The 57396-nt window shown below is 52.8% G+C and carries 56 protein-coding genes and 2 tRNA genes (2 of these 58 only partly in view); 26 read left to right on the forward strand and 32 right to left on the reverse strand.

Annotated features, from left to right (window positions below; genetic code table 11):
• A protein-coding gene (clpX, locus tag ABJV08_RS11825; RefSeq protein ID WP_348038106.1) for an ATP-dependent Clp protease ATP-binding subunit ClpX crosses the window boundary here: on the reverse strand, positions 1–127 show its 5' end (the start). 1145 nt of this gene lie to the left of the window's left edge; only the first 127 of its 1272 coding nucleotides appear in the window; its start codon is at positions 125–127; its stop codon lies beyond the left edge, outside the window.
• A 138-nt stretch (positions 128–265) separates the two neighbouring features.
• The gene (locus ABJV08_RS11830) at positions 266–910 is read right to left on the reverse strand and encodes an ATP-dependent Clp protease proteolytic subunit (RefSeq protein ID WP_348038104.1); all 645 of its coding nucleotides are present in this window, start codon (positions 908–910) and stop codon (positions 266–268) included.
• Positions 911–1056: 146 nt separating this feature from the next.
• Between ABJV08_RS11830 and ABJV08_RS11835 the strand changes: the two genes are divergently transcribed.
• A complete protein-coding gene (locus ABJV08_RS11835; protein WP_348038102.1) occupies positions 1057–1668 on the forward strand; it encodes an ATP-dependent Clp protease proteolytic subunit in 612 nt (203 codons plus the stop codon).
• 45 nt (positions 1669–1713) lie between these two features.
• Here the strand turns inward: ABJV08_RS11835 and tig are convergent, their stop codons facing one another.
• The 5 genes from tig to gatC form a co-directional block, all read right to left on the reverse strand.
• Positions 1714–3255, reverse strand: a complete 1542-nt coding sequence (gene tig / locus ABJV08_RS11840) for a trigger factor (RefSeq protein ID WP_348038100.1) — start codon at positions 3253–3255, stop codon at positions 1714–1716.
• A gap of 56 nt (positions 3256–3311) precedes the next feature.
• Positions 3312–3396, reverse strand: a tRNA-Leu gene (locus ABJV08_RS11845).
• A 90-nt stretch (positions 3397–3486) separates the two neighbouring features.
• Positions 3487–4974 carry an Asp-tRNA(Asn)/Glu-tRNA(Gln) amidotransferase subunit GatB gene (gatB, locus tag ABJV08_RS11850; protein WP_348038098.1) on the reverse strand — a complete coding sequence of 496 codons (1488 nt, stop codon included), beginning with the start codon at positions 4972–4974 and terminating at the stop codon, positions 3487–3489.
• A 2-nt stretch (positions 4975–4976) separates the two neighbouring features.
• Positions 4977–6461, reverse strand: a complete 1485-nt coding sequence (gene gatA, locus ABJV08_RS11855) for an Asp-tRNA(Asn)/Glu-tRNA(Gln) amidotransferase subunit GatA (protein WP_348038096.1) — start codon at positions 6459–6461, stop codon at positions 4977–4979.
• A complete protein-coding gene (gene gatC / locus ABJV08_RS11860) occupies positions 6461–6748 on the reverse strand; it encodes an Asp-tRNA(Asn)/Glu-tRNA(Gln) amidotransferase subunit GatC (protein WP_348038094.1) in 288 nt (95 codons plus the stop codon). Before gatC ends, gatA begins: the two co-directional genes overlap by 1 nt.
• 128 nt (positions 6749–6876) lie before the next feature.
• Between gatC and ABJV08_RS11865 the strand changes: the two genes are divergently transcribed.
• From ABJV08_RS11865 to ABJV08_RS11880, 4 genes are read left to right on the forward strand one after another with little or no spacing between them, the layout of a single operon-like run.
• On the forward strand, positions 6877–8001 hold the full coding sequence (locus ABJV08_RS11865) for a DUF3089 domain-containing protein (protein ID WP_348038092.1): 1125 nt from the start codon (positions 6877–6879) through the stop codon (positions 7999–8001).
• Positions 8001–8462, forward strand: coding sequence for a Holliday junction resolvase RuvX (gene ruvX, locus ABJV08_RS11870; protein WP_348038222.1), 462 nt, complete (start codon positions 8001–8003; stop codon positions 8460–8462). Before ABJV08_RS11865 ends, ruvX begins: the two co-directional genes overlap by 1 nt.
• A 22-nt stretch (positions 8463–8484) precedes the next feature.
• Positions 8485–9477: an aspartate carbamoyltransferase catalytic subunit gene (locus tag ABJV08_RS11875; protein WP_348038091.1), complete on the forward strand. Its 993-nt coding sequence runs from the start codon at positions 8485–8487 to the stop codon at positions 9475–9477.
• Positions 9474–10694 (forward strand): dihydroorotase, encoded by a 1221-nt coding sequence (locus ABJV08_RS11880; RefSeq protein WP_348038089.1) that lies wholly within the window; start codon positions 9474–9476, stop codon positions 10692–10694. Before ABJV08_RS11875 ends, ABJV08_RS11880 begins: the two co-directional genes overlap by 4 nt.
• 29 nt (positions 10695–10723) lie before the next feature.
• Here ABJV08_RS11880 and ABJV08_RS11885 read toward each other — a convergent pair whose 3' ends face one another.
• Genes ABJV08_RS11885 through ABJV08_RS11895 form a run of 3 tightly spaced genes read right to left on the reverse strand, consistent with a single transcriptional unit; the run spans position 10724 to position 13660 of the window.
• Positions 10724–12205 (reverse strand): SPOR domain-containing protein, encoded by a 1482-nt coding sequence (locus ABJV08_RS11885; protein WP_348038088.1) that lies wholly within the window; start codon positions 12203–12205, stop codon positions 10724–10726.
• A 58-nt stretch (positions 12206–12263) separates the two neighbouring features.
• Positions 12264–12920: a hypothetical protein gene (locus tag ABJV08_RS11890; protein ID WP_348038087.1), complete on the reverse strand. Its 657-nt coding sequence runs from the start codon at positions 12918–12920 to the stop codon at positions 12264–12266.
• 17 nt (positions 12921–12937) lie between these two features.
• On the reverse strand, positions 12938–13660 hold the full coding sequence (locus ABJV08_RS11895) for a ParA family protein (protein ID WP_348038085.1): 723 nt from the start codon (positions 13658–13660) through the stop codon (positions 12938–12940).
• A gap of 259 nt (positions 13661–13919) precedes the next feature.
• On the opposite strand from ABJV08_RS11895, the gene ABJV08_RS11900 reads away from it, so the two are divergent.
• Positions 13920–14936 (forward strand): SPOR domain-containing protein, encoded by a 1017-nt coding sequence (locus ABJV08_RS11900; RefSeq protein WP_348038083.1) that lies wholly within the window; start codon positions 13920–13922, stop codon positions 14934–14936.
• 7 nt (positions 14937–14943) lie between these two features.
• Here the strand turns inward: ABJV08_RS11900 and serB are convergent, their stop codons facing one another.
• On the reverse strand, positions 14944–15825 hold the full coding sequence (gene serB, locus ABJV08_RS11905) for a phosphoserine phosphatase SerB (protein WP_348038081.1): 882 nt from the start codon (positions 15823–15825) through the stop codon (positions 14944–14946).
• On the opposite strand from serB, the gene miaA reads away from it, so the two are divergent.
• The 5 genes from miaA (at position 15818) to ilvC (ending at position 20534) form a co-directional block, all read left to right on the forward strand.
• Positions 15818–16750, forward strand: a complete 933-nt coding sequence (miaA, locus tag ABJV08_RS11910) for a tRNA (adenosine(37)-N6)-dimethylallyltransferase MiaA (protein WP_348038079.1) — start codon at positions 15818–15820, stop codon at positions 16748–16750. The genes serB and miaA overlap by 8 nt on opposite strands.
• A 122-nt stretch (positions 16751–16872) precedes the next feature.
• Positions 16873–18618, forward strand: a complete 1746-nt coding sequence (locus ABJV08_RS11915; RefSeq protein WP_348038077.1) for an acetolactate synthase 3 large subunit — start codon at positions 16873–16875, stop codon at positions 18616–18618.
• Positions 18618–19133, forward strand: coding sequence for an acetolactate synthase small subunit (gene ilvN / locus ABJV08_RS11920; protein ID WP_348038075.1), 516 nt, complete (start codon positions 18618–18620; stop codon positions 19131–19133). The genes ABJV08_RS11915 and ilvN overlap by 1 nt, the downstream gene beginning before the upstream one ends.
• Positions 19130–19498 carry a hypothetical protein gene (locus tag ABJV08_RS11925; RefSeq protein WP_348038073.1) on the forward strand — a complete coding sequence of 123 codons (369 nt, stop codon included), beginning with the start codon at positions 19130–19132 and terminating at the stop codon, positions 19496–19498. Before ilvN ends, ABJV08_RS11925 begins: the two co-directional genes overlap by 4 nt.
• 16 nt (positions 19499–19514) lie before the next feature.
• Positions 19515–20534, forward strand: a complete 1020-nt coding sequence (ilvC, locus tag ABJV08_RS11930) for a ketol-acid reductoisomerase (RefSeq protein ID WP_348038071.1) — start codon at positions 19515–19517, stop codon at positions 20532–20534.
• On the opposite strand, the gene ABJV08_RS11935 is transcribed toward ilvC, so the two are convergent.
• Positions 20531–20959, reverse strand: a complete 429-nt coding sequence (locus ABJV08_RS11935; RefSeq protein WP_348038069.1) for a BLUF domain-containing protein — start codon at positions 20957–20959, stop codon at positions 20531–20533. The two genes, ilvC and ABJV08_RS11935, sit on opposite strands and share 4 nt — an antisense overlap.
• A 123-nt stretch (positions 20960–21082) precedes the next feature.
• The gene (locus ABJV08_RS11940; protein WP_348038067.1) at positions 21083–21625 is read right to left on the reverse strand and encodes a YHS domain-containing (seleno)protein; all 543 of its coding nucleotides are present in this window, start codon (positions 21623–21625) and stop codon (positions 21083–21085) included.
• A gap of 334 nt (positions 21626–21959) precedes the next feature.
• On the opposite strand from ABJV08_RS11940, the gene leuA reads away from it, so the two are divergent.
• The 3 genes from leuA (at position 21960) to ABJV08_RS11955 (ending at position 25568) form a co-directional block, all read left to right on the forward strand.
• Positions 21960–23618: a 2-isopropylmalate synthase gene (gene leuA, locus ABJV08_RS11945; protein WP_348038065.1), complete on the forward strand. Its 1659-nt coding sequence runs from the start codon at positions 21960–21962 to the stop codon at positions 23616–23618.
• A gap of 79 nt (positions 23619–23697) precedes the next feature.
• The gene (locus ABJV08_RS11950; RefSeq protein WP_348038063.1) at positions 23698–24669 is read left to right on the forward strand and encodes a nitronate monooxygenase family protein; all 972 of its coding nucleotides are present in this window, start codon (positions 23698–23700) and stop codon (positions 24667–24669) included.
• Positions 24670–24932: 263 nt separating this feature from the next.
• Positions 24933–25568, forward strand: a complete 636-nt coding sequence (locus ABJV08_RS11955; RefSeq protein ID WP_348038061.1) for a hypothetical protein — start codon at positions 24933–24935, stop codon at positions 25566–25568.
• A gap of 169 nt (positions 25569–25737) precedes the next feature.
• Here ABJV08_RS11955 and ABJV08_RS11960 read toward each other — a convergent pair whose 3' ends face one another.
• The 3 genes from ABJV08_RS11960 to ABJV08_RS11970 all read right to left on the reverse strand — a co-directional run bounded on the left by ABJV08_RS11960 (position 25738) and on the right by ABJV08_RS11970 (position 30209).
• Entirely contained in the window at positions 25738–28581 is a 2844-nt protein-coding gene (locus tag ABJV08_RS11960) for a CHAT domain-containing tetratricopeptide repeat protein (RefSeq protein ID WP_348038059.1), read from the reverse strand.
• A 562-nt stretch (positions 28582–29143) separates the two neighbouring features.
• Positions 29144–29506, reverse strand: coding sequence for a GFA family protein (locus tag ABJV08_RS11965; protein ID WP_348038057.1), 363 nt, complete (start codon positions 29504–29506; stop codon positions 29144–29146).
• The gene (locus ABJV08_RS11970) at positions 29499–30209 is read right to left on the reverse strand and encodes an NAD-dependent deacylase (protein WP_348038055.1); all 711 of its coding nucleotides are present in this window, start codon (positions 30207–30209) and stop codon (positions 29499–29501) included. Before ABJV08_RS11970 ends, ABJV08_RS11965 begins: the two co-directional genes overlap by 8 nt.
• Before the next feature lie 135 nt (positions 30210–30344).
• On the opposite strand from ABJV08_RS11970, the gene dapB reads away from it, so the two are divergent.
• Complete coding sequence (dapB, locus tag ABJV08_RS11975) at positions 30345–31073, forward strand: 4-hydroxy-tetrahydrodipicolinate reductase (RefSeq protein ID WP_348038220.1); 729 nt, start codon at positions 30345–30347, stop codon at positions 31071–31073.
• Positions 31074–31112: 39 nt separating this feature from the next.
• Here the strand turns inward: dapB and ABJV08_RS11980 are convergent, their stop codons facing one another.
• The gene (locus ABJV08_RS11980; RefSeq protein ID WP_348038053.1) at positions 31113–32144 is read right to left on the reverse strand and encodes a hypothetical protein; all 1032 of its coding nucleotides are present in this window, start codon (positions 32142–32144) and stop codon (positions 31113–31115) included.
• A gap of 350 nt (positions 32145–32494) precedes the next feature.
• On the opposite strand from ABJV08_RS11980, the gene ABJV08_RS11985 reads away from it, so the two are divergent.
• Positions 32495–33013, forward strand: a complete 519-nt coding sequence (locus ABJV08_RS11985) for a nuclear transport factor 2 family protein (RefSeq protein ID WP_348038051.1) — start codon at positions 32495–32497, stop codon at positions 33011–33013.
• 91 nt (positions 33014–33104) lie between these two features.
• Positions 33105–34442 (forward strand): SRPBCC family protein, encoded by a 1338-nt coding sequence (locus ABJV08_RS11990; RefSeq protein WP_348038049.1) that lies wholly within the window; start codon positions 33105–33107, stop codon positions 34440–34442.
• A 9-nt stretch (positions 34443–34451) separates the two neighbouring features.
• Here ABJV08_RS11990 and mltG read toward each other — a convergent pair whose 3' ends face one another.
• The 7 genes from mltG to fabD form a co-directional block, all read right to left on the reverse strand.
• Complete coding sequence (mltG, locus tag ABJV08_RS11995; RefSeq protein ID WP_348038047.1) at positions 34452–35423, reverse strand: endolytic transglycosylase MltG; 972 nt, start codon at positions 35421–35423, stop codon at positions 34452–34454.
• 4 nt (positions 35424–35427) lie between these two features.
• Positions 35428–36684 carry a beta-ketoacyl-ACP synthase II gene (gene fabF, locus ABJV08_RS12000; protein WP_348038045.1) on the reverse strand — a complete coding sequence of 419 codons (1257 nt, stop codon included), beginning with the start codon at positions 36682–36684 and terminating at the stop codon, positions 35428–35430.
• A gap of 152 nt (positions 36685–36836) precedes the next feature.
• On the reverse strand, positions 36837–37073 hold the full coding sequence (locus ABJV08_RS12005) for an acyl carrier protein (protein WP_089132491.1): 237 nt from the start codon (positions 37071–37073) through the stop codon (positions 36837–36839).
• A gap of 97 nt (positions 37074–37170) precedes the next feature.
• Entirely contained in the window at positions 37171–37707 is a 537-nt protein-coding gene (locus ABJV08_RS12010) for a hypothetical protein (RefSeq protein ID WP_348038043.1), read from the reverse strand.
• Positions 37708–37719: 12 nt separating this feature from the next.
• Positions 37720–38463 (reverse strand): 3-oxoacyl-[acyl-carrier-protein] reductase, encoded by a 744-nt coding sequence (fabG, locus tag ABJV08_RS12015; protein ID WP_348038041.1) that lies wholly within the window; start codon positions 38461–38463, stop codon positions 37720–37722.
• A gap of 10 nt (positions 38464–38473) precedes the next feature.
• On the reverse strand, positions 38474–38905 hold the full coding sequence (locus ABJV08_RS12020; RefSeq protein WP_348038039.1) for a GNAT family N-acetyltransferase: 432 nt from the start codon (positions 38903–38905) through the stop codon (positions 38474–38476).
• A 1-nt stretch (position 38906) separates the two neighbouring features.
• The gene (gene fabD, locus ABJV08_RS12025) at positions 38907–39842 is read right to left on the reverse strand and encodes an ACP S-malonyltransferase (RefSeq protein ID WP_348038037.1); all 936 of its coding nucleotides are present in this window, start codon (positions 39840–39842) and stop codon (positions 38907–38909) included.
• Between the two features lie 122 nt (positions 39843–39964).
• On the opposite strand from fabD, the gene ABJV08_RS12030 reads away from it, so the two are divergent.
• Together ABJV08_RS12030 and ABJV08_RS12035 are read left to right on the forward strand one after the other, a co-directional pair.
• Positions 39965–41368: a phosphotransferase family protein gene (locus ABJV08_RS12030; RefSeq protein ID WP_348038035.1), complete on the forward strand. Its 1404-nt coding sequence runs from the start codon at positions 39965–39967 to the stop codon at positions 41366–41368.
• Positions 41365–42642, forward strand: coding sequence for an acyl-CoA dehydrogenase family protein (locus ABJV08_RS12035; RefSeq protein ID WP_348038033.1), 1278 nt, complete (start codon positions 41365–41367; stop codon positions 42640–42642). The genes ABJV08_RS12030 and ABJV08_RS12035 overlap by 4 nt, the downstream gene beginning before the upstream one ends.
• A 96-nt stretch (positions 42643–42738) precedes the next feature.
• Here ABJV08_RS12035 and ABJV08_RS12040 read toward each other — a convergent pair whose 3' ends face one another.
• Positions 42739–42918 carry a hypothetical protein gene (locus ABJV08_RS12040; RefSeq protein WP_348038031.1) on the reverse strand — a complete coding sequence of 60 codons (180 nt, stop codon included), beginning with the start codon at positions 42916–42918 and terminating at the stop codon, positions 42739–42741.
• 285 nt (positions 42919–43203) lie between these two features.
• Here ABJV08_RS12040 and ABJV08_RS12045 point away from each other — a divergent pair, with 285 nt between their 5' ends.
• The 6 genes from ABJV08_RS12045 (at position 43204) to ABJV08_RS12070 (ending at position 47079) form a co-directional block, all read left to right on the forward strand.
• Positions 43204–43851, forward strand: a complete 648-nt coding sequence (locus ABJV08_RS12045; RefSeq protein ID WP_348038029.1) for a TetR/AcrR family transcriptional regulator — start codon at positions 43204–43206, stop codon at positions 43849–43851.
• A gap of 169 nt (positions 43852–44020) precedes the next feature.
• A complete protein-coding gene (gene rpsF / locus ABJV08_RS12050) occupies positions 44021–44389 on the forward strand; it encodes a 30S ribosomal protein S6 (RefSeq protein WP_348038027.1) in 369 nt (122 codons plus the stop codon).
• A 20-nt stretch (positions 44390–44409) separates the two neighbouring features.
• Positions 44410–44634 carry a 30S ribosomal protein S18 gene (gene rpsR / locus ABJV08_RS12055; protein WP_067199291.1) on the forward strand — a complete coding sequence of 75 codons (225 nt, stop codon included), beginning with the start codon at positions 44410–44412 and terminating at the stop codon, positions 44632–44634.
• 10 nt (positions 44635–44644) lie between these two features.
• The gene (rplI, locus tag ABJV08_RS12060) at positions 44645–45289 is read left to right on the forward strand and encodes a 50S ribosomal protein L9 (protein ID WP_348038025.1); all 645 of its coding nucleotides are present in this window, start codon (positions 44645–44647) and stop codon (positions 45287–45289) included.
• An 87-nt stretch (positions 45290–45376) separates the two neighbouring features.
• Positions 45377–46423 carry a hypothetical protein gene (locus ABJV08_RS12065; RefSeq protein ID WP_348038023.1) on the forward strand — a complete coding sequence of 349 codons (1047 nt, stop codon included), beginning with the start codon at positions 45377–45379 and terminating at the stop codon, positions 46421–46423.
• Positions 46423–47079 (forward strand): Fe2+-dependent dioxygenase, encoded by a 657-nt coding sequence (locus ABJV08_RS12070; RefSeq protein WP_348038021.1) that lies wholly within the window; start codon positions 46423–46425, stop codon positions 47077–47079. The genes ABJV08_RS12065 and ABJV08_RS12070 overlap by 1 nt, the downstream gene beginning before the upstream one ends.
• A gap of 13 nt (positions 47080–47092) precedes the next feature.
• Here the strand turns inward: ABJV08_RS12070 and folE are convergent, their stop codons facing one another.
• The 6 genes from folE to ABJV08_RS12100 all read right to left on the reverse strand — a co-directional run bounded on the left by folE (position 47093) and on the right by ABJV08_RS12100 (position 55125).
• A complete protein-coding gene (gene folE / locus ABJV08_RS12075) occupies positions 47093–47713 on the reverse strand; it encodes a GTP cyclohydrolase I FolE (protein ID WP_348038019.1) in 621 nt (206 codons plus the stop codon).
• A 101-nt stretch (positions 47714–47814) separates the two neighbouring features.
• Positions 47815–47891, reverse strand: a tRNA-Arg gene (locus ABJV08_RS12080).
• Between the two features lie 52 nt (positions 47892–47943).
• Complete coding sequence (locus tag ABJV08_RS12085) at positions 47944–49317, reverse strand: caspase family protein (RefSeq protein ID WP_348038017.1); 1374 nt, start codon at positions 49315–49317, stop codon at positions 47944–47946.
• Positions 49318–49392: 75 nt separating this feature from the next.
• The gene (gene ppdK / locus ABJV08_RS12090; RefSeq protein WP_348038015.1) at positions 49393–52071 is read right to left on the reverse strand and encodes a pyruvate, phosphate dikinase; all 2679 of its coding nucleotides are present in this window, start codon (positions 52069–52071) and stop codon (positions 49393–49395) included.
• Between the two features lie 82 nt (positions 52072–52153).
• A complete protein-coding gene (gene glyS, locus ABJV08_RS12095) occupies positions 52154–54253 on the reverse strand; it encodes a glycine--tRNA ligase subunit beta (protein ID WP_348038013.1) in 2100 nt (699 codons plus the stop codon).
• Positions 54253–55125, reverse strand: a complete 873-nt coding sequence (locus ABJV08_RS12100; RefSeq protein ID WP_348038011.1) for a glycine--tRNA ligase subunit alpha — start codon at positions 55123–55125, stop codon at positions 54253–54255. The genes glyS and ABJV08_RS12100 overlap by 1 nt, the downstream gene beginning before the upstream one ends.
• 228 nt (positions 55126–55353) lie before the next feature.
• Between ABJV08_RS12100 and ABJV08_RS12105 the strand changes: the two genes are divergently transcribed.
• The gene (locus ABJV08_RS12105; protein WP_348038009.1) at positions 55354–56409 is read left to right on the forward strand and encodes a TraB/GumN family protein; all 1056 of its coding nucleotides are present in this window, start codon (positions 55354–55356) and stop codon (positions 56407–56409) included.
• Positions 56410–56488: 79 nt separating this feature from the next.
• Here the strand turns inward: ABJV08_RS12105 and ABJV08_RS12110 are convergent, their stop codons facing one another.
• Positions 56489–57396, reverse strand: the 3' end of a protein-coding gene (locus ABJV08_RS12110; protein WP_348038007.1) for a molybdopterin oxidoreductase family protein. It continues 1192 nt past the right edge of the window; 908 of the gene's 2100 nt are visible here — the last part of the coding sequence; its start codon lies off the right edge, out of view — the gene reads right to left on this strand; it ends in the stop codon at positions 56489–56491.

The raw sequence follows: 57396 nt of genomic DNA on the forward strand, positions 1-57396 counted from the left end.
GCTCAACACATTCATCGCAGATAAAAACAGTGGGTCCGGCAATCAATTTGCGGACTTCATGCTGGGATTTGCCACAGAAAGAGCAATAGAGCGTGCTCTTCGAATCAGATCCCGTCAATTTCGTCATAAAAAGTCCTTTAAACCGGCCAGTATTGCAACCTAACCGTCAAATTCTAAAATGCCACCGCTTTTTTCGCGGCTTTACTGGCCGATACGCGAGTCTAGCAAATATGGCTTAAATTTCATTTAGGGCAGCGCTAACCGCTTATTTAGCATCTTCTGCCGGCACGGGGCGCTTGTCATAAACTTCATCAACCAAGCCGAATGCCTTGGCTTCGTCCGCTTCGAGGAAAGTGTCGCGGTCCATAGCCTTTTCAATTTCAGCAACGGGCTTGCCGGTATATTTGGCATAGAGGTCGTTCATCCGTGACCGGATTCGCAAGATCTCTTTTGCCTGGATTTCGATATCAGAAGCCATACCCTGCGCACCACCTGATGGCTGGTGCACCATGATCCGGGCATTTGTGGTTGCCATTCGCATACCCGGTTCACCGGCAGCGAGAAGGAAGCTTCCCATGGAAGCCGCTTGTCCCACGCATACAGTACCAACACGGGGCCGAATATATTGCATCGTGTCATGGATCGCCATGCCCGCTGTCACCACTCCACCCGGAGAGTTGATATAAAGATAGATATCTTTCTTCGGATTTTCTGATTCCAGAAACAGCAATTGTGCCGTGATGATCGACGCCATCCCGTCTTCAACCTGTCCGGTGACAAATACGATCCGTTCGCGAAGCAAACGAGAAAAAATATCGAAGCTGCGTTCGCCACGGTTGGATTGTTCGATAACAACGGGAACGAGTGCATCCACTACTGGATTACGATCGCCAGAATCAAACGGGTTCATGAAATTTCCTTTGTTAATTGACAGCCTATATCTGGTCTCTGCGCCTCGCAATCAACCCCCGATTGCATCAACATGACATTGCGTGCGATTTATCCTCGGTCTATGAGGATTTCAAACAACAATTCCACCAGTTTCAGGAGAGTTATATGTCGCCCTTTTCACCATCTATTGCACCATTTTCAAACGGAGAGGATAGCGAAGCGTCAAATCCTATGGGCATGATGATGAACAAGTTCCTCGAAACACGCACCGTCCTGATTTTTGGCGGCGTTGATCAGAAGCTTGCAGAGCGGGTGACCGCGCAAATTCTCTATCTAGATCATTTGAGCAACGATCCGATTCGTTTGATGATCAACTCTCCCGGCGGCCATGTCGAATCTGGTGATACGATCCATGATCTCATCAATTATATTGATTCGCCGGTTGCCGTGGTTGGCACAGGCTGGGTCGCCAGTATCGCCACACATATTTTCTTGGGCGTTGCACCGGAACAGCGTTTCTGCCTGCCTAACACCCGCTTCTTGATCCACCAGCCCTCTGGCGGTGCCGGTGGGAAGGCTTCGGATATCGCTATCCAAGCCGAAGAAATTGTCAAAATGCGCGAACGAATCGCCCAAAAAATTGCCGCAGCTACTGGACAGCCGATGGATCAGGTGATGAAGGACATTGATCGCGATTATTGGATGTCTACCGACGAAGCCAAGGAATATGGCATTCTCGGGACGGTGATCAACAAAGCTAGCGAAGTCAGCTTCTAATTGCTTCCACCGGGCAGGATTGCCCTGCCCGGTGGAACATTTACATTATTTCTTGGCCGGCGCCTTTTTGGCAGCTGGCTTTTTCGCCGCCGGCTTTTTGGCAGCAGCCTTTTTAGCCGGGGCCTTTTTGGCTGGCGCTTTTTCTGCAGCAGCTTTGGCCGGAGCTTTTTTGGCAGCTGGTTTTTTCGCCGCCGGTTTTTTCGCAGCAGCTTTCTTAGCAGGCGCTTTTTTCTTAGCAGCTGGTTTGGTTTCAGCCTCGTCTTCTGCTTCGATCGCAGCTTCTAGCTCATCGCGCGTTACTTTGCGGTCGGTGATATCCGCTTTTTCAAACAGGAAGTCGACGACCTTGTCTTCATACATCGGGGCACGAAGTTGAGCCGCAGCCATTTGATCCTGCTGGATATATTCTACAAAACGATCGCGGTCTTCGGGACGATATTGCTGGGCGGCCTGCTGGATCAACATAGACATTTCCTGCTGACTGACCTCGACGCCATTGGCTTGACCGATTTCTGACAGCAATAGTCCGAGACGAACGCGACGAACGGCGATCTCGCGATATTCGTCCTTCTCGTCTTCCATTTCCTTGCGTGCCGCAGCGGAATCTTCTTCCTGCTCAGCTTCTTGCTCAAGCTGTTGCCAAATCTGGTTAAACTCAGCTTCGACCATGCCAGGAGGCACTTCAAAATCATGACTTGCAGCCAGCTGATCAAGCAACTTGCGCTTCATATGCGTGCGGGTAAGGCCGTTAAGCTCCTGCTCGATTTGCCCTTTGAGCAATTCGGTAAGCTGATCAATGCCTTCTAGTCCCATGGACTTGGCCATCTCGTCATCGGCTTTGGCCGCTTTGGGCTTCTGCACTTCACCAACAACAACATCGAAAGTGGCATCTTTGCCCTTCAAGTCTTCGACATTATAATCATTCGGGAAGGTTACTTTGACGAGCACTTCGTCATTGGCTTTCTTACCCACCAGCTGATCTTCAAAGCCGGGGATCAAACGACCGGAGCCCAGTTCGATCGCCATGCCTTCGCCGGTACCGCCTTCAAACGGTACGCCATCGACTTTGCCTTCAAAATCGATCAGGCATTGGTCACCAAGCTTTGCCTTGTAAGACTTGGCTACGGTTTCAAACTGTTTCTGGCTCTCAGCGAATTTCTGCAAGGATTCATCAACGGTTTTCTTGTCCGCTTCAACCTGGAGCCGCTCTAGCTTGAGACCTTCAACGTCCGGTGTCGGAACATCCGGCAGGATTTCAAGGTCGATCTTAACATTCGCATCTTTGCCAGGCTCATAGCCATCATCAAGATTGACATTAGGCTGCATCGCGGGACGCAGCTTGTTATCCGCCATTGTTTTTTCGATGCTTTCTTGCACGGTGCTGCTCAAAGCATCCTGCATCAAGGCATCATTGTGCATTTTGCGCACGAGATTCGCTGGGACCTTGCCCTTGCGGAAGCCCGGCATGTTCACTTGCGGTGCCATTTTTTTGACTTCGGCATCAACACGCGATTCGATATCTTTCGCGGTGATCTTTATTTCATAGGCCCGTTTCAGACCTTCGTTCAGCGTTTCAACAATCTGCATGACTATCCTTTGATGCCTTCATATTCGGTGTTTTCCGATAGATATTGAGACTTACTTGGTGCGGGCGAAGGGACTCGAACCCCCACACCCGAAGATACCAGAACCTAAATCTGGCGCGTCTACCAATTCCGCCACGCCCGCCCAGTTAAGTCGTCAAACTCTATCGAAGTACGATTGACCCGCGCGCCTAGCGTAAAGGTACGTTGAGAGCAAGAGGGGTTTGTGAAGGATTCATCCCAACACCTTCTTCAACAACTCATTCACCACCTGCGGATTGGCTTTGCCCTGCATTGCTTTCATCGTCTGACCGACGAAGAAACCGAACAGCTTGTCCTTGCCGTCGCGATATTGGGCGACCTTGTCTTCGTTGGCCGCCATCACTTCGGCGATCACTTTTTCAATCGCGCCGGTGTCGGATTCCTGTTTGAGACCCTGTTCCTCGACAATTTTTGCGGCACCGTCACCGGTTTCGAGCATGATCTCGAACACCTGTTTGGCGATCTTTCCGGAAATCGTGCCGTCAGCGACCAATCCTAGCAATTCTGCCGCCTGGGCCGGAGCGACCGGACTGTCTTCTATGCCGACGCCTTTCTTGTTGAGTGCGCCGAATAGTTCGGACGTCACCCAATTGGCCGCGCTGCTGGCGATTTTTTCAGGCTGATCGGTTGTTTCGAGCAATTCCTCAAACCACAGCGCTGTTTCATGCTCTGCGGTCAGCACGGCTGCGTTATAAGCGCTGAGGCCAAGAACCTTCTTGTACCGCGCGCGCTTTTCGTCCGGCAATTCCGGAAGGCTTGCCTTGCAGTCGAAAATGAAATCATCTTCCAGTTCCAGCGGCAGCAAATCAGGATCGGGGAAATAGCGATAGTCGTGCGCGTCTTCCTTGGAGCGCATGGACCGCGTTTCACCCTTGTCTGTATCAAACAGGCGGGTTTCCTGTACCACTTCACCGCCATCCTCGATAACATCGACCTGACGCTGGGCTTCATATTCGATGACCTGCTGGATGAAGCGCATCGAGTTCACATTCTTGGTCTCGGTCCGCGTACCAAGCTCATCACCGGGCTTGCGCACAGAGACGTTGACGTCGGCGCGCATCGAGCCCTGCTCCATATTGCCGTCGCATGACCCGACATAGCGCAGAATCGAACGCAGCTTGCGGACATAGGCCGCGGCTTCCTTCGGGGATGCCATGTCCGGCTTGGAGACAATCTCCATCAGCGCGACGCCGCAACGGTTGAGATCGACATAAGACATGGTCGGATGCTGATCGTGCATCAACTTGCCGGCATCCTGCTCGATATGGATCCGTTCGACCCCAATGGCCTTGCCGTGGGCATCGGGATCTTTCTCATCGAGAGAAATCTGGATAACGCCCTCGCCCACGATCGGGTGGTATAGCTGCGAAATCTGATAACCCTGCGGCAGATCGGCGTAGAAATAATTCTTGCGGTCAAAGCGCGAATATTTGTTGATCTCGGCATTGATCGCCAATCCCGTGCGCACCGCCTGACGGACGCATTCGCCGTTCAGCACCGGCAGCATGCCGGGCATGGCCGCGTCAACGAGGCTGACCTGTGTATTCGGCTCTGCGCCAAATTCTGTGGAAGCACCGGAAAAGAGTTTCGATTCGGAAGTGATCTGGGCGTGGACCTCAAGGCCGATTACGACCTCCCAATCACCGGTCGCACCCTGTATAAGATATGTTGATTCAGTCATTTCTACCACCACTGCTCCGGTTTCGCTACAAATCCGGCGCGTTCTTCCAATGCCAATCCTGCGTTAAACACGCCCTGTTCGTCCAATGCCTTGCCGATGATCTGAAGGCCAAGGGGCAGTCCCTTGCCGTCCAATCCACCCGGAACCGAGATTGCTGGCAATCCAGCCAATGAACTCGGCACCGTGAACACATCATTCAAATACATGGCCAGCGGATCATCACTTTTCTCGCCCAGTCCGAAGGTAGCACTCGGCGCGGTCGGGGTCAGCAGCAAATCGCAACTATTCCAGGCCTTGTCGAAATCCTGCGAGATTAGCGTCCGAACTTTCTGCGCCTGGGTATAATAGGCATCATAATAGCCTGCGCTGAGCACATAGGTGCCGATCATGATCCGGCGCTTCACTTCCGGTCCGAAACCGGCTTCGCGGGTAGCGGCATACATGTCCTGCAGTCCTGCGCCGTCCGGCAGGTCGCGCATTCCGTACCGCACGCCGTCATAGCGCGACAGATTGGACGATGCTTCGGCCGGCGCGATGATATAATAAGCTGGCAGCGCATATTTAGTGTGCGGCAGCGAGACATCTACGATCGTCGCCCCGGCATCTTTCAGCATCTCAATGCCTTTTTGCCACAGCGCATCAATCTCTTCCGGCATATTGTCGACGCGATATTCCTTGGGAATACCAATTTTCTTGCCTGAGAGGTCGCTATTCAGCGCCGCTTCCCAATCCGGCACAGGCAGGTTGAGCGAGGTCGAGTCCTTCGCATCAAAGCCAGCCATGGATTCCAGCATAATCGCGCAATCCCGAACATCATGGGCCATCGGACCTGCCTGATCCAGCGAGCTAGCAAAGGCAATCGTGCCCCAGCGCGAGCAGCGGCCATAGGTTGGCTTGAAGCCCGTAATACCAACGAAAGCGGCGGGCTGGCGAATAGAACCACCAGTGTCTGTTCCAGTTGCGGCGGGCGCAATGCGTCCGGAAACAACCGCAGCGCTGCCGCCCGACGAGCCGCCCGGAGCCAGATCGACATTACCGCCATCATTGCGCCGCCAGGGCGAGATTACATTGCCGAATGCGCTGGTCTCGTTCGAGGACCCCATCGCAAACTGATCCATGTTCAGTTTGCCGAGCATCCCGGCGCCCGCCTTGAAAAGGTTCGATGAGACGGTCGATTCATATTGCGGCGTAAAGCCTTCCAGAATCAAGCTACCCGACGTCGTTGCAACGCCCTCTGTGCAAAAAAGATCCTTCATGCCAATCGGCACGCCAGCCATTTTGCCAAGTGTATCGCCCGATGCCTTTGCTTTGTCAGCGGCATCGGCTGCCGCAAGGGCATGTTCCGGCGTTTCAACCAGAAAGGCATTGAGCGACTTTGCCGCACTCACACGAGCAATGAAGGTCTCGGCAACTTCTGTTGCGGTAAAATCGCCGCCAGCAAAGCCATTTCGGATATCGGCTATACCGAGTTCAAATATATCGGTCATTATTCGATCACCTTCGGAACAGCAAAAAAGCCATGTTCGTCGATCGGGGCATTGGCGAGGACTTTCTCGCGAATCTTGCCGTCCGTGACGACATCATCGCGCAGTCGCAATTTGTTCGGGATCACAGCCGTCATTGGCTCCACCTTCGAACAATCCACTTCGCTCAGTTGATCGACCCAACCCAAGATCTGGTTGAGCTCGGGCACAAAGGCATCGGCCTCGGCATCGGTAATCGCAATCCTGGAGAGATTTGCGATTTTTTTGACAGTATCCTTATCGATTGACATGACTCATTCTTTTTCAGTTCATCTTTTTTCGGGTATTTCGGAATTAAATTGTGTACCGAGCGCCGCTAGCACTGGCGCGAAGCGGCTTCAAGCGGATTGAGGCCCTAGCCATCGACTTGGAGTAGATTTTGGCCCGTAAATTTTTATATTTTGTTGTCTGCATGTTCGTTCTCGTGCTCGCAGGTGCGTCCGTTTACCGCATCTATGGAGAAGATCTTCTAGAAGTAGCGCTGGTGCCCGACACCGAATTCACAGCCCAAGAAATTCTCGAAACCAATGTATATGCCGACACCGGCATGTGGCTCGCTCGCCCCGAACTGGTGAAAGGCAACCCTGCACTTTGGCTTCCCAAAGGCTTTGCGGATCCAGAGGCAATGCAGCCAGTCGACAAAAAAGCTGCAGTTTTCTTTGTTCATCCCACTTCATTCATAAAAAGAAATCGCTGGAATGCGCCACTAGACCATCAAGAATCACAGGCCCGTGCCCGCATATTTCTGCGTGGTCAGGCTAGTACTTTTAACGCAATTGGCGAAATTTGGGCACCGCGCTACCGGCAAGCCACAATGGGAGCCTTTCTGACGGAAAAACCGGAAGGTCAGCAAGCCTTGGATGCTGCCTATCAGGATGTTCTGATGGCATTTGACCATTTTTCGTCGGCAATTCCTGGAGATCAGCCGATCATTCTGGCCGGACACAGCCAAGGCAGCTTGCATTTGACAAATTTACTCAAAGACCGGGTTGCGGGAACACCGCTCGCGAACAGAATAGTCGCAGCCTACGTGGTCGGCTGGCCGGTCTCTGTCGATACCGACATTCCGGAAATGGGCCTGGATATCTGCGAAGCGCCCGATCAGACCCGCTGTATAATGAGTTGGCACAGCTTTGCCGAACCAGCAGAATATGGTAGAATCATTCAAGTCTACGACATGACCATCGGTTTCAATGGCCAGCCGCGCAAAGGTACGAAGCTATTGTGCAGCAATCCGATCAATGGCGATATCAATACGTCTGCCGAAGCGGCGGCCAATCTTGGAACTTTAGTGCCCAATGAAAAGTTAAGCGACGGTACCTTGATCACTGGAGCGGTTCCCGCGAAATGCGACGATCGAGGATTTCTGCTAATCGGAGACCCACCAGACCTCGGCCCCTATGCCTTGCCCGGCAACAATTATCATGTTTATGACTATAACCTGTTCTGGACCAATGTGCGCGCGGACGCGGGCCGGAGGATGACAGCATTTCTGGCACGTTAATCTCGGATGACGTCTCGGCCTTTAGCCAAGCTCTGCCCAATTGCGGTCGGTTGCTCGGCCTGGACATCGGGACAAAGACAGTCGGCATGGCTCTATGTGATTCAAACTGGACCTTTGCGACAGCGGCAGAAACGATCGAGCGTCGCAAATTCTCCAAAGATCTGGACCGCATCAAAACCGTGATTGTCGAACAGAATATTGTTGGCCTTGTTGCTGGCTTGCCCCTCAATCTCGATGGCAGCCAAAGCCAGCAAACGCAGGCAGCCCGGTCTTTTGCGCAAAATCTAAAGCCGCTGGGCCTCCCTATTTTGCTTTGGGACGAACGTTGGAGCACCCAGGCTGTGACCCGCGACTTGATCGCTTCTGATGTCAGCCGCAAAAAACGGGCCCGGGTCGTCGATAAAATGGCGGCAGCATATATTTTGCAGGGAGCGATAGACAGGCTTGCCGCGCTGGAATGATGGCTCTATAGCACCCGCTTTAATGACATCGATAGAAACAACATCGTCGCAACCGTTCCCCGCAGGGTCGGATGCATTCCCTCATCGCCATCTATTGGGTATCGCGGGGCTACACCCCTGGGAGATATTATTTCTGTTGGAAGAGGCCAAACAATGGGTCGATCTCAACAAAAAATCCAGCAAACATGCGAACCGGTTGGACGGCCTGACTGTCATCAACGCCTTTTTCGAAAATAGCACACGGACTTTGCTGTCTTTCGAGATTGCCGGGAAGCGCATGGGCGCGGATGTGGTCAATATGCATGCGGCACAATCGAGCGTCAAAAAAGGCGAAACCTTGATTGATACAGCGGTCACATTAAACGCAATGAAGGCAGATGCCATTGTGATCCGCCACGGCAGTTCCGGTGCCGTACGACTGATCGCCGACAAGGTGGACTGTCCGGTTCTCAACGCCGGCGATGGCAGTCATGAGCATCCCACGCAGGCACTTCTAGACGCACTGACCATCCAGCGCCGCAAAGGCGACATCAGCGGCCTTACCGTCACCATTTGCGGCGACGTCATGCACAGCAGAGTCGCCAGATCAAATATCTATTGCCTCACAACGCTCGGAGCCAAAGTCCGGGTCTGTGCGCCGCCTTCCCTCCTTCCCGCCGCTCTTGATCGGTTTAACGTCGAAGTGTTTACCAATTTTGACGAAGCCCTTGAAGGGAGCGACGTCGTCATGATGCTCCGTCTGCAGAATGAACGGATGAATGGCGACTTCATCCCTAGCCCCCGCGAATATCACTATCTTTATGGATTAACACGCGAACGGTTAAAGCTCGCGAAAGCGAATGCGCTCGTGATGCATCCTGGCCCGATGAATCGGGGAGTCGAGATTGATAGCGATGTCGCCGATGATCTGGATCATTCCAGTGTTACCGAACAAGTCGAAATGGGAGTTGCTGTGCGAATGGCCTGCCTGGATGTGCTGACCCGCAAGTCTCGCGGTGTGGAGGATTGGTCATGACTCAGTTGTTTACCAATGCGCGCTTGGTTCTTCCCGATGAAGGAGAGCCCAGATCAGGCACGCTGCTGATAGAAGATGATCGTATATTGGAGGTTGGAGATTCTGCTGCAACCGAAACAAAAGCACAAATCGACTGCAAAGGCAGAATTTTGGCTCCTGGCATTGTCGACCTTGGTGTTTTCGCGATCGACAAACCGGCCTTTCACTTCGGTGGAATCACCCGCGCAGCGCTAATGCCCGATCAAGCCCCTGTCCTCGATTTGCCCGCGATGATCAAACATAATGCCGTAGAAGGAAAACCGGACCTTTGGTCTCATCCCATTGCTGCCGCAACCAAAGGCTTGGAAGGCATGCAGATAGCAGAGATCGGGTTGATGAAACGGTCCGGCGCCAAAGCGGTTGCCACTGGCAGAGAGTGGATTGCGAATAGCAGCCTCATGCTGAAAATTCTGCAATATTGTAAATCACTCGATTTGCCGCTGTTGGTGCACAGCGAGGATGCTAGCCTGACCGATGGTGCAGTGGCCACCGAGAGTGAAACCGCCACCCGACTGGGATTGTCCAGCGCCACTGCCGCCGCTGAAACCATATCAATCGCCCGTGATATCGCGCTTGTTCGCGAAACCGGCGCCCATGTGCATTTTCGTCAAGTGACAACGGCTGACGGCTTGGATATCATCCGTGCTGCCAAATCGGAGGGCCTTTCTGTTACCTGCGGGATTACACCTGCCCATCTTCTCTTGTCGGATATCGCGATCAGCGATTTTCGGACTTTCACCCGTCTTTCCCCTCCCCTTAGAAGCGAAGACAATCGTCTGGCCTGCATTGCCGCTGTTAAGGATGGCACAATCGACGTCATCGCTTCCGGCCACGATCCGCGAGGTGTAGAAGACAAACGACTACCTTATGCAGAAGCCGCCCCGGGCATGGCTGGCGCGGAGACGCTGCTCGCTCTCTCGCTCACACTGGTCCGCGATGGCACGATTTCTATCGGCCGGCTATTTGAGCTTCTATCGACCAATCCGGCAAAAATTTTGGGCGTTGATGCTGGCTTGCTACGGTCTGGCTATGAAGCGGACTTCATCTTGATCGACGAGGATAGTCCGTGGCAAGTCGATACCCGCAAGATGGCCGCTGCCGCCGGCAACACCCCGTTTGACGGGCTACCCGTCCAGGGCCGCGTTACCGCAATATATAAAGGCGGCAGAGCTTGTTAGCCCGCCGCCTTTAAAGAATTTGGAAGATATTAGCGCGAAGCTAGCTTTTTCGGCGCACGACTGGCCATACGGGTTGGCGCGACTCTTTTGACGCCTTTCGTATGCCGCACAATGCAGCTGCCGCCTTTTGCTTTAATGCCGACACACATAGCTTCTGCCGTTTGTGCATTGCCAAAGCCGATAGCTGCCAAGCGATAGAGCGTTTTACCGTTCACGCTAATCCGCGAGCTGGCATATTCAAACGATTTCAAATCACTGTTCTTCGCGGATAAGATTCCCCAAGCGCGTTTGGCGCCTTCAGGAGAAGAAAATGCGCCCAATTGCACCAAATGGCTACCAGAAGTCGACCGGGCTCTCTTAACCGATTTGACCGCTGGCTTGTATGACACCCTTTGCAGGACAGGCTGAGCAGAGGTACCGATCGGAGTAGCCCGACTGGTTTCCACCACAAATTTTGTTTTCGGGGCCACCCGGGTTGGGTTGGTTTCGGCCCTGATCACCGGAACTTTTGCAGATACCGGAGCGGCTGCGCTGCTCGCTGGAACCGGTACGCTTTTGCTGGCAGGAACCGCGGCCGGTTTTTTGACAGGAGCGGAGACTGCCGCCACTTTAACATTATTTTCTTTTGCAAGAAAATCCACGTCACTTTCAGCTCTAGGTGCTGGTCCAATTGCTGGCAAAGGAACATTGCGATCAAAACTCGCGACTTCCCGTCCGTAATCTTCTTCCGAAGACGCAGCAACACTGACTGGCACTGCGGATGGATTGAGCGCCAGTTGAACCGGCTGGCCTGGATCATTCGCGACTGGAGTCACATTGAGCAAAGTCGCAACACGCGTTTTATACGCACCGGGTCGAGCCATTTGGGCCCATTGCATAACTCGATCATTAACCGATGCTGGTTCCACGTCCTGAACAGCCATCACTTTTGCTTCTTTCCAACGACCATCCAAAGCATATGCCAGACCGAGGTTCTGACGGGTACGGCCTGTGACATTGGATTCCCGAATAGCTTGCTCAAGAACTTCAATGGCGGTCTTGCTATCGCCCGAAAGCGCCAAAGCGAGACCATAGTCAGCGGCTGGAATATATTGGCGATTGTTAACGACAAGCGCTTTGGCCTTGCTGGCTTTGCCTTGACCCAATTGCGCGAGGCTGAGGCTCAGGATCGTACGAGCATCCAGCTTGCCAAGTTCCATGGCATCCTGAAAACTGCGTTCGGCAGAAGCCAGGCGACCAGCGGCCAGATAGGCTTGCCCAAGAAGAGCGCGTGTTTCAGGATCACTGCCAACGCCGGCAACCGAACGTTCGGCATATGTAATAGCCGCTTCCGTTTTGCCTTTGGCCAGTGCCTTTTTGGCTTTTTTGGCATATTTGGCACCGTCTTTCACCGTTGCCGGTTTGCTCGACACGGATGCGGTAGAACCGCCGCCAAAGGGGCCACAACCGGTCAACACGGTGGTGAACACCATGGAGGAAGCAGCCATTTTCAAAATCACATCGCGTTTCATTTCTATGCCCTCGCAATAAAAGTCAGTCGTATCCGTACAAAATTAAATTCAAACCCTGTTATGCAGCCCCACGCGACGGAACGCGTTCGGCCAAGTCGACTAATTCGGGGATAGTCCTCAAATATTCGTCCACAGCTTTGGTTACCAATTGTTGTGCCGAGACGTTTTGCACCGCCGTCGCCAGTCGCAATTTCAAATGTCGTTCCGGATCCAGTCGCAGGGTAAAAGCTGTTTTGGCCTTGCGTGTCCTGGACTTGGTTGCCGGACGGGATTTCTTGGTTACCCGTTTATGCTGTCTTGCTGCTTCCAAGACCGCAGAATTTTCAGCCAGTGGCTGAACTTCGCGGGATATCGAAAGCGGTACAGGTGCACCGGCTGTTTCTGGTTTCGCCGTTACAGGCTCAACCGCATCTGGTTGTTTCTGACCGAGTTTGGCGGCTATTTCTTCCTGCTGCTCTCTGACGGCAGAGCCAGGATTTGGAATTGCGCCAGCCAACGGATTATGGTGAACGGGATCAATCGGATGAGCTTCATGATCAGGGTCAACATCATAACCCATATCATTCCATCCTAGATCTTCATGCGTATCACCCTCATCCTCTGACATATTATCAGGAAAATTGGTAAAGCCCTGACGACGCATCGCCGGCTTTGCTCCGCCTTTTCGAGCCAGTAAGCTGGATGAAAGAGACGCTAATGGTTTTGGTTCACTCATTTTTTCAGCCTCTCCGATCACGAACCAATTACCCGGCGACCAAAATTGCCGCCTGGCCGTTGGATCCCTGGATTGACATTCTGTGCCATCGCCGGGGCGCTGAAAATTGTTCTGCGGAAATTTTTCTCAAGCCGGTCGGAGATATAGGTCCAAAGATGGACTATCTCTTGAGCCGAACGGCCTTTGGGATCGACTTCCATGACGGTACGGCCATCGATCATCGATCCGGCAAAATCGGTGCGGTGATGAACGGTGATAGGCGCAACAGTGCCATGCTGTGACAGTGCAACCGCCGCTTCGGAAGTAATCTTGGCTTTCGGCGTTGCGCCGTTCACCACGAAGAGAAGAGGCTTGCCTGCGCGTTCACACAGATCGACGGTTGCGCCGACGGCTCTGAGATCATGCGGGCTTGGACGTGTCGGAATAACAATGAGTTCGGCCACCGATATGACACTTTGAATGGCCATCGTAATAGCTGGCGGTGTGTCAATAACGGCAAGTTTGAAGCCCTGCTGACGCAAAATGGCCAGATCGGAAGCCAGTCGCGATACCGTTGTTTGCGCAAATGCCGGTAGTTCAGCTTCCCGTTCGTTCCACCAATCTGCCAGAGAACCTTGCGGATCAATGTCGATTAGCACAACGGGACCTGCCCCGGCCAGTTGAGCCTGTACAGCAAGATGACCCGACAATGTTGTTTTGCCGGAACCGCCTTTTTGCGAAGCCATCGCTAGAACTCGCACGCTATTCCCCTTGTTCATTCGCGGCAGAAATTGCCTAAAAAACTCTATTCGGATGCTTTTGTGACAGAACAGCGCTAAAATAGGGTTAACGAGAACCGAGAGAATTTTACCTTGGTGAAAAAAAGTTTACATTGCTTCGACCGGAAATTCATGAATGGTCTTCTTTTTTTTGCTAGACTTGAAGAGTCACAGCAGTTTAGCAATGCGCAACTGGCTAGCATCGCGCTGTTTTTGTAAATTGATTACCAAGGAATATTCCATGAAGAAGGCCAACCGCTCCATCGTTCCAATGCTCAGTTTAGCGCTTGCGCTGGTGGCAACACCGGCCTTGGCTGATGTAAAAGCCGGCGTCGATGCTTGGGGGCGTGGTGATTTTCAAACCGCTATTAAGGAATGGCGCGGTCCTGCGAACAATGGCGATGCTGATGCACAGTTTAATCTGGCGCAAGCCTATAAGCTTGGCCGTGGCGTTCCCAAGGACATGAATCAGGCAGAGAAATGGTATAAAAGCGCCGCCGACAAAGGGCATCTCCAGGCGAATGACAATTATGGACTGGTGCTCTTCCAGAATAATCGCCGCAGTGAAGCTCTGCCTTATCTGCAAGCATCAGCTCAACGCGGGGAGCCAAGAGCACAATATGTTCTCGGGACCGGTCACTTTAATGGGGACTTCGTAGAAAAGGATTGGGTCAAGGCATATGCACTTATGACCCGTGCATCAGCGCAAGGCCTCCCGCAGGCCACGTCCAACCTGTCCCAGATGGATCGCTTCATTCCAGTCGAGGATCGGCGTCGTTCGATCGCATTGGCCGGTCAAATGGAGCAAGACGAGAAGCGAGTCAGGACCGCACAGGTCGGTGGCCTGCGACCGACACAGTCGACTGGAGCCTTGCAAACCGCCCAACTGCCACCATCCCGCCCGGCTATGCCAAACCCAACGCCAGCGCCCAGCCCGATTACGCCGGGCGCAACTTACGCGTCTGGACCAAATCCTGCCGCTTCAGTTCCTGCTGCGGCTAGCGCACCGGTGCGGGTTGCGACAAGCGGTGACTGGCGCGTGCAGCTCGGCGCTTTTAGCGACGAGAACAAAGCCAAAAATCTGTGGAACAATCTAGAAGGCAGAATATCCGCTTTGTCGGGATTGCAGCCCTATCTGGTCAAAGCCGGTGGAATCACGCGCTTGCAGGCCGGGCCTTTTGCAACCCGGGCGCAAGCTGGATCCATGTGCAACAGCGTCAAAGCCTCGGGCAATGATTGCATTGTAAAACGGCGTTAGACGCTGTTTACTTGCGAGACCACTGATCCGCAGAAATTCCCTGGATATACAGCAGAGCGGTCAAATCATTGTGATTGATCGCAACATCAGCCGCTTGTGCTGCTTTGGGCTTGGCGTGATAAGCAACGCCTAGGCCTGCTCGTTGCAACATCGGAATATCATTCGCGCCATCACCTACCGCCATGCACAGCGCCAAGGGAATATCAGCAGACTGGGAGATAGACTGCAACAATTCATCTTTGCGAGCCGAGTCGACTATCGGTCCGTCGAGAATACCGGTCAAAGCCCCGTCTTCTTCGCCTAGGACATTTGCATGAAACGATTCAAATCCAATGGCTTGCGCGACAGGTTTGGCAAATTTTGTGAATCCGCCTGACACCAGAATCGTCGCAGCGCCAGAGCCGACCATGGTCTGAACAAGGGTCTCCGCGCCCGGCATTGTCTTGACCCGTTCACCCAAACATTGCTGGATGGCTGCGCTATCCAGTCCCTTAAGCAGCGCCACTCTGCCATGAAGAGCTTCGGCAAAATCCAGTTCACCCTGCATTGCCCGCTCGGTGATTTCAGCGATTTGGGGCTTTATCCCGGCATAGTCCGCAAGCTCGTCAATGCATTCAACAGTGATCATGGTGCTGTCCATGTCGGAAATCAGCAATTTTTTGATCCGATTTGACTCCGGTTGCACCGCAATGTCTATCTGGCCCCCAATTTTTTCAAGATGCGCGCGCGCAGCGACGGGGTCCCCGTCGAAGAAAAAGTCTATCACTCGACCGTCGATCAGATCCGACTGACGCGTGGTTGTGGCGCCGGCTTCGTTTAAGCTAGCAAGGGCAGACTGAATATCTCTCTCATTCAGAGATTCTTTTGCTATGAGCGTCGCGATGAACATAATTTCTCCGAAACAGGACCAGAATGTTGCGCTGGTCGTTGGACCGACGGCCAGCGGCAAATCCGCATTGGCACTGGACATTGCCAAAAAGCAACCCTCGGTGATCATCAATGCCGATAGTGCACAAGTCTATAGTGACCTCACTGTCCTAAGCGCTCGTCCAACCGAACAGGAGATGGACGGCATCGAGCATCAGCTTTTCGGCTATATTGATGGCAGCGAAGCCTGTTCCGCTGCGCGCTGGGCCAATGACGCCAAGACGGCAATCGCGAATGCGCATGAACGCGACCTTTTGCCCATTTTGGTGGGCGGTACTGGTCTTTATGTTCGAGTGCTGTTGGATGGAATCGCTCCAATTCCGGAAATTGACGCAGAAATCCGCGAGAAAATCAGGAAACTGGAAGCATTGGAGGCATATCAGGCCCTTCAAACACTCGATCCCGTTTCCGCTGCAAGATTAAACGCCGCCGATATTACAAGGATCCAACGCGCATTGGAAGTGATCCAGTCGACCGGAAAACCGCTTGACCACTGGCAGAAGAACAAAACCGGCGGCATTGCTGCCAATATCCAATTGCACCCCTTGGTTCTCTTGCCACCACGGGAATGGCTCTATGAGCGCTGCGACCTGCGATTTGATCAAATGATCGACATGGGCGCGTTAGAAGAGGTGCAACGCCTCATTTCTCGCAAACTGCCGTCAAATCTACCCGTCATGCGAGCAATCGGTGTATCGGAACTCGCGAAATGGCTGGCCGGCGATATCAGCGAAGAAGCCGCTTTGGAGCAGGCAAAAACAGCAACGCGACAATATGCAAAGCGCCAATATACTTGGTTCCGCAATCAAAGCCCATCAGAATGGATGCGCATCGAAGGGTCATTTAATAATGATATAGACAGCATAATTGAAACTATATTACGCTAAAAGTCCTTGACATAATATAATAGGATATGTAGCGAGCCCCGAATTAACTAAGCCTTGCCTATTGTGTTGCGGTGCATCATGGCTGGCAAACAGTGCAAAACAGACAGCTTATGGAGCATGATGTGGCCGAAAAAAGCGGCGCCGACATATTGGTTGAAACCTTGCTGGATCTAGGCGTGGATACCGTTTTCGGTTATCCTGGCGGCGCTGTGCTTCCCATTTATGATGCTCTATATGAACATCCCAAAATCAAGCATATTCTTGTCCGTCATGAGCAAGCCGCCACCCATGCTGCAGAGGGCTATGCCCGTTCTACCGGAAAGCCCGGTGTCGTATTGGTGACATCAGGCCCTGGAGCGACCAATGCCGTCACCGGTATTACAGACGCGTTGATGGACAGCATTCCGATGGTTGTCATCACCGGTCAGGTCGCAACCAATTTGATTGGCACCGATGCCTTTCAAGAAGCCGATACGATCGGGATCACACGACATTGTACGAAACATAACTATCTGGTGAAGAAACCTTCTGATTTGGCGCAAGTCGTTCAGGAAGCCTTTCATATCGCCACTCAGGGTCGCCCTGGTCCGGTGGTCATCGACATTCCGAAGAATGTGCAGGTTGCGGCGACTGAATATAGTCGCAATGGCACTAAGACAAATACCCGCTACGCGCCCCAGGCCGAAGGCGATTTCAAAGCAGTCAATAGCGCCGCGGAAATGATCATGAATGCCAAGGCGCCTATCCTCTATACGGGTGGCGGTATCATCAACAGTGGACCAAAAGCCAGCGAGACGCTTCGGGAACTGGCAGAATTGCTCGGTTGCCCGGTCACCTCGACCCTGATGGGACTTGGCGCCTATCCCGCTTCGGCGGACAATTGGCTGGGTATGCTAGGCATGCATGGTACATATGAGGCCAATATGGCGATGAACAAGGCCGACCTGGTTGTCTGCCTTGGTGCGCGTTTTGATGACCGGATCACCGGTCGCCTCGATGCCTTCTCTCCGAACAGCAAGAAAATCCACGTTGATATCGACCGTTCGTCCATCAACAAAACCATCCGGGTCGATCTGCCGGTTGTTGGCGATGTTGGCCGGGTGATGGAACAAATTATCGCAGTGTTAAAAGGCCGTCGCTTTACCAAGCCAGACTATGCAGAATGGTGGTCTCGCATTCAGGGCTGGCGCGCAACAAACTGCCTGGACTATCCTGCCAGCAAAAAAGAAATCATGCCGCAGGATGCCATTCGCAAATTGTGGGAGGCCACCCACAAGCGTGACCCGATCATCACCACTGAAGTCGGCCAGCATCAGATGTGGGCAGCCCAGCATTTCGACTTCGACACCCCCAATAAGTGGCTAACGAGTGGTGGCTTGGGCACGATGGGCTACGGTTTGCCCGCAGCCATTGGCGCCCAACTCGGCAACCCTGATGCTTTGGTCATCGACATTGCCGGTGAAGCATCTATCCAGATGAACATTCAGGAGCTTGGCACAGCAACCCAATATCGCTTGCCGGTGAAGATATTCATCCTCAACAACGAATATATGGGCATGGTCCGCCAATGGCAGGAGCTGACCTATGAAAGCCGTTATTCAAACAGTTATAGCGACAGCCTTCCAGACTTTGTCAAATTGGCGGAAAGCTATGACTGGACCGGCATTCGCATCGAGGAACCTACCGATCTAGAGGCTGGCATCCAGAAAATGCTCGATACCGACGGCCCTGTCATTGTCGACTGCAGAGTAGCGAAACTCGCCAATTGTTTCCCGATGATCCCGTCCGGCGCGGCCCATACCGAAATGCTTCTCACCGAAGCCGACGTAAAGGGCACCATGGACGACCAAGCAAAGGCTCTTGTCTGATGCATATTCATGAAGAAGCTGTCGAACGCCATGTTTTGGCTGTACTTGTTGATAACGAGGCCGGCATTTTGGCGCGTATCGCCGGTATGTTCACGGCCCGCGGTTACAATATCGAAAGCCTGACGGTGGCAGATATCAGCGAAGATCATGCAATCAGCCGGATCACCATCGCTACCAATGGTCCGCCGCATGTCATCGAACAGATTATTGCGCAGCTCGATCGGTTGGTTCCAGTGCATAGCGTTCGCGATCTGACCGAATCCGGGCCGCACGTGCAACGAGAACTGGCCTTGGTGAAAGTCGCCGGTAAGGGTGAAAATCGTATCGAAGCTATGCGTCTAGCGGATATTTATCGCGCGCGTGTTGTCGATGCGACAACCGATAGCTTTGTGTTTGAGATCACCGGGGCTCCGGAAAAAATTGAAACATTCGTTGGTCTGATGCGCGAAGTTGGCTTGGTCGAAGTTGGCCGCACCGGCGTTGTTGCGATCGGCCGGGGGCCAGACACTGCATGAGCGAGATTTTGCTCACAATTGCTGCGATATTGGGCTTTGCGACTCTGCTCGTCCATTCCATCGTTGGAGAAAAACGCCTGATTGGTCCATTGGTCCATTCCAATGACGGCGTCATGAGCAATGATCTCGCAAAACAGGTAATCCGCTTTGCATGGCATTTCACCAGTATATTGGGCCTGATTGCGACTTTTATACTGGCCAAGTCCGCCTATAATTTTGCCGAAGCCGATATCGCCTTGCTGGCCGTTACCGGGTCGGCGTTCCTAATCTCTGGCATTTATGATGCCATTATTACCAAGGGCAAACATATCGGTTGGCCGATGCTGGCCGCAGTGGGCGCCCTAACCCTATTCGCAATCATCTGAAAGTTAAGGAAGAAAAATGAAAGTTTATTATGACGCCGATGCTGACCTCGGCCTGATCACCGGGATAAAAATCGCGATTGTTGGTTACGGTAGCCAGGGTCACGCCCATGCCCAGAACCTCCGTGACAGCGGTGTCAAAGATGTCGCCATCGCCCTGCGCGCTGGTTCGGCAACGGCCAAAAAGGCTGAAGCAGCCGGTTTCCAGGTGATGACCAATCAGGACGCTGCTGCTTGGGCGGACATTGTCATGATCCTCGCCCCCGATGAGCATCAGGCGGCCATTTATGCCGACGATCTGCACGCGAATATGAAACAGGGCGCCGCCCTCGCCTTCGCCCATGGTCTCAACATCCATTTCGGCTTGATTGAAGCCCGCGAAGACCTGGATGTCATCATGATCGCTCCAAAGGGCCCTGGTCACACAGTACGCAGCGAATATCAGCGCGGCGGTGGTGTTCCTTGCCTGATCGCGATCGATCGTGACGTATCCGGCAATGCCCATGATGTTGCCCTCGCTTACGCGTCGGGCGTTGGCGGTGGTCGGTCAGGCATCATTGAAACCAACTTCCGCGAAGAATGCGAAACCGATCTCTTCGGTGAGCAGGCCGTGCTTTGCGGTGGCATCACCCACCTCATTCAAGCCGGTTTCGAAACCTTGACCGAAGCGGGCTACGCTCCGGAAATGGCTTATTTCGAATGTCTGCACGAAACAAAGTTGATCGTCGATTTGCTCTATGAAGGCGGAATTGCGAACATGCGCTATTCCATCTCCAACACCGCAGAATATGGCGATATTACAACCGGCCCACGGATCATCACGGACGAAACAAAAGCGGAAATGAAGCGTGTATTGGCAGATATTCAATCCGGTCGTTTCGTCAAAGACTTCGTCCTCGACAACCGTGCAGGGCAGCCAGAGCTGAAAGCAGCCCGCAAACAGGCCGAAGCGCATCCGATCGAGAAAACCGGTGCAGAGCTTCGCGCTATGATGCCATGGATTGGTGCCAATCAACTGGTTGACAAAGAAAAGAACTAGGTCCGATCTGGACGGGCGGCCTCAGTCGAGGTCGCCTCGTCCCGGGCTTTTGCAAATTTCAGTAGTTCCTCCGCCACATCAGGATCACAATCTTCTACCAATCGTGTGACGACCTTGGTTAGGCTTTCATCATCGGCAACCAGCTTGGATGCCATTGCCCATCCGGGAAATTGCCGACGGCTGATGGTTCCGCTTTTCAAGCGAATGACAGCCTGATGACGCCGATCTATTGAAATCCGGGCAAAAGTTTCCTCAACCTTGGCTTCATCACCTTCCAGATATTGAAGATATCTGCGACGATCGTGGATCAATATTCCGGTTATACCGTTGCGCTCGTTGTTTTTCTCAGCACGGCTCAGAAGATCACCCGCATCTTCGATATTCATTTCGCGGGTTGGCCGACTCATGTAGACTATGCGATACATTCGCGGTTTCCAGTTGATCGTTTGATACGACTTTAGAGCACCAACTTTAATAAATTGCCATTACAAACGAAAAGACGGCAGGAATCCTCCCGCCGTCTTCTCTTAAGCTTGGGTCTACTCGCTCTAGCTTGTATAATGTTCACTCGCGTCATGGGTTGGGTAATTTTTATCCGCTTTCACGATGAAGCCAGGGATATCAACCTGCCAGCGCTTGGCGACATCTTCGCTGAAATTGAGATACAACTTGCCATCGACAATCTTGTAGACCTCCGGGTCTCCTGGTGCGAGCGCGTCATTGGCACCTATGGCCCAGGCGCAATAGCCGCCATATTGTGGTGCATATTTCGCTGGGTCCGTTTGGAACATGGCCGCGTTTTCGGCGGAGGCAAACTGATAGTCATAACCCTGATACCGCACGCGGAAATCACCGCTGCCTTTGACGGGTGCTTCGTCGCTGAAATAGCTAACCGCGTCATATCCGGACAGCGCAAGCGTCTCGCCCTGATTTTTTGTGTAGATGGGCCCTTCTGGTTCGCCACCAAGGTCGGCGATCAAACCCGAATTAGCCGCAGCAACTTCGGTCGCGTCTGCGGTTGAGGCCGGCTCGGCGGAACAAGCTGTAACACCAGCAGCCAAAAATGCGATTGCGATCAGCGATGATTTCATTTCGATTTCCTTCTCAAAATCCAGATTTTCAATGGGGGATAGTCTGTCATAGTCTCGTTACATTCATGCAAGTTTCGGTCGGTCGGTCAAAAAGGTTTCACAGGATCAAAAAAAACTCTCGCGGAGGTTGATTTATTTTACGGCCCAGATAAAACCGTCCGCATGACACGGTCACAAGCTCTTTTGCTACTACGACTTATACGCCCTTAGGCGTATCGATGATGCTGCCAGAATGGCGCAGCACCCCGCCTAAGGGATGATTTTCCAAATATTATAAGCAAAACCAGCGAATTTGTGCCTTGCGCGCATCTTCCAGCAGCATAAGAGTGAAGACATGCACCAGAACCCGTCACAAAAATATCGTCCTTTCCCGCAGATTGACCTGCCCAACCGGCAATGGCCTTCGCGCACCATCGACAAGGCGCCCCGCTGGCTCTCCACCGATCTCCGCGATGGCAATCAAGCGCTTATCGATCCGATGGATGCCGAGAAAAAGCAGCGCTTTTTCGATCTTCTGGTCAATATCGGGATCAAGGAAATCGAGGTGGGTTTCCCATCTGCCGGCGCCACCGACTTTGACTTTATCAGCGGCCTCGTCAGATCCGGAAAGATACCGGATGACGTCATGGTGCAAGTCCTTACCCAGTCCCGCCGTGACCTGATCGAAACCAGCTTTGCCAGCCTGGAAGGCGCGCGAGCGGCGATTGTCCATCTCTACAATGCGGTCTCTCCTGCCTGGCGCGATGTCGTGTTCCGGCTCGACAAACAGGGCGTCAAGGATATTGCCCGGGAAGGCGCGACCATAATGCGCGAGCAGGCCGAGAAATATCCCGATACCGACTGGCATTTTGAATATTCTCCGGAAACATTCTCCACCGCAGAGCTCGATTTCAGTCTTGAAGTGGTGGAAGCCGTGATGGAGATCATTGAACCAACGGCCGAGAAGCCCCTGATTCTCAACCTGCCAGCCACTGTGGAAGCTGCCACTCCGAATATCTATGCCGATCAGGTCGAATGGATGTGCACCAACATCAGCAAACGCGAACATGTCGTGGTCAGCCTACACACCCACAATGACAGAGGGTCTGGCATTGCGGCGTCCGAACTCGGTATGATGGCGGGAGCCGATCGCGTCGAAGGCTGTCTGTTTGGCAATGGAGAACGGACCGGCAACGTCGATCTGGTGACATTGGGCCTGAATCTTTACACGCAAGGCGTTGATCCCGAACTAGATTTCTCCAATATGGACGAGATCGTCAAGACCGTGGAATATTGCAATCAACTGCCGGTTCCAGCCCGCCATCCCTATGCAGGAGAGCTGGTCTTTACGGCCTTTTCCGGTTCCCATCAGGATGCGATCAAGAAAGGATTTGCAGCCCAAGAACAGCGCAATGATGAAATGTGGAACGTTCCCTATCTGCCGATTGATCCCCGCGATTTGGGCCGTGACTATGAAGCGGTAATCCGCGTGAACAGCCAGTCAGGCAAAGGTGGGATCGCCTGGATATTGGAACAGGATTACGGTCTAAAAATGCCCAAGCGCCTGCAAGCCAATTTTAGCCGCACAGTGCAGGAACTGGCCGATGATACGAGCCGGGAATTGTCATCAACAGATATCTGGGACGCGTTTCAGAAGCGCTATCATCTGGACGGCAGCGGAGAATATGCGTTGATCGACTATGAAGAGCGCAAAACCGGCACGGACCGCATTTTTGTAGGAAAAATCAAAGGGCCAGATGGCGAAATATCGGTCAGCGGTCGCGGCAATGGCCTGATTTCCAGCGTGGTTGATGCGGTTTCGACGGCACTGGGCATCACTCTCGAGATCAAAGATTATTCCGAACATGCTCTGGGTTCTGGCAAAGATGCCCAGGCAGCGGCTTATGTTGAATGCAAATCCAGCGATGGCAAAGAGTTTTACGGGGTCGGGATCAACAGCGATGTTGCCCGCGCCTCTGTCGAAGCTCTGCTGAGCGCCGTGAACAGGATTTAAGCGTTCAATTGAAATAACAGTAGAATATACCGCCGCATCGGTTATTGCGGCGGTATAAATTTTCAAATTTGGGGTTTCCATGACTTTACCAGCCATCTTAGACAATCTTCGCCTGCCGCTTATCGGTTCTCCATTGTTCATCATTTCCGGACCGGAGCTGGTGATTGCACAGTGCAAGGCTGGCATTGTCGGAAGCTTCCCTGCCCTCAACGCCCGCCCACAGTCGATGCTGGACGAATGGCTTCATCAGATCACTGAAGAACTGGCCGCATGGAACCGAGACAATCCTGACAAGCCGGCAGCCCCTTTTGCGGTCAACCAGATCGTCCACAAATCCAATGATCGGCTCGATCAGGACATGGCGACTTGCGCGAAATGGAAAGTGCCGATCATCATCACCTCGCTGGGTGCGATTGAAGATTTAAACACCGCAGTCAAAGGCTGGGGCGGCATTACTCTGCATGACATTATCAACAACCGGTTTGCCCATAAGGCGATCGAAAAAGGCGCAACGGGACTCATTCCGGTTGCCGCAGGCGCTGGCGGCCATGCCGGCACATTGTCACCATTTGCGCTGATGCAAGAGATCCGCGAATGGTTCGATGGTCCTGTGGCGCTCTCCGGCTCTATCGGCAATGGCGCATCCATCCTCGCCGCGCAGGCCATGGGCGCTGACCTTGGCTATGCCGGATCAGCCTTCATCGCTACCAAAGAGGCCAATGCGGACCAGGGCTACAAGGATGGCATCGTCGAAGGCAAAGCATCAGACATCGTCTATTCAGACCTGTTTACCGGCGTGAAGGGCAATTACCTGCGCCAGTCCATCGAAAGCGCTGGCCTGGACCCGGACAATCTTCCGCAAGGCGATTATAAAACCATGAACTTCGGTTCCGGCGGCAATACCGAGAAAAAAGCCTGGAAAGACATTTGGGGCTGCGGTCAGGGAATCGGCCTGATCAACGATGTGATGAGCGTGCAAGATATGGTCGATCAGTTTACAGAAGAATATCGGGCGGCGCGCGATAGTCTGAAAGAACGGTTTGACTATTAGGGCTGCCTAATCCGAATAACGGTTGTTGGACGCCAGACAGGCGTAAAACCGAAACCAATCTACGCCAAGCATTTACAATCGACCGTTGGTCGGCGCCTTGTCGCGCCACCAAGAGTTTTTATATATCCAAGGCTTGGCTAGTTCCAATGAATCACGGCGTAACGTGGTCGCTATACGTTAGCGCCAACAGGGTTGCGTAAAAAGCCCTCTATCCGTAGTCTTAATTTCCAAGCTTTTTGCATGCACGAAAGCCGAGGAATATTATGGCGATTGAGGAAGATAGTGGCCCTGGCTTGCAATTGAGCGGAGAAGACAAAAGCTGGATAAAGCGCACCCTATTCCGAATTTCGATCATGCATGCAATATTATCGATCGTTGGCGTTAGCACCGGCGTTATTGCTTTATACGCGGCACTTTCTCAGGCAGATGCGACGAGCAAGCAACAGCACGCTTCCGTTTGGCCGATATTGACCATTGATCAGAATACGCAGTCGACAGACAGCAGCTTTACCTTTGAATTTGCCGTTAAAAATTCTGGTGTTGGCCCAGCTATATTGCACTCGGCGCAGCTGACCGATGGAGAAGAAAATTTGAGTTCGTGGGAGACTTTGCAAGATAAGCTTCCCGATTCTGTTCCGCGGCCTGATCAACGTTTCGGCGCTTCTCTTCGCAGCCGAGCGCTCGCGCCCGGCGATAGTATTAATCCATTTGGGTTGATCTGGAACGATAGCAAAAACTCCAAAATACAGTCTGTCACTATCGAAAATGCCTTTGCCAATGTCTCTCTTAACATTTGCTATTGTTCGGTGTTTGAAAAATGTTGGATGACATCATCGACAACAAATGACCCTCCGGAGCCGATCGATTTCTGCCCCGTTGTTGCTAACGATATTCAGTGACCGCAGTTTTCAAAATGGAAATTTTGGCAATTGTACACTGTAATTAAGGTTCGTTTGTTCAACTTTAAATGAAAAGAGCCCAGCCACAGCCATACGGATTCCTATTCCAGCAATTGCGCCATCGCATCCCCGATCACAATATGCGGGCATAGGCTCATGACGCCATATACTATTTTGCGCCATCACCAATCAACGTGAACGGTGCCCAGGCATTGGGGTGTGCCCAAGTATCATTGTCGCTGTCCGCCGAACTATCATTCCGAATTTCCTGTATTGCCCGCTGAAACGCCTCTGCTCGGCTGTACTGCGGATTATCGCGTTTAATCTCGATCGTCCTCACCGTTATTTTAGCAGCAACATCATCCCGGACCGGCCAATGCGAAGCGAGCAGATTTCGCGCACCAGCATAGAAGAAGGAACGCGACAGTCCGGATAGGCCGGGTGCGCCCTCACTGCCGTCGCCAGCGGCGGTGTTGCATGCCGACAATATCACCCAATCGGCGTTGAGTTTTAGACCGGCTATTTCAGATGCGGTGAGCAAACCGTCATCGCTCTCACTAGCCTCTGTCGGCGGCGTAAAGACCAGCCCGGGTTCGACGGCCCCCTCAATTTCTCCCGCAAGCAGTCCATGGGTCGCTAGCGCCAAAATATTGACGCCAGAAAGATCGATATTGCGAAAATTGCTTTCACTGGCACGCGCAGCGGTGAAAGTTGAGGCTTGCGGCGCTTTCAAGGCAAGGCGCATCGCTTCCAACTCCAATGCAGTTCCTGGCAGGCGCGCCATTTTACCCAACGCATTGATGTCCGCTATTCCAGCACCAGATCGTGTACGGCTTCCCTGAAAAACCGAAGCAGCCGAACCATAGGCCTTCTGAGAATGGATGCCGCGAGCTGCTCTTGCGCGCTTTGCCCCTCGCGTGTTTGATTGGCCCTGCAACACTGGATCACCAAAGCCAATAAAGCTGTTGAGATCCAGTTCATTCTTGTCAGCTGGGACCGGACGCCTCAAAAACTCCAATGACTGCAAGGATGGTATTTGGACCAGCGCATGTCGGTCGGCGAACCATTTGGTCCCGCGCAAAATAGTTGGGTTACCATCAGCACCGACAGGCTTTTCGGCCACCAGCATACCAAATGGCAGACTGCTGAGTGAACCGGCGGCGGCAATAAAAACATGCCGCTTGCCTTTAAGACTATCGGATACCGGCGCGATGATTTGCTGATGAAGCGCGAATGCCGTGTCACGGTCATAAGGATAAGCGCCTTCACCTTCTTCCATCCATTTGGCTTCTTGAACCTGACTAACGGTTACATTCGCCCCCACATCCCAAAGCAAGCGTTTGACTGCAGCATTGATATCGTCGCGTTTCCAGCCCGATCTTGCCCATTGGATATTGTCGTCACTGATCGCCACAACATGCGTTCCAAGCGCGGCCGGTACGACCAAGAGAAATGCTTCATCCGGTCCAAGCATCGCTCGTGTTGCTTCGATGGTGAGCGGTTTTGGCCTGACCATGGCGAAATATTGAGGAAAACTTTCCTGAACCTCGCCATCGATCGTCTCAATTTTTTGCGCCAACCCCGCTTTCTTCTGGCGCAACGCAATGAGCCTTTTGTTTTGGCTCTTGTTGCTCGCCGTCAATTGCCTGTTTACGAGAGTGTCTGTCGTTTGCCACTCACTAGCAAGAGATTGTCTTTGCCGAAGAAGCTCATCCAATCCGGCAGCTTGGTTTTCCGCAGCACGTCTCGCCGCATTATGTGCGACAGCACGGGATGCGGGGCCCATCACAGCGTGTTGCAGTGCACGAAAAGCTTCTTCTCTTAGTCGCTCATTCTGGCTTGGATTGGCTTCTGCCGCCATCCAAGCTGCGTCCGCCAAAAGTGTAAAATAGTGCTTTTTGCTTTTAATCTCACGCTGATACTGAGCCTCTGCTCGGGCATCATTCCCTCTTACGCTCCAGCGAGCGAGCCAACCGTTTACCAGCGCTCTAGCGGGAATGATCGCAAGGTCAGCGCGATCTAATTGTTCTATCAAATTGTAAGCAAGGTTGCCGTACGAGGATAAGGTATCGGGATGGTTTTCACCAAATGTTTCGGCTCTCAATGCGAGAACCTGACGGTAAATTTCTTCCGCCTCTTTGTCATTGCCCATTTGATTCAAAGTGAAGCCCAGATTCCCCATCGCGGCCAAAGTCGTTGGATGGGCTTCTCCCAAAACCTCAATCATATATTTAATTGCACGCCTTTGAAGCGCTTCAGCTTCAGAATATCTGCGTTGCTTGTTAAGGTTGCTGGCGAGCATTCCCATGCTAATCAAAGTATCTGGGTGCTTATCCCCTAACAGTTCGATATTCGTCGTATAAGCCTTGCGATGTAGCGGTTCTGCTTCTTCTACACGCCCCAGTTTGCTCAATATCGTAGCAAGATTGTCAAGACTGACCAAAGTGTCTGGGTGTTTTTTGCCCAATGATTTCGTGCGCAGGGACAAGACTTGACGAAATAGTGGTTCTGCCTCGGTGTACCGCTCTTGCAACTGGAGGTTGCCTGCCAGATTGTTTAGGCTGGTTAAAGTGTCGCCATGCTCGCTACCCAAGATTTTTGTGCGCAGCTCAAAGGCCTGACGGTTTAGAGGTTCCGCTTCATCATCGCGCCCTTGCATCATCAGATTTAACGCCAGGTTTGAGAGAGAAGATGCTGTATCCCGATGCTCTGAGCCCAGCGTCTCCTGACGCAATGCTAAACTTTTGCGATATATCGGCTCTGCCTCTTCATACCGCCCTTGTCCGAAGAGATTTGCGGCAAGATTATTATAAGCGGTCAAACTTTCTTGACTTTGAAGTCCAAAAATATCTTCATTCAGTTTCAGTGCTTGTCGGACAAATTTTTCCGCTTCTTTGTTTCGTCCAACGCGCATCAAGTCCACGCTATGGATCATAACGGCCTCTGCATATTCCTTGGATTGCCGACCGCTTATCCGAGCGATGAGGGGCAATAGCTGAGCAGATCCGGCCATGGCTTTTTGATACTCACCTGATCTGCGGTTTCTATCAGCCTGTTTGCGGAAGCTCTTTATATTGGATTTGACTTCTCGATCTGTCAGAACTGGTTCTTGAGCCGATGCCGGGGCGTCTAGTCCAAGGAAACACGTAAATACGGACAAGGCAATAGATATAGATACCAGGGATTTGAAATTGCACCCTTTCACGATATTATTGGCCATGGTCGATATCCTTTTTGGATAACTTCGAAATTTGATCGGCAATTGAATAGCAATCCTTCTCATACGACTTTGTGATATTTCTCACGATTGATGGTATCAAATTGCGGTTCCACACGCATATGTTTTTGCGACCGGAACATCCTTTTCGGCAACATTCGGGTTGGTTTTAGAGTTTCTCAAACGGAATATTTGTATTCAGAGGCAGAGATTATTCCTATTTTCCAGTTGGAAAAATGACTTAACAAGCTGATTTTTAGTGCTTTATCCCAACGTTCATTTCTACCCCATTAGTGGGCACCAGCTCTGAAAACCGAATGCAAATGTCGCTCGCATCAAATGCCGAAAACAAAATAATTTACCCGCCATCGCCAGCACCGTCCACATCCCGCACAGAAAGAAGTTCCCAGTCTTCGGGGCGGAAAATATGCATATTCACTCCCATCCGCTCCGGTGGCGCCGTTAACGGTGTCCAGTGGGTTTGCGCGCCGCAGTTTTTGCAATTCCACAAGGTGATAGATTTATGACCCTGCACATAAGAATTGAGCGCATTCGGCGCAGCCGCAATGGTCACCGCATCGGGATGCCAATAACCACCGCGCCAACCGGTCTTGCGGCACAGCGAACAGTTGCAGCGCAGTACTTCTTCTGGCGGCTTGGCAACGGTAAGCTGCACCGCGCCGCAATGGCAGGCGCCATGCAGCTCTCTATCTTCAGACATCCCGCAAAATCTCCTTTACCCATTCCGGCACGAGATCCCCTGCCTTGCCCATCCGACTTTCATGAAAATGGAAACTCCCCTCCGAAGGATCGAGATTCATTTCCAGCGTCTGCGCACCATAATGGCGCGCAGTCTGGACGAAGCCCGCTGCCGGATAGACAGCGCCCGATGTTCCGATGGAGACAAACAGATCACATTGACTCAACGCCAATTCGATACGTTCCATCTCATAGGGCATCTCGCCGAACCAGACGATATCAGGGCGCAATTGACCGGGCGTATCGCATTGCGGACAAGTGGGGCCGGAGGCCATTGTACCGTTGAAGGGAAAGCGGCCATCACAGGCCAGGCACCAGGCGCTGTTCAGTTCGCCATGCATATGTACCAAGCTTTTAGATCCAGCACGGTCGTGCAGGTCATCAACATTCTGTGTTACCAACAAAAGATCACTCGGCCATTGCTCGTCAAGTTTTGCCAGCGCCAGATGCGCTGCGTTGGGGTTTACCGTCTTTAGCTTTGCGCGCCGCTCGTCATAGAAATTCTGCACCAGATCAGGATCACGGGCAAAGGCCTCGGGTGTGGCGACATCCTCGACCCGATGCCCTTCCCATAGACCATCGGGACCGCGAAACGTAGCCACGCCGCTTTCCGCACTAACCCCTGCCCCGGTTAGAATGACAATATTCTGTAATTCGCGTTGCATATTGGCCTTCTTCGCTATCCCATTTTGATTTTCATCACCCTGAACTTGTTTCGAGGGCCCTTTATCCACTAAGACACCTATCTGATTGAAAATGGATGCCGAAACAAGTTCAGCATGACGACGGGGATCAAGAAAATGACAGCCATCGGAATTATCGGCAGCCAGGGCCGCATGGGACAAGCACTGGTCACAGCCATCGCCGAAGCGGGCCATGACCATGCTGGCGGCGCGGATCAGGGCGATGATATTGCGGCGTTGATCGGCGCAAGCGATGTGCTTGTGGACTTTTCATCCCCCGCTGCATTGCACGACACGCTTGCCGCTTGCGTCGCAGCCAACACGCCCATTGTGATCGGTACCACCGGATTGGAAGAGGCTCATCACTTTGCGATCGATCAAGCGGCGGCAAAAATCCCTGTCCTGCAAACCGGGAACACTTCGCTTGGCGTGAACATGCTGGCGGCTCTGGTGGAACAGGCGGCCAACAAGCTAGGGGATGATTGGGATATCGAAATCGTCGAAATGCATCACCGTCACAAGGTTGATGCTCCCAGCGGCACGGCAAAGCTGCTTGGTGAAGCCGCAGCAAACGGTCGCGGCATCGATCTCGGTGCGCACAGCGAGAGCGGGCGGGACGGTATCACCGGGGCCAGAGCCAAAGGCGCAATCGGCTTCGCTGCCCTGCGGGGCGGATCGGTGGCTGGCGATCATAGCGTCATTTTGGCAAGTGACGAGGAACGGATCGAGCTGATCCACCGCGCCGAGAACCGAATGATCTTTGCGAGAGGCGCCGTGAAGGCGGCTGCCTGGCTGCTCGGACAGAATGCCGGACGATATGGAATGGATGGTGTTCTGGGCTTATGATGACACGGACGTAAACCAGCAGCGCTATAGATCCGTCGATTATTTTCTTTTCAAATAATAGCCGCGGCTGCCATCAACCGACATTAACCTGTCGCCAGATATATCAAGCCTGAGCTCCTCAAAAGGCGGTTTGATGAATAGGCGATTATCCAGTTTCACCTCATAGACATGGTCATGACTGTCCGTTGCGAGGTCAAATTTCGAGGAATATTCTGTTTCATTGTGGTCCAGCGTTAGCCTGATCGATTGCAACTGACGTCCCTTATCCAAAGGGGTAAAGGCAAATCCCAATTCATAGCTGCTCGCACGCTCTACGCTCCCGTCGGTAAAAGAAAATTGCGCATCGACCTTCAAACGCGCATTCGGTCGATCACGCCGACCGATCCAGATGCCGGCACCCCTGTTCCAATTCACTTCATATTGGTCTGCATCCACAGAATATTCTGGCGTGTAATCCGACAGATAAAGACATTCCGCGGGGAGCGACGGCGGTTGATATTGTACGGTTTTACCAGCGGCCCGTCCGCTTTCTGCTAGATAAGCAACCGCATGTTCCCACTCCTGCTTCGCCGTGCGCGCGGCAATCTCCAGGTGATCGTCCGCGTTGGCTTTGTCTCGATCAAAATAGGCGACAATCGCCTTTTGATAAATATTGTACCGGTCACGTTCTATGGTGACAGCGGCCTCGAACTGCTGGGTAACGGTGAGATCTCTTGGAAAGACGGATTCTCCTGACGATCCATAAATGCCGCCAGATTCAAGAAAAGCACACTTCCATTTGGCGCGATTTTTGAGCCGAATACTCTCCATCCTATGGGCCACATCTCTCTCTTCGCGGTCCCAAGCATAGCTTTTGCCCAACGCAAAAACGGGCGTATCTTTGTTGAACCGGTGCGGCCCCAATATCACTTGGCTATCGGTCTTCGTCCAACGCCCCTCGCTATATAGATCGAGGCTGCCAACGATCATCATCCATTTATAGCTACCATCAGCTTCAAGCAGCAATTGCGAAGCCGTTTCCATCACGCCGGCGAGACGGTATTTTCCCGGTAAAGCTGATTCCTCTTTCACAGCGTCTTCCTCAGCGAGCTCTTGCGAACGACTGCTGGGGGCAAAGGCGAAGCTATAGATTATTGCAACGAAGCAAAAGGAAAGAGCGCGCAAATTTAGACTCCGGAAATTTTTGGATAATCCTGACAGAATTCGGATGGCAACTCCACCCCTCCATTCGATCCCATCCGGTCTTGCGGCATTGCATTTCACCGGTTGGCCAAATTCAGATTTCTGGAGAGCAATTACACACGACCGGCCCCGCTTGAGAGTCACATTTTCTTAAACCCGTGTCTTACCGATCAAATCGCTAGTAGCCTTGCGGTTTCAAAGCATGAATATTGCCGAGCATCAAAGCTAGGGAGGCAAGGATGGATCGGCTGAACATTGTCGCGGACAAGTTGGAATGCACCGAGCTCGTGACGCGCGTTGCCCGGGGGATCGATCGCTGTGACGCGGCTATCCTGGAAAAACTTTTCCACCCCGATGCTACCGATGATCATGGTATTTTTGTCGGCACGGCCAGCGATTTTATCGCTTGGGTCATCCCGCTTCTGCAAACAATGAAGCGAACCCAGCATGTCATCGGACAAGTTCTGATCGAGGTTGACGGTGATCAGGCTGCCGGGGAAAGCTATTTTCTTGCCCATCACCAGTTCGATGGGCCGGAAGGCGAAGTCTTCATGGTCGCCGCCGGACGATATTTGGATCGCTTTGAAAAACGGAATGGCAATTGGAAAATATCCCACCGGCATGCCGTTTACGATTGGAACAGTACAACAGCTTCCACCGACAATTTTGACCGCGACACCCCAGGAACCCAAGCCTTTGGCGCACGAGATCATAGCGATGCTTCTTATACTCATCTAGCCGGTATCGCGCGGCCTTAATGCTGCCTCACCAACTAATATTTAGGTCAGGCTACATCGAACGCCAGTCGTTCTATGACACGTAAAATCTTTGTTCGGGAAAGGACGTCCATTGGCAGATCATGATCCTCGCGAATTGCAAAAGCAGCTTGCCGATGTTTCCAAGCGACCGGAACCAGAACTGCGCGGTACGCCGATTACACCCGATCGTTATTATTCCAAAGATTATATGGACCAGGAGTGGGACAAAATCTGGACCCGCACCTGGCAAATTGCCGGCTTATCGCGCGAGCTTCAAAACAAAGGCGATTATATAACGACTTCACTCGGTTCGGAGAAAATTCTCTGTACCCGCGGAGACGATGACAAAATTCGTGCCTTCTATAATGTCTGCCAGCATCGCGGCATGCAGCTTGTGGAAGCAGCCTCAGGCAACGATCGCCGCCTTACCTGTCCCTATCATGGCTGGGCTTATGACATTGCAGGAACGTTGAAATTCGTACCGGATGAAGCGGATTATCCGCAAGGCAGCCCGTGCGGAAAAAGCAATCTGGTCGAGATTCCCTGCGAGGAATGGGCCGGATTTGTCTGGTATAATATGGACGAGGATTGCGCCTCTCTCAAATCCTTCCTGGGGCCGATAGCCGAGCAGATAGATTCCTATCCGATGGAAGAAATGGTCCGGACCCATTGGGTCACCGTCGAAGGGGATTTCAACTGGAAGCTCGTCCAGGATAATTTCAGTGAATCCTATCACGTCCCCTTTGTCCATCCAGGCGCGGTATATGTGCTCGAATATAGCCATCAACATTGCCAGTTTGATCATTATGACGAAGGCCATTGCCGGATGTTCATGCCCGGCGCAGGGCCAGCCAAAGTGATCAAAGGCGGGGAGAAGCAAACGCTGGAAATTCTCGCCGAAGAGCTCAAACTATGGGAATTGGATCCGGACGACTATAGAGGCGGGAACATCCGCAATCTTCGAAAAGACCTACAACGGCAAAAGCGGGCTCTCGGCGATGCAAAAGGCTATGATTTCTCAACCTATCATGATGATCAGCTGACCGATAACTGGCATTATACGATCTTCCCTAACCTGTCGTTCAGTTTGAAGCCGGACGGAAATATATGGCTCCGCGCGCGGCCGCACGAAACTGATCCCGAAAAATGCTATTTTGACATGTGGTATATGACGCTGTTTCCAAAAGGAGCTACGGAATATTATTCGCAGTCCATGCGCGATTATATTTCAGTCGATACACCTGCGGAACATGTCCAGGGCAAAGCCGGAGAAGTTTCAGCCGGACCAGCGATCGATGAGGATTTAGCAATCTGGCCTTTACAGCAAAAGGGATTGCATTCACGCGGATATAAGCGAGATTATCTTGCCGGACAGGAGAGCCGCCTGCGCTTTTTCCATGAGACGTTGGAGGACTGGTTAGACCGCTAAGAAAAGCGCCTACATTTCGCCGCGTTCGCGCCTGATGGCGAACCATTTCTCGACATTCGCATTGTGCTGCTGAAGCGTTTCGGCGAAAATATGGCCGCCCTTCCCATCCGCGACAAAATAGAATGCCTTGGTCTTCGCAGGATTCAACACCGCCTCGATAGACGCTCTTCCGGGGTTGGCGATCGGGCCTTTGGGCAAGCCGACCATCGCATAAGTATTATAATCGTTGACCTGCGCTATTTCCGATTGCCGGATCCGACGGCCGAGCGGCTTGCCTTTGGTGATCGGATAGATGATCGTAGGGTCTGCCTGCAGCATCATATTCTTGCGAACACGGTTGCTATACACACCAGCAACAATCCGGCGCTCTCTAGCCAGAGCCGTTTCTTTTTCGACAATGCCCGCCAGAATGATCGCCTCTTCGCGCGTTTTGACAACGCTTTCCTGGGTTCGCTTAGGCCAAAGCTCTTCAATTGCGTCCTTCATCGCCTTTTGCATACGCAACACCACGGCTGACCGTTGCTCGCCACGTTCAAAGCTATAGCTATCGGGCAGGACGGAACCTTCCGCAGGCACTGGAATATCGCCTTTCAACAGTTTTTCGGCCATGAGTTTTTCATGCACGATGATTGATGGTGTGCCTTCGGGAATGGTAATCAGGCGTTGTACCGCTTTCCCACCTTGCAGAATATCCAGGATTTGCGCGTTGCTCGCCCCGGGCGGGATTTCAAATTCACCAGCCTTGATCGGCTCCGAGCCGCCAAGGATTTTTGCGCGCGACAGAAAAGCATCCGCAGATTTTATAACGCCTTCGGTCTCCATGGCCTTTGCCGCCATACCGAGACTCGATCCGGATTTAATGATGATCGTCCGCTGGTTCTCCAACGGTCCATCACTATTCCAGCCATAGATAAAATTGCCTGCGATCAGGGTTGCTACGATAGCCGCTGCTATCAAAACGAGACAACCGAGACGGCGCATTACCCTAGACTGCTTTCATGATGATGCTGGCATTGGTTCCGCCAAAGCCAAAGCTGTTGCTGAGCACAGCATTGACCTTCCGCTGTTTGGCAACATGCGGCACCAGATCAACGCCGGCGCATTCTTCTTCCGGATCATCCAGATTCAGTGTCGGCGGAACCGTCTGGTCGCGCATGGCCAATATGCAGAAAATAGCTTCAACAGCACCAGCCCCGCCGAGCAGATGCCCAATTGCGGATTTGGTCGAACTCATCGACATGGTCGCGATATCGTCGCCGAACAAGCGACGCACCGCGCCCAGTTCGAGCACATCAGCCATGGTAGACGTGCCATGCGCGTTGACATAGTCAATATCCGCTGTGGTCAGGCCGGAGCGTTTCAACGCCATGGTCATAGAATTGAAAGCACCGGTGCCGTCCGGATGAGGGGCCGTCACGTGATAGGCATCTCCGGACAGGCCGTAACCGACCACTTCACAATAGATTTTCGCACCGCGTGCTTTGGCGCGTTCATATTCTTCTAGCACGACAACACCAGCGCCCTCACCCATTACGAAACCGTCGCGATCCTTGTCATAGGGACGGGAAGCGGCTGTTGGATCGTCGTTGCGTTTCGTTGACAGCGCCTTGGCTTGCGCAAAACCGGCAATACCGATCGGACAAATCGTTGCTTCCGCGCCGCCAGCCAACATCACGTCGGCATCATCCAGCGCGATCATTCTCGCCGCGTCTCCGATGCTGTGCGCACCGGTCGAGCAAGCCGTGACGACAGCGTGATTGGGGCCCATCAGGCCATATTTGATCGAAACTTGCCCGGAAATCAGATTGATCAAGCGTCCGTGCACAAAATGCGGGCTAACGCGACCCGGTCCGCGCTCCTTGAGGACCAGAGATTCTTTCTCGATTCCTGGAAGGCCGCCAATGCCGGAACCAATCGAGCAACCGGTACGCAGCTTGTCTTCATAGGACATGTCGAGCAGGCCAGCATCTTCAAACGCTTGTCCTGCGGCATCAATGCCGTAAATTATAAAGGGATCCACTTGGCGCTGTACCTTGTGGTCAACGCGCAGATTGGGATCAAAGCCAAATTCATGATCCGCCGGCTTTACTTCGCAAGCGATATGACATTTTTGATCGGACGCATCAAAGCGTTCAATTTTCCCTGCGCCGGACTTGGATGCAAGAATATTGTTCCAGGTCGTTTCTACATCTCCGCCTAATGGCGTTACGAGTCCCAATCCGGTTACAACTACACGGCGCATTCTAGCTTCTCCTTAAAGGCTTCCTTTGCCCTAAATCAAAAAACGGCCACCGGTTCAGGATGTTTCTCCCGGGCCGGTGAGCCGCTTCGCTGTTTTCCAGCGGTTGTTGGTCCCGAGGTCCGCCCATTTCTATGGCAGCACCTCAAAATCAATTAACCCTTGTTTTTGTCGATGAAATCGATCGCGTCTTTGACGGTGCCGATTTTTTCTGCGGCGTCGTCTGGAATTTCAACACTGAATTCTTCTTCAAACGCCATTACCAACTCAACAATATCAAGGCTGTCAGCGCCGAGATCATCAATGAAAGCAGCTTCTTCGGTCACTTTGTCGGCTTCAACACCCAAATGCTCAACAACAATCTTTTTTACGCGGTCTGCGGTCTCACTCATGAGAGGTCCTTTTTCGTTATATTAATTTCGCTTTTGTCCTAGTGGCATGCTGCGCCGCATGCAAGAGGGCAACAGCAGCTTTGTGAAATGAGAAAAATTAACGGCGCAATCTCCCGTTGCGAAAATCATCCTCAATGCCCGCAAGCGTCCCGCGCCACTCAAAATATTGATAGGCCCATTCTCGCATTTCATCGGCTGCCGGATATCCCGCTGCGCTCAAATCTTCATCCATCTTTCCGGAATGGAAAATATCTTTCAGCATTTGCTGCTCGGTCGCGAGGACATTCCGATCATAATATTCATCGAGCCACGGTTTGAAATCTCCAAGTTTTTGGATATTTTCAATCAATCCATCGGTGAGCATCCAGCCATCCATTATTGATACGCGAAAAGCATTGCGGGCCTGTATATCCGACCATCCATATTTGGCCCGGCAGGCTTTCACGAAATCCTGCACCGAATTATATGCTTCAATCTCTTTGCCAGCGCTTGCTAGCGCATAATGAGCCTGCGCCTGTTCGGCCGATATCTGGCTGCTCATACAGTCGATATTTTCAGTGGCCAGCAAACCCTGTGTTGGCATCGATTGTTGTGGGTTTGCCGCTATCGCCAAAATCAGGAGAGAGAATAGCATCTAAACTGCCTGCTAGCTGATCATTGCCATGCCGCCATTGACGTGCAGAGTCTGGCCGGTGACATAAGATGCTTCCTGACTGGCCAAATAGACCACGGCCGCGCCGATATCGCCACCAGTCCCCATTTTTCCAGCAGGAATCTTGCGATTAATTTCGTCCTTCTGGGCATCGGTCAACGCATCTGTCATCGGGGATTCAATGAATCCGGGCGCGACGCAATTGACTGTGATACCGCGAGAGGCAAGTTCCTGCGCCAGTGCCTTGGACATGCCCACCAGACCGGCTTTGGATGCCACATAATTGGCTTGGCCCGGATTGCCAGTCGCGCCAACGACAGAGCTGATTGAAATGATGCGACCCGTGCGGGCTTTCATCATAGGACGCGCAGCAGCCCGAATGAGGCGAAATGCGGATTCGAGATTGACCCGAATCACATCGGAAAAATCTTCATCCGACATTCGCATGGCCAATCCATCGCGAGTGATTCCAGCGTTATTGACCAATATGTCTAGCTTACCAAGCTTCGCCACCGTATCCGGAACCAGCGCATCGACTTCTGCTGATTCCGATAAATTGCAGGGCATGGCGACATGACCTTCTCCAGCCATTTGAGACATTACATCTTTCAGCACCTCCTCACGGGTGCCTGACAGTGCAACGGCAGCGCCTTGCGCGGCGAGGGACTTTGCAATTTCAGACCCGATGCCTCCGGATGCTCCGGTCACCAACGCTGTCATTCCCGTTAAATCAAACATGCAAATTTCCTCAATATTCAAGATAGTAAAGCACGAAATCTTCCGGTTTTGCACCGTTTGATTCGTATAGTTTCCTGGCCGGTATATTGTCTTTTTCTGTTCCCAGCCAGCACTCTTCGCAGCCCCAGTCTTCGGCCATTTCCAAGACTTTTTTAAGGATCATCTTGGCAATACCCTTGCGGCGGAGTTCGGGAATCACATCAATCTCATCCAGATAGAGCTCATCTTCCTTGTCCGGTCGCCGATGGACCATGGCGGTTGCTTTCCCAATCACCACGCCATCAAGCAGCGCGGCGACAAGCCAATGTGTTTCTTCAGCCAGATAGGACTGCAACAGATTTGACTGCACCGGTGCATCAAACAGGTCATCGGCAACAACATGCATGAGCGACTGATTTTCAGTCGTAACCTCAACAACTTCGATAGTTCCAATGTCTGTCAATTCAGGCGTCCTTCAAGAAGCTCTCGATATCATCCATTGAAATAAGACTGACGGTTTCCGCATCGGGGGCAATTTTTTTGACCATTCCGGTGAGGACCTTGCCTCCGAATTCCACAAATTGTTCGACGCCAGTTTCCGCCAATTGGCCAACCGACTCCCGCCAACGCACGGTTCCGGTTACTTGCTGAACCAGCAGGCTCCGAATTTCATTAACGTCGGAAACTGCGGCTGCAGTAACATTGGCAAAGACAGGAACCACCGGCGGGAACAGGCTGGCTTCGGCCAAAGCTTCTTCCATCGCCTCAGCAGCGGGCTCCATCAACGAGCAATGGAAGGGCGCTGACACCGGCAGTAAAATACCGCGCTTTATTTCATGTTCTTTCGCCGCTGCAATCGCGCGTTCGATGGCACCCAAATGCCCCGAAATGACCACTTGGGTCGGATCATTATCGTTCGCGACTGTGCATATTTCGCCCTGAGCAGACGCTTTCGCCAATGCAGATGCTTTTTTAATGTCGGCTCCGAGCAAGGCTGCCATGCCACCCTCTCCAACGGGCACCGCTTTTTGCATGGACTGTCCGCGCAATTTCAACAATTCCGCCGTGGTACTCAGATTCAAAGCGCCAGCAGCGCATAGAGCGGTATATTCACCCAGACTATGTCCAGCGACATAAGAGCAAAGATCACCGAGCGCCTTGCCACCTTCCTTTTCCATGACCCGCAATGTCGCAATAGCATTCGCCATAATCGCTGGCTGAGCATTTTCGGTGAGAGTCAACTCGTCTGCAGGCCCTTCGCACATCAGTTTGAACAGACTTTGACCCAATGCATGATCGACTTCTTCAAACACTTCGCGTGCGGTGCTGCTGGCTTCGGCAAGGGCTTTGCCCATGCCCACAGCCTGACTGCCTTGTCCTGGAAAAATAAATGCGCGCATGTTGACCCCCAAGTTTTCAAATTTGTTTTGAGGGAATTAGGCACGATTGATTGGTCATGCAAGCACCGCGGGTGCCATGTAAAACCATTGCGCAATATTAACCGTCTGATTAAGCCGTCTTTATGACGGATGAAATGCTTCATGAAAAACTGACCGCTTATTGCAAAAAAACATATGGCGCCGATGGTAATCTCGAAGGAGTACGCAGGCTATCTGGCGGCGCCAGCATGGAAAGCTGGTCCTTTGCTTATGCCGGGGAAAATTTTGTTTTGCGCCGCTTACCCAGCGGGCTTTCTTCCGATGACGATGGATTGCGCGGCGTTCCTCTGGCGACCCAGGCCGATATTATCGAACTCGCCCGCATCGCTGGTGTTACCGCCCCGCAAGTCCGCGGACGGTTGGAAGCTTGTGATGGCCTAGGCGAAGGTTTCATCATGACCAAGGCCGAAGGAGAAACCCTGCCGCATAAAATATTGGGCAATCCGGAATTTATCGAGGCCGAGAGCAAATTGACCCAACAATGTGCCGAGGAACTGGCCTCTATTCACCAGATTCCCGCAGATAGCCTGCCCTCTTCGCTCGAATATTTTTCTCCCAAGGAACTGATCCAGCTTCAAAAAGATACATATGACGAAATTGGCGGGCAACTTCCCATGTACGAATATGCCTTCCACTGGTTGCACCAGAACGCGCCAGACGCGACCGACAAATATCTCGTTCATGGCGATTTCCGCATGGGCAATTTGATGATCGATCATCACGGCCTCTCTGCGGTGCTTGACTGGGAATTGGTCCGGATCGGAGACCCCGTCCAGGATCTCGCCTATTTGTGCACGCCGAGTTGGAGATTTGGCCACTATGAAAAAACTGCCGGGGGCTTCGACAGCGCAGAGGCATTGTTAAAAGCCTATGCAGAAGCCAGCGGCACCGATGTTGACGCCGACCGTTTTCGCTTTTGGCTCATTTATTCAACCCTGTGGTGGGGCGTCGCCTGCATGGTGATGGGACAAATCTGGCGCAGCCACGGCGACCGTTCGCTCGAACGCACGGTGATTGGCCGACGCGTGTCAGAAGTGGAGATTGATCTCGCCCTGTTGCTCGAGGAAGCTCTGCCGGATCAAATCTGCACACCGCTGGATTGGACGCCACCCGACGAAAAAGCCGTCATTGGCGAGACGAGTTTTGGGGAGCTCTTAACCGCCTTGGGCGAATGGAATTCCAAACAGGTCCAGCCCGACCTCAAGGGCCATGACAAGTTCCAATCCCGCGTCGCAGGCAACGCGCTTGGAATCGCAAAACGACAAGCCGAATGGGGACCGGGTTTCGATGAAGCCAGCCATCGCCGGCTGGCTGCTATCGGTTATGATCATGGACAGCTATGCGCAGGACTTTCAAACGGAGACATTGCGATTACCGCTCCGGCCATTTGGGATCATCTTAGACTGTCTGCCCTTGAACGTCTGTCCATTGATCAACCCAAATATGCCGGCCTGAAAGTCGCGCTCAACAAATGGAGTCCAGCATGACAAATTTTGAAATTCCCCAGGAAATTGAAGATTATCTAGGTGTATTGGACAAATTTATTGAGGCGGAAATCAAACCAATAGAACAGCGTGATGACAATATCCGCTTCTTCGACCACCGACGGGAAGATGCGCGTACAAATTGGGAAGATCAGGGACTGCCAACCGAAGAATGGGAAGCATTGCTCGTTGAGATGCGGAAGACCGCCGATGCCGCTGGCCATTATCGCTATGCATTGCCTGAAGAGTTTGGCGGTCAAAATGGTACAAACCTCGGGATGGCCCGCATCCGGGAGCATCTTGCTGAAAAAGGCCTGGGTCTGCACAATGACTTGCAGAATGAAAACTCCATTGTCGGAAATCTGGTCCAACCCCTTATGCTTCGTGACTTTGGCACGGACCAGCAAAAGCGCGACTATATCCCCGAAATGCTCGCGGGAAGAATGGGCTGGTGCTTTGGCCTGACGGAAAAAGATCATGGCTCTGATGCGACATGGATGGACACCACCGCGGTTCGGGAAACCCGTGACGGCGTCGATGGCTGGCTGATCAATGGTAATAAAATGTGGACCACGGGCTTGCACAAAGCGTCTCATGTGATGACTTTTGCAAGGCACAGCGGCAAAGATGGCGATGCAAAAGGCATTGGCTGCTTCATCGTGCCTGTGGATGCAGAAGGCTTCGAGATCGGTGAATATATGTGGACATTCAACATGCCCACTGACCATCCGAAATGCTCATACACAAATGTCTGGATCCCAGCAGATGCGGTCCTCGGAGATCTCGACATGGGCCTCGCCTGCGCACAGCATTTTGTTCATGAAAACAGAATACGCCAAGCCGCCTCGTCGCTTGGCGCTGCCCAATTTTGTATCGATGAATCGGTAAAATATGCAGGAGAGCGCAAACCGTTCGGAAAGCCTCTGTCGGTCAATCAGGGCATTCAATTTCCCTTGGTCGAGCTGCACACGGAAGCGGCAATGCTGCGTCAGTTAATCTACGCTACCGCCGCAAAAATGGACACGATGCCGAAACCAGACGTCGCCAAATATCTCTCTGCCCAAGTGAGCATGTGTAACTATCGCGCCAATCGGCTATGTTGCGATTCCGCCGATCGCGCGATGCAGGTGCACGGCGGCATGGGCTATTCGCGTCACAAGCCGTTTGAACATATTTACCGGCATCACCGACGCTACCGGATCACGGAGGGTGCTGAAGAAATTCAGATGCGAAAAATTGGCGGGGATATGTTCGGATTTTTGCACAAGAAAAAATAGCGACTTCCGACAAGACGCTTTTTTTGAAAGCACAATTTTCTTGAAGTCAAAGAGCGCGCCCGAACCTGCAGATATAGCGGGGTCGAATTACATATTTTATCGCGAACCCACGGATTTATGACCTATTTCTATATCGTGTTCTGGATTGATTTCCGACAATAAACGGATGGCCTCAGCGACCTTGATTGCGGCAACATGCTGATCCAATTCATCCAATTGGGACAAAATCAGAGTCAGCGAACCGGCAATCTCCTGAATTTGATAGTCGTTATCCAATTGCCTCTCCCCAAGTCATTCAACCATCTATTCGCAACGCCAAATCAATTGGTTACAATCAGATTCAGCCTCGAACATTCGATGATCAGCTTTACCCGGGCTTTTGCCATTACTTGATAAAGCTTCAAAACCGCAGCAGAGCCATAGTCCGCAAGCGAGTTTAACAATGACTTGTGACGAGAACACAAGAACTTCGCAAAGCACGAAACCCATCTAGTCAATGTCTGGATACTGACTGACCATCTCGCTGGACAGTGTCAAGATATAAAGATAACATGCGTCGAGATGGATTTTGAAACTGGCCCCCCCCATGCCAAGAAATCGCGCTATCATCACGGTGATTTGCGCGCAGAATTGTTGAAGGCTGCCGAGGCCATATTATCGGAAAATGGGATAGAATCATTCTCCTTGAGAGCAGTTGCAAAAAGGGCTGGCGTTAGTCACGGCGCACCCTCTCACCATTTCTCAGACGTGCGAGGGTTACTCACATCTCTAGCCGGCATTGGCTTTCAGCGCTTCGTTCGAACACAAATCGATCGTCAGAGTGAGGCAAAAGCCGACTCTGTTTCACAATTGGCTGCATCTGGCCTTGGCTACATTGACTTTGCGATAGAAAACCCTGCGCTCTTCAGATTGATGTTCAATTCCGAACAGCCCGACCATCTTGATCAGCACTTGGCCTTTGAAGCATTTTCAGCGTTTAACAAACTGGTTGTCGACGTGAAAAATGTCCGCAAAATAGACCCTTATTCGGATCCGGTTGTGATGAAAGACGTCATGTCGGCATGGGCGATTGTGCACGGATTGGCCAATTTGATGATTTCCAATCGTGCCGGAACAGCAATGGATTTTGCACGAATGAGCAAAGCCGATCGCGATGCGGAACTTACAGATATTATTCTGCGGGCAATCGGACTGTCGGCCAACACCTAAGCTTATGCAGGACATGCCGACACTTGACTTGCATTCCCCCATCAATTCCGCCATAGGCGCCGCTTCCGAGTGATTTGGCCCGTCCGAATCAATCGGAAAATAGAGAAAGCCGGAGGGGCGTCTGCATGGTGCGGCGTCAGCGATCGGTGGTAAAAAAAGGAATGATTGCATGCCAATGTATGAGCATGTCTTCCTCGCGCGTCAGGATTTGAGCCAGTCTCAAGTTGATAGCCTCGCGCAGGAAGCTACCAAAATTGTTGAAGACAATAAGGGCAAGGTTGTTTTGACCGAAACCTGGGGCTTGCGCACGCTTGCCTATAAAATCCAAAAGAACCGCAAGGCACATTATGTCATGCTGCGCCTCGATGCGCCCGGCAGTGTTGTCTCGGAACTCGAACGCCAGACCCGGATCAACGAAGATGTGATCCGTTTCCTGACCATTCGCGTCGACGAGCATGAAGAAGGCCCGTCCGTGATGATGCGTAAACCTGAACGTGATCGTGAACGCAAACCGCGCCGCGATTTCGACAAAGATTAAGCCAGAGAAGGAGTTAAAACATGGGACGTCCATTTTTCCGTCGCCGCAAAAGCTGCCCCTTTTCCGGCAAAAATGCAAAACCAATCGACTATAAAGACGTGAAGACGCTGCAAGGATTCATTTCCGAACGCGGCAAAATCGTACCAAGTCGTATCACCGCAGTTTCCGCCAAGAAGCAACGCGAGCTCTCCAGAGCTATCAAACGCGCTCGCCATCTTGGCCTGCTGCCCTACCTCGTGAAATAGGAGCGAAACAATGGATATTATTTTGCTTGAACGCGTAGAGAATCTGGGAAGCATTGGCGACGTAGTCACCGTTAAAAACGGGTATGCTCGCAATTTTCTGCTGCCAAATAAGAAGGCTTTGCGCGCCAATGAGGCGAACAAGAAGGTCTTCGAAGCCAATCGCGCGCAGATCGAAGCCGACAATGAAGCGAAACGCAAGGAAGCAGAAGCTGCATCCGGCAATGTTGATGGGAAGCAGATCGTTCTGATCCGCGCTTCATCAGCTAGTGGCCAGCTTTATGGCTCAGTATCGGTTCGTGATATCATCGAAGCGCTTGCTGCCGATGGTGCTGTGGTCGAAAAAAGCATGGTCATTCTGGAAAAACCGATCAAGACCCTCGGTGTTTTCGATGTCCGCATCCGTCTTCACCCGGAAGTCAATGTCACCATCCAGGCCAATGTGGCCCGTTCGGATGACGAAGCTGATCTCCAGAAGGACGGCATCGACGTTATCGCTCAGATGTTTGAAGAGGATCAGGCTGAATTGGCTGCGACCGCTCTTGCACCTGATAGCGAAGATGACGGTGAAGAAGCCGTTGAAGCTGACGCAGATACCGAAGCCGCGACGGAAACTGAAGAAACAGCAGAGCAGGACGATACCGAAAGCAAGGAATAGTCCTATTCTGACTTTAATATTGAAAGCCCGGGTCCGGACTGTCGCAAGACAGCTTTTAAGACCCGGGCTTTTGCTTTGGAGGCTGGGTTGAGCGACGACTGGCAATCTGCTTTTGCAAAAGATGCGTCGCTTTTTCCGCATCTCGCTGACCTCCAAAAGGATCAGGTGCTGCTCTCGACATTGAGCGAAGTGGCCTTTCAGCAGGCCAGTTTTCTCGATCAACGCCTGTTCACACCTGACCTGCAGCGACAAATCGTGTCCTGGGCGGATATTGCGTCCGTGCCTTTATCCGCGCAGCACAAGCCTCACTATATTTTTCACATAGGCCATGTCGGCTCCACGTTGATTTCGCGGCTCCTCGGAGAACTGGATAATATATTCGCTCTTCGCGAACCGGCAATATTGCGGCAGTTGGCGGATATATATGTCGATATGCCGGAGAATATTGGTTGGTCAAAAGATGAGCAGGCAAAAAGGCTTAGCCAATTGGAAGCTTGGCTTTCCCGTGCCTTCCACACCAATCAGCATGTGATGATCAAGGCCAGTAGCTTTGTCAGCCCGCTTGCCCGCCCTCTGCTTGCCGACAAAGGTAAGGCGCTGTTTCTGTTTGCGCCGCTCGAACGCTATCTTCCTACCATTTTGGCGGGAGATGCCTCGAAGCAGGAAGCAACTGCTTTGAACGATATCAGGCAATACCGGCTTGAGCAGCATTTGGGACAGCCGCTGCCAGAAGCCGGAAAACTATCACTCGCCAAAACGGCAGCCCTTGGCTGGCTATGCGAAATGGTGACGCTCCATGATGCTGAGATAAACAGTCCTGGTGCAAGCATCATATGGATGGATTTTGATGATTTTCTAAGCGAGCCTGCAGAGCGGTTGATGACCGCAGCCAGCCATTTCGGGCACTCCCTGTCCGCTGAGCGTGCCCAGAGTCTGATTTCCAGCCCGATCATGACCAGCTATTCGAAGGCGCCGGAATATGACTATAGCGCCTCGTTGCGTGAAGAGCTTCTTGCCGAAGCCGCGCAATTTCATGCTGACGATATAAAGCAGACCCTGCTATGGGTCGACGTATTGGTGCAACGATTTCCCATGGTGGCCGCTGCAATGGCAATAGCAGAAACGAGACGATAATGTTCAAGCAACTCAGCTTACTCAATCCGGCGCAGGTTAATGAACTGAAGAAGATCGCTGGCGCGGCCAAATTTGTCGACGGCAAGATCAGCAATCCGCACAGCAAGGTAAAGAATAACCTGCAGTTGCACGATGTTGAAGGGTATAAAAAATCTTCGGAAATTCTGCACGATGCACTGATGAGCAATCGCGAATTTGTAGATTTTGCTTTTCCCGAAAGGGTCGCACCGCCGCTGATCACGCGCTACCAACCGGGTATGAACTATGGATTACACGCCGATAGCGCGATCATTCCCCTGCCCGATGGCCCCCTGCGTTCCGATTTGAGCTGCACGATCTTTCTAAGCGATGTGAACGACTGCAAAGGCGGCGCATTGCACGTCACCCAAGGAGAAGCAGGCATGCGTTTCAAGGGTGGCCCGGGCACTGCCATCGTATATCCATCCTACACTTTGCACGAAGTCGAGCCTGTTACCGAAGGCGAACGGATGGTTGCAATTACCTTCATCCAAAGCAAGGTCCCTGACGTGATGAAGCGTAATTTGTTGTACGAACTCAATGAAGTGGCGGCGCTGGAAGGCCTGAACATGGCGCAAGAAAACTATGCCCGCTTACAGGCGGTGCAATATAATCTGATGCGCGAGTGGATGCGTTAGGCAGGCTTGCGCCTCAATAGCCCATCAAGCTCATGACTTCCTTGCGGCTGCGCGCATCATCCAGAAAACAACCCAGCAAACGGCTGGTGACCATGCCCACGCCCGGCGTGCGGACACCGCGTGCGGTCATGCAACTGTGACTGGCTTCGATCACAACCGCCACACCATCAGGTTTCAGATTTTCCCAGATACATTCAGCAACCTCGGCGGTCAGCCGTTCCTGAACCTGCAAACGCCGCGCAAAACCGTGGAGGACGCGGGCTAGTTTGGAAATACCGACAACCTTGTCGGTCGGCATATAGGCGATGCTGGCTTTGCCGATGATCGGCGCCATATGATGCTCGCAATGCGAATGGAACGGAATATCTTTCAGCAGGACCAGCTCGTCATAGCCGCCCACTTCCTCAAAGGTCCGCGCCAAGTGCATTGCAGGATTTTCGGCATAGCCTTCACAATATTCTTTCCAGGCCCGTGCCACACGTTTTGGCGTGTCGACCAACCCTTCGCGCTCTGGATCATCGCCGGTCCAGCGCAGCAATGTACGCACGGCATCCTGAACTTCCTCCGGAACCGGGATTTTTTTCGCTTCGCGCTCAGCAAGCGCATCAGCAATCGAATGGGAATAATCAGCCAAGACAGGTCCTTCAGTTCATCAGAAACAATGCCGACAAACTAGGCGCGCATCAGATCATGCGCAAGTGCACCTTAGTGCATGATCTGAGAAAATAAGGAAGGTGGCGCGCCCAGGAAGATTCGAACTCCCGACCTCTTGATTCGTAGTCAAGCACTCTATCCAGCTGAGCTATGGGCGCTAACCAGACGGTGCAGATAGGGCGTGATGCCCGCTCTGGCAACCCGTTTTTATCATTTTTCCAAAGCGAGCAGCGCTTGTTCCGCTTCCATCGCTTCAAGACTGTCCAAAGTTTGCCGGACGAGGGTATATTCTATAGGAAATGGGAAGGTTTTTGCTTTCACCCGAATATTTCCATCCGACCGCAATATAAGCTCTGCTTTTGCGGCGAGCGGCAGATCATTGGCCACATATTGCCCGGCATCGTTGCGTTTCACATCGGTTAGAATCACCATATCCGGCAGAATTTTCAAGACAAAGCCGTGGGTCCAGCCATCCACGGCATAGGCACGCCCTTTTTCTATCCGAATTCGCTTCTTGATGGACGAGATCGTCCACATTCCGTCAATCGGGAGCGCTTCCGACTGATCAACCGCATAACGGTCCGGCAGAAGCGCATTGAGCAACCCCGCCGGCTTTTGGATGGTCCCGTCTGCATTGGTCGGATTTGTCTGGCTGGCGATATTTTCACTGGCAAGCGTGGCAAATTCACCGGCTGGGAAAGAATCGAGATAGGATCGATAGGCTGCGACTGTATCGGCATTCAAAGCCCCTTCCCACGCCAGCGCATCCAGTGCGGATTCGTCCAATGATATGATTTCGGAAGTTTCAGAGAAAGCGGGAGGCTCTGCACCGCTGGTCGCGTCAACCAGGTAAACCGGAGTTCCTGTGATGCTGGCACTGACAAAGGGACGTTGCGTCCCGCCCGTTGCCATCAAAACGTCATCGCGCACCATGCCGCCCAATAGCTGCACGGGAAGGCCGGCCTGCGGCAAGCGGTTGGCGAAAGAGCTGGCAAAGGGGGAATTGTCGCTATCTCCGTCGACCGCCGTCTGGCCCGGTGCAGCGGCATAGATCACCAGTATGTCATCGGCATCAAACCCGGCGAGTCCGCGACTCATGGAACGTGTCTCGGATTTCCAGGTTCCGGCAAAAGGATTGTTGCGGCATGCGTCGAGCACAACCATCCGTATCTGTGCGCCGGACACCGCCTCTACCACGCGATCAAGGTTGAGCGCCTCATAGGGAAGGTCGAGGTCTGCGTTGAGTTCGGCATCTACCGGAATGAGCCAGTTCTTGCCCTGACCTTCAATCCCATGCCCCGCATAATAGACCATCGCGACATCGGCGCCGTTGGCCTTGATCCGAAAGTCACGCAATGCCCGCTGAAAATCCCTGATCGACAGGTTTTGTGCCACAATGACGTCATCGAAGCCCGCCTCCCTGGCCGAGGCGGCGACAACCGCCGCATCATTGGCGGGATTGGCCAATGTGCTGGTATTCTCATATTGCGAATTGCCGACGATCAGCGCGACACGCTTCGCCTCTACCCCGCCGGACAACGACAAGATGACAAGGACATATAAGGTCAGGCAAAGTCTAAACATGGGCTTTCCTAGCCGCTATATCCTGCCCGACTGTGCCAAGACACACAATATGCAATGGCGTTGCCGGAAATCCCGCTATTTTTCAGTCAAGGCCGCCTGCGCTGCCGCCAGACGCGCAATCGGCACCCGATAGGGCGATGCGCTGACATAATCGAGACCGGTTTTCTCGCAGAAGGCAATGGATGCCGGATCGCCGCCATGTTCGCCGCAGATGCCCAGCTTGATATCGGGTCGGGTTGCCCTGCCCCGTTCTGCTGCCAGTTCGATCAACTGGCCAACACCTTCAATATCCAGGCTGACAAACGGATCGCGCGGGAAAATGCCTTTGTCGACATATTGGGTCAGGAAACGCCCAGCATCATCGCGGGAAACGCCCAAAGTCGTTTGGGTCAGGTCATTGGTACCAAAGCTGAAAAACTCGCCATGCTCGGCAATTTTACCAGCCATAAGAGCGGCCCTCGGCAGTTCGATCATCGTACCGACAAGATATTCGATTTCCCGGCCTTTTTCAGCGAAGACTTCTTTCGCCATGCGATCGACCGCATCCTTCATCAATTCCAGTTCGCGCGCGGTCGCGACGAGCGGGATCATGACTTCGGGAATAGGCGCTTCGCCACTAACTTCCGCCACTTCACAAGCGGCTTCGAAAATCGCGCGGGCCTGCATTTCATAGATTTCTGGATAGGTGACGCCCAGACGGCAACCACGGTGGCCGAGCATCGGATTGAATTCGTGCAGCTCATTGGCGCGCTGTTTCAGCGTTTCCACACCCACATTGGCAGCATTCGCTACTTCTTCAAATTCTGACTGATGATGCGGCAAAAATTCGTGAAGCGGGGGATCGAGCAAGCGGATTGTTACCGGCAAACCGACCATGACCTCGAAAATCTGGCGGAAATCGTCGCGTTGTTCTGGCAGCAGCTTTGCCAGCGCCTCCCGGCGGCCCGCCTCGTCGGATGCCAGAATCATCTGGCGCACGGCGGTGATGCGGTTGGCATCAAAGAACATATGCTCGGTCCGGCAAAGCCCGATACCTTCTGCACCAAAGTCGCGCGCAACCTTACAATCCAGCGGCGTTTCCGCATTGGTGCGCACGCCAAGGCGCCGCACTTTATCGGCCCAGACCATCAAGACGCCGAAATCGCCCACCAGTTCTGGCTGTATCGTCGCAACACGACCGGCCATCACCTGACCATTGCTGCCATCAATGGTCAACAAGTCGCCCTCTTTCAGTTCGCGTCCATCGACCTTCATGACCTTGGTTTCATTGTTGATCGAAACCGTACCAGCGCCGGAAACACAAGGCCTTCCCATGCCTCTGGCGACCACAGCAGCATGTGACGTCATGCCGCCACGGGCCGTCAATATGCCTTTGGCCGCGTGCATGCCGTGAATATCTTCCGGAGACGTCTCTGTCCGCACGAGGATCACATCGTCACCCATTTCCGTACGCCGTTCGGCTGTATCACTGTCAAAGACAATCAAGCCGCTGGCCGCCCCCGGAGATGCTGGCAGGCCGGTGGTCAGCACATCGCGCGTGGCTTCCGGATCCAGCGTCGGGTGCAGCAACTGATCAAGCGCCATCGGATCGACGCGCAAGACGGCTTCCTCCTCGGTGATCAGGCCATCATGGGCCATATCCACAGCGATCTTGAGCGCTGCCTTGGCGGTCCGCTTGCCCGAACGGGTTTGCAGCATCCACAGTTTTCCGCGCTCAACGGTGAATTCGATATCTTGCATATCGCGATAATGACGTTCGAGCAGGTCAAAGACATCGGTCAGCTCTTTATAGGTGTCCGCCATGGCCTCTTCCATCGAAAGCGGCTTGGCATTGGCTTGCTCGCGCGCGGCTTTGCTAAGATATTGCGGGGTACGGATACCGGCCACAACATCCTCGCCCTGCGCGTTGATCAGCCACTCGCCATAATAAGCGCTTTCGCCGGTTGCCGGATTGCGGGTGAAGGCCACGCCGGTGGCGCTGGTTTCGCCCATATTGCCGAACACCATCGCCTGTACATTGACGGCCGTGCCCCATTCTGCAGGGATATCGTTCAAACGGCGGTAGACTTTCGCCCGGTCCGCCTGCCAGCTACCGAATACGGCGCTAACGGCGCCCCAAAGCTGGTCATTGACGTCTTGTGGAAACGGCTTGCCCCATTGTTCCTCGACCAGCGCTTTATATTGGCTGACCAGCGCTTTCCAATGCTCAGACTCCATCTCAGTATCGGTGAAGAATCCATTGTCTTCTTTTGCAATTTCTAGCGCTTCTTCAAAAGAATCATGATCCAGTTCGAGCACCACATCGGAATACATCTGGATGAACCGGCGATAGCTGTCCCAGGCAAAACGCTCGTCACCGGAGGTCTTCGCGAGCCCTTCCACAGTGGCATCGTTCAGGCCGAGATTGAGCACCGTATCCATCATCCCGGGCATGGAAGCGCGGGCGCCAGAACGGACCGAAACCAGCAGAGGATCGGCGGCATCGCCAAATTTCTTGCCCGTCACTGCCTCAATATGGGCAACGCCCTGTGCCACTTCGGCGGTCAAGCTGTCGGGATATTGCCCTGCATTGTTCATATATTCAGTGCACATTTCCGTGGAAATTGTGAACCCGGGAGGAACCGGTAATCCAATATTGGCCATTTCAGCGAGATTGGCACCTTTGCCACCGAGCAAGTTGCGGGCCTCTGTCGAATCCGTCGGAGCACCATCGGCGTCCATACCGCCGCCAAAACGATATACATATTGGGTCATTTGTTTGCCTGCTCCGTCAATGTCATAAAAAAGCCCTCAGCTAAACTTTACAAACTTTACACTGTTATGAATCAAATCTCTTCTAACCCTCGATCTTCGAGAAATCGGCAACTTGATGCACCGCATCACGGAAGCGCGCCAGCAGGGCTAGCCGGGCTTCACGCTTATCTTGGTCATCGTCGTTCACGGTCACATCCTCGAAAAACTGGTCAATCGGCGCGCGCAAAGCCGCCAGCGCGGTCATCGCGGTTTCAAACTGCTCTGCCGCAATGGCAGCGGTGACTTCCGGCTGTGCAGCGTCCAGAGCGTCTATGAGAGCCTTTTCGGCTTTTTCCGGCGTGTAGGACAGCGGTTTCGCAATGCCGTCGCCTTCTTTTTTCAAGATATTCGAAGCCCGCTTGTAACCCGCGAGCAGGTTCACCCCATCCGTGGTCTCGACAAATGCCTGCAAAGCCTCTGCTCGAAATTTGATGCGGTCTATACGGGTATCGGTTCGTGCGTTCCATCTTTGCGAGGCATCCACAATATCGTGACGAACACCATCATCTCGTAATTGAACCTTTAGCCTATCGACATAAAAATCAGGGATCAATGTAAGGAGGCTACGGCGGGCAATATCTTCTTTCGACAGATCTTTCTTTGGATCATCTTGACCCAGCCAAAACTCTACGACGAAATCTGATTGCAGAATTATACCGTTGTCCAGGATTATCCGAATGATTCCCAAGGCTGCGCGCCTGAGAGCAAACGGATCTTTTGACCCGGTCGGAAACAATCCAATATCAAAGAACGAGAACAGCGTATCCAGCTTATCCGCCAAACTCACCCAAACCGTCACCGGATCGGTCGGCACATCATCGCCTTGCCCGACCGGCTTATAATGATCGCGGATCGCGTTTGAGACTTGCACGGGAAGCCCCTCTTTTTCTGCATAATAGCCGCCCATCAAGCCTTGCAGCTCGGGGAACTCGCCGACCATTTCGGTGACGAGATCAGCTTTGCAGAGACGTGCGGCCTGCTTGGTCTGTTCCGGGTTGGCACGGAGTAACCCAGTCCCTTCTAAAGACGCCAACCACTCAGCCAGCTTGGCCACACGCTCTACCTTGTCGGCAACCGTTCCCAATTTCTCGTGGAACACAATGTTGCTCAATTTCTTCGCATGCTCTTCCAACTTGGTCTTCTGGTCCAATTCCCAGAAGAATTTCGCGTCGGAGAGCCGCGCGGCGAGGACTTTTTCATTCCCCGCGACAATTGCTTTGCCGCCATCGCTGGCGTCGATATTTGCCGTGCAGACAAAATTCGGCGCCAAAGCACCGTTTTTGTCGCGGCAGATGAAATATTTCTGGTTCACCCGGGCGGTCAGCTGGATCACTTCTTCGGGTACATCCAGAAACGCGGGGTCAAAGCCGCCGAGCAAAGGCACAGGCCATTCGGTCAGGCCGGCATTTTCGATGACCAGGCCTTCGTCTTCGACCAGATCCAATCCGGCATCCGATGCGGCCTTGGCGGCACCGTCGCGGACGATATTCTGGCGCTCTTCATGATCTACGAGGACGTGCGCCGCTTTTAGCGCGGCGGCATAGTCAGACGCATTGGCGACCGTGACCGCGCCCTGATGGTGGAACCGATGTCCGACCGTCTCAAAGCCTGACGCCACGCCGTCAATCTCGCATGGCACCAAATCATCGCCCAATATCGCGATGATGCCGCTCAAAGGCCGCACCCAGCGCAGGCTCTCGGTGCTTTGGCTGGCATTCCCCCAACGCATCGACTTGGGCCATGGGAAGGCCTTGATGATCGTCGGAATAGCTTCAGCCAGAACTTCCTTTGTATCGCGGCCCGGCCTGTTGATCACGGCAAAGAAGGTCGGACGCCCTTTGACGTCCCGCACTTCCAGCTGGTCGCGGGTCACGCCATTTTTGCGGCAGAAACCGTCTACAGCCTGATCGGGTGCGGCTTCGGGCGGCCCCTTTGCTTCTTCGTTGACGGCTTCGGTCTGTGCCGGCAGGTCTTTTGCAATGAGCGCCAATCGTCTGGGCGTCGAATAGACGGTGATCGCGCTAGCCTTTAGACCGGCTTCCGCCATTTGCGTAACGAACAACCGTTCGAGATCAGCACGCGCCTTTGCCTGCATCCGCGCAGGAATTTCTTCTGACAGCAATTCTAGGAGGAAATCCGCCATTATGCGTCCCACCCGTTTTTCGCCATATAGGCTTCACAACTGCCCTTCGCGAGATCGCGGACCTGTCCCATATAGCTGGCGCGTTCCTGCACCGAAATCACGCCGCGGGCCTGTAACAGATTGAATATATGGCTCGCTTTGATCGCTTGCTCATAGGCAGGCAACGGGAGCTTCTTGTCCAGACATTGCTTGCATTCTTTGGTCGCCATCTTGAACATTTCAAACAATGTGACTGTGTCGGCAATCTCGAAATTCCACTCCGACATCTGCTTCTCATTCTCTAAGAAGATATCGCCATAAGTGACTCCGGAACCGTTATAATCCAAATCATAGACGCTATCGACACCCTGAATATACATCGCAAGACGTTCAAGCCCGTAGGTCAATTCTCCGGTGACGGGCTTGCAGTCAAAACCGCCCATCTGCTGGAAATAGGTGAATTGGGTGACTTCCATACCGTCGCACCAGACTTCCCAGCCAAGGCCCCAGGCGCCCAAGGTAGGGCTTTCCCAGTCATCTTCGACAAAACGGATGTCGTGCAGCATCGGGTCAATGCCAATCGCAACCAGACTGTCGAGATAAAGCTGCTGAATGTCAGGCGGCGAAGGCTTTAGAACCACCTGATATTGGTAATAATGCTGGAGCCGGTTCGGATTCTCGCCATAGCGACCATCGGTCGGGCGGCGGCAAGGCTGCGCAAAAGCGGCATTCCATGGATCGGGGCCAAGCGCGCGCAATGTCGTCGCGGGATGGAAGGTCCCTGCTCCCATTTCCATGTCATAAGGTTGCAGAATCGCACAGCCATGATCACCCCAATATTGATGGAGTTTCAATATGATCTGCTGGAAGCTGAGCGGCTTCTGGTCGGTCAATGTGATAGCTTTCTTCGCCGGTAAATTCGGTGTGCAATGAATTCGGCAACGCTTTGGCGGATGGTGCTGCACGGGTCAAGAAACTATATCCATTTGGACGCTCAAGTTATCCTTTCCCCGCCAACGGTGTTAATCCTACATTCAGTGAATATATCTCAACGATTTCAGATGATTAAACCAAAATTGCTATCGTCCCGGCTTGTCACTCTTTTTGCATTGAGTGCCTTCATGCCCATTGCCAGCCCCGCTTTGGCGGAACAGTCAGCCATTGAAGAAGCCGCAGAAGCTGCCGTGGAGGCCACTGCGGATGCCGTTGCCTCGGTCGCCGCTGCCGGCAGCAAGGTGGAAGGAACGGCCGAAAATGCATCAATCATCCAGCAGAAAGAGGAAACGCGCCTAAAACGCAAAGAGGCCTTCGACTTCAAACCGAGTCCGGCGCTTTGGAAAATTGGTGATGCCGATTCTACTGTCTATCTTTTTGCCGCTATCAAAGGAGTTCCGCAGCCGATAAAATGGCAAAGCGAGGCCTTTAATCGTGCGCTGCAAAACGCTGATAATATTTATTTCGAAACCCCGCACATCCAACGGCGAGACCGGAAGAGCCGCCGGCAATATGAGCGAGAAGCGTTTCACAAACTTATCCGGCACGATCGCGATCGCATAGAAGACCGATTTGCTCCCGGCCTTTTCAATCAGATACAGGACGATTTAAGAATTGCCGAGACAATCGGTGACTTCATGCCAACTTGGCTAGTGTTGACAATGGTGGCTGGCAGCGACCGGATGTTTCAACCAGGGCAGAGCAATCGCTATCTCGACTTCCGCATTGCAAATGCGGTCCTTGATCGAGATGTGACGGTCGGCGGGCTGGAAGACCCCTCTTATATTATCGATACCCTCAACAAGGTCGGCGAAAAGAAGCAGCGAAAATGGCTCAACAGCTTTGTCAGAACCGAGTTGGCCGCGGACCAATCGAAGCGATATAAAGCCCGAAAACACGGCAGCAATGGCAGAGTTGGCGTCTTGTCAGCGCGCGAATCTCAAGGGGTGACATGGGCAAAAGGTCTGCCGCCAACAGCTGAAGCGACTATGCCCGCCGGCTTAAACGATCTATTTCAGAAAATCAGAACCGCACGCATGAAAAAATGGCCGTTAAAAATCACTGCAATGCTGGACCAGCCAGGAACCAGTCTGGTGATCGTCGATCAGCAATATCTATATGGTGAGAACAATCTGCGGACCGCACTTGAAGCCCGCGGATATATGGTCGATCTGATGGAATAGGCTGCAACCCAATCCAAAGCCCATTGACTATCCGCACCTCCCTTGGATGCCTTCGCATCCAAGACGACAGTCGCTCGGTCTATTCAGCCGCTACCATTTCAGCCGCCCGTTCGACAGTGACCGGCGTCGCGTTGAGCACAGCGTTGCCAGACAATCGATCAAAGCTTGTCGGGTCGGTCAAATCATTGAGCGAAACTCCCGGTTTTTCGCGGGCCACGGAAAGGTCGACGCCTTCACGTCCGTGACCAAATCCATGGGGAATAGAGACCACGCCCGTCATGACGTCATCGGTCACTTCCACCACTATATCGACGCTGTTCACCCGGCTTTGCACAGAAGCAAAATCACCGTCTGACAGCCCCCGCGCTGCAGCATCCTCAGGATGGATCATCAACGTGCAACGATCCGGACCTTTCAGCAACCGCTTGCTATTGTGCAGCCAGCTGTTGTTCTGCCGAACGTGCCGACGGCCAATGAGCCGCAGCCGATCGGGCTGCTCATCCTTTAACGAAGCTGCAAATCTCTGCAACTCGGTCAGAAAATCAGGATGGGCGCATAAGATCATTTTGTCCTCGGTGCGCAACCGTTCGGCCATGCACGGCCGCAAAGGACCGAGATCGATGCCATTGGGCGCTGCCTCCACTTCCGCCAGCGTCAATCCGGCGGGAGAGCTTTGCAACATACCATCAAGAACATCGCGCGGTTCGCGGATATTGGGGACATCTTGCCCGTCCTGCACCAAGATTTCCCGGGCCAGTTCGGCAACGATTTCCCAATCGGTCTTCTCGCCATCCTGCAGATCGAAGATCGCGGGAGAATAGCTGGCATAGTTGCGGATCGCGAGCGGTCCGAAGAAAAACGGATAATGATCCTTTTCCAGTGGCCCGCACGGCGGCAGGATATAGTCGGCATGACGACTGGTTGCGGTGACGTACATGTCAAAGGACACCATGAGATCCAGATTTTCCAACGCACGGTCGAGCTTGG

Source organism: Parasphingorhabdus sp. (assembly GCF_039982395.1).
Taxonomy (GTDB): Bacteria; Pseudomonadota; Alphaproteobacteria; order Sphingomonadales; family Sphingomonadaceae; genus Parasphingorhabdus.

What these genes read in the sequence shown, in the direction of transcription:
- gatB (WP_348038098.1), bottom strand. Translation starts at nt 4,974, where the DNA reads ATGACTGAATCAACATATCTTATACAGGGTGCGACCGGTGATTGGGAG.
- tig (WP_348038100.1), bottom strand. Translation starts at nt 3,255, where the DNA reads ATGCAGATTGTTGAAACGCTGAACGAAGGTCTGAAACGGGCCTATGAA.
- ABJV08_RS11985 (WP_348038051.1), top strand. Translation starts at nt 32,495, where the DNA reads ATGGATCGGCTGAACATTGTCGCGGACAAGTTGGAATGCACCGAGCTC.
- ABJV08_RS11880 (WP_348038089.1), top strand. Translation starts at nt 9,474, where the DNA reads ATGACTCAGTTGTTTACCAATGCGCGCTTGGTTCTTCCCGATGAAGGA.
- fabD (WP_348038037.1), bottom strand. Translation starts at nt 39,842, where the DNA reads ATGCGCGCATTTATTTTTCCAGGACAAGGCAGTCAGGCTGTGGGCATG.
- ABJV08_RS12070 (WP_348038021.1), top strand. Translation starts at nt 46,423, where the DNA reads ATGTTCAAGCAACTCAGCTTACTCAATCCGGCGCAGGTTAATGAACTG.
- ABJV08_RS11900 (WP_348038083.1), top strand. Translation starts at nt 13,920, where the DNA reads ATGAAGAAGGCCAACCGCTCCATCGTTCCAATGCTCAGTTTAGCGCTT.
- fabF (WP_348038045.1), bottom strand. Translation starts at nt 36,684, where the DNA reads ATGCGCCGTGTAGTTGTAACCGGATTGGGACTCGTAACGCCATTAGGC.
- ilvN (WP_348038075.1), top strand. Translation starts at nt 18,618, where the DNA reads ATGCATATTCATGAAGAAGCTGTCGAACGCCATGTTTTGGCTGTACTT.
- rpsF (WP_348038027.1), top strand. Translation starts at nt 44,021, where the DNA reads ATGCCAATGTATGAGCATGTCTTCCTCGCGCGTCAGGATTTGAGCCAG.
- dapB (WP_348038220.1), top strand. Translation starts at nt 30,345, where the DNA reads ATGACAGCCATCGGAATTATCGGCAGCCAGGGCCGCATGGGACAAGCA.
- ABJV08_RS11965 (WP_348038057.1), bottom strand. Translation starts at nt 29,506, where the DNA reads ATGTCTGAAGATAGAGAGCTGCATGGCGCCTGCCATTGCGGCGCGGTG.
- ABJV08_RS12010 (WP_348038043.1), bottom strand. Translation starts at nt 37,707, where the DNA reads ATGCTATTCTCTCTCCTGATTTTGGCGATAGCGGCAAACCCACAACAA.
- miaA (WP_348038079.1), top strand. Translation starts at nt 15,818, where the DNA reads ATGAACATAATTTCTCCGAAACAGGACCAGAATGTTGCGCTGGTCGTT.
- gatA (WP_348038096.1), bottom strand. Translation starts at nt 6,461, where the DNA reads ATGACCGATATATTTGAACTCGGTATAGCCGATATCCGAAATGGCTTT.
- ABJV08_RS12005 (WP_089132491.1), bottom strand. Translation starts at nt 37,073, where the DNA reads ATGAGTGAGACCGCAGACCGCGTAAAAAAGATTGTTGTTGAGCATTTG.
- ABJV08_RS12045 (WP_348038029.1), top strand. Translation starts at nt 43,204, where the DNA reads ATGGATTTTGAAACTGGCCCCCCCCATGCCAAGAAATCGCGCTATCAT.
- ABJV08_RS11950 (WP_348038063.1), top strand. Translation starts at nt 23,698, where the DNA reads ATGACTTTACCAGCCATCTTAGACAATCTTCGCCTGCCGCTTATCGGT.
- fabG (WP_348038041.1), bottom strand. Translation starts at nt 38,463, where the DNA reads ATGTTTGATTTAACGGGAATGACAGCGTTGGTGACCGGAGCATCCGGA.
- ABJV08_RS11955 (WP_348038061.1), top strand. Translation starts at nt 24,933, where the DNA reads ATGGCGATTGAGGAAGATAGTGGCCCTGGCTTGCAATTGAGCGGAGAA.
- serB (WP_348038081.1), bottom strand. Translation starts at nt 15,825, where the DNA reads ATGTTCATCGCGACGCTCATAGCAAAAGAATCTCTGAATGAGAGAGAT.
- ABJV08_RS11925 (WP_348038073.1), top strand. Translation starts at nt 19,130, where the DNA reads ATGAGCGAGATTTTGCTCACAATTGCTGCGATATTGGGCTTTGCGACT.
- ABJV08_RS12030 (WP_348038035.1), top strand. Translation starts at nt 39,965, where the DNA reads ATGACGGATGAAATGCTTCATGAAAAACTGACCGCTTATTGCAAAAAA.
- ABJV08_RS12105 (WP_348038009.1), top strand. Translation starts at nt 55,354, where the DNA reads ATGCCCATTGCCAGCCCCGCTTTGGCGGAACAGTCAGCCATTGAAGAA.
- ABJV08_RS11835 (WP_348038102.1), top strand. Translation starts at nt 1,057, where the DNA reads ATGTCGCCCTTTTCACCATCTATTGCACCATTTTCAAACGGAGAGGAT.
- ilvC (WP_348038071.1), top strand. Translation starts at nt 19,515, where the DNA reads ATGAAAGTTTATTATGACGCCGATGCTGACCTCGGCCTGATCACCGGG.
- ABJV08_RS11970 (WP_348038055.1), bottom strand. Translation starts at nt 30,209, where the DNA reads ATGCAACGCGAATTACAGAATATTGTCATTCTAACCGGGGCAGGGGTT.
- rpsR (WP_067199291.1), top strand. Translation starts at nt 44,410, where the DNA reads ATGGGACGTCCATTTTTCCGTCGCCGCAAAAGCTGCCCCTTTTCCGGC.
- ABJV08_RS11890 (WP_348038087.1), bottom strand. Translation starts at nt 12,920, where the DNA reads ATGAGTGAACCAAAACCATTAGCGTCTCTTTCATCCAGCTTACTGGCT.
- ABJV08_RS12085 (WP_348038017.1), bottom strand. Translation starts at nt 49,317, where the DNA reads ATGTTTAGACTTTGCCTGACCTTATATGTCCTTGTCATCTTGTCGTTG.
- ppdK (WP_348038015.1), bottom strand. Translation starts at nt 52,071, where the DNA reads ATGACCCAATATGTATATCGTTTTGGCGGCGGTATGGACGCCGATGGT.
- ABJV08_RS12035 (WP_348038033.1), top strand. Translation starts at nt 41,365, where the DNA reads ATGACAAATTTTGAAATTCCCCAGGAAATTGAAGATTATCTAGGTGTA.
- leuA (WP_348038065.1), top strand. Translation starts at nt 21,960, where the DNA reads ATGCACCAGAACCCGTCACAAAAATATCGTCCTTTCCCGCAGATTGAC.
- ABJV08_RS11960 (WP_348038059.1), bottom strand. Translation starts at nt 28,581, where the DNA reads ATGGCCGGATCTGCTCAGCTATTGCCCCTCATCGCTCGGATAAGCGGT.
- ABJV08_RS11875 (WP_348038091.1), top strand. Translation starts at nt 8,485, where the DNA reads ATGACATCGATAGAAACAACATCGTCGCAACCGTTCCCCGCAGGGTCG.
- ABJV08_RS11935 (WP_348038069.1), bottom strand. Translation starts at nt 20,959, where the DNA reads ATGTATCGCATAGTCTACATGAGTCGGCCAACCCGCGAAATGAATATC.
- glyS (WP_348038013.1), bottom strand. Translation starts at nt 54,253, where the DNA reads ATGGCGGATTTCCTCCTAGAATTGCTGTCAGAAGAAATTCCTGCGCGG.
- mltG (WP_348038047.1), bottom strand. Translation starts at nt 35,423, where the DNA reads ATGCGCCGTCTCGGTTGTCTCGTTTTGATAGCAGCGGCTATCGTAGCA.
- ABJV08_RS11940 (WP_348038067.1), bottom strand. Translation starts at nt 21,625, where the DNA reads ATGAAATCATCGCTGATCGCAATCGCATTTTTGGCTGCTGGTGTTACA.
- gatC (WP_348038094.1), bottom strand. Translation starts at nt 6,748, where the DNA reads ATGTCAATCGATAAGGATACTGTCAAAAAAATCGCAAATCTCTCCAGG.
- ABJV08_RS11885 (WP_348038088.1), bottom strand. Translation starts at nt 12,205, where the DNA reads ATGAAACGCGATGTGATTTTGAAAATGGCTGCTTCCTCCATGGTGTTC.
- rplI (WP_348038025.1), top strand. Translation starts at nt 44,645, where the DNA reads ATGGATATTATTTTGCTTGAACGCGTAGAGAATCTGGGAAGCATTGGC.
- ABJV08_RS11830 (WP_348038104.1), bottom strand. Translation starts at nt 910, where the DNA reads ATGAACCCGTTTGATTCTGGCGATCGTAATCCAGTAGTGGATGCACTC.